Raw genomic sequence first — 55,297 nt, forward strand, 5'->3', positions numbered from 1 at the left:
ATCTATAAATCGGGCGCAAAGGTAGAAATATTTTCTTGATTGACAAAAGAATGGCTAAAGAAAAGAAAGGATGATTCTCATTTTCGCCAGTTTTACCGGCAACGCGGAAGTTGTTGCGAAGATAAAAAGAAAAAGATGGGTTATTTACCAAACTATCGGTTGAACAGCTCGAATGTAAACTTGCACCCTACTCCGCCAAACTTCCAGTTCTCACTGCTTACAAAGAGTCCAAAATCAAAAATATGCGTGCCGATGCCGTATCCGACTTCCAGATAGGGCTGGAGATGGGGCATGGAAAGCGCGCTAACATAAATTCGCTCATTCTGTACGTAACGTGTATATTTCATCAGATGCCGCAGGATAAGAAACGGCGCCTCGTAGGTAAAATGTCCCCGTACATAACGACGGGAGGAGTTATACCAACGCCCGTCAAGCACTTGAAATACACCGCCAATTTCATCGTTCCACCCCACGGGAAGATTATGGCGGGAAAAATTAACAAAGTCAACGAAATACAATTCATCCTGGTTGGTAAATGCACCAAAGCCAAAACGATAATAGATATTACGCATCAGCCCCAACCGTATCTGGTGCTGGAGGTCGAACTCTATCCTTTCATATTCTCCCGTACTTTTAAACACCCCTTTGATTCCCCGCTCGTAATCGACCGAGAAAGTCGGGTAAAAAGAACGCAGGTTTATCTTACGCTTTCCGTTCATATAGTAATAAAGTCCCGGAGTCCATTCCAGACGAAAGCGGGGAGCAAAACTTATATACGTATCCCTGAACTTATCCATAAATTCCGGAGGCGGCATCGGATAGTTTCCCGTAATGACAAAACGCGATTCCTCCACCGCCGTCCTCTTATGCGCGGCAAAACCCACACTTATGTCCAGTCCGTTGATAACTTCGATGCGATGGAAAAAATTGAAATACAAATCCTTGAAATAATCCAGATGAATCAAATCAAAGTTAAAGATGCTGTCCGGCATCTCTTTTAACTCGTCCAGTACTTTACTGCTATAAATACGGTTGCCGTTCCCCACGTTCAACTGAATGAATCCGCGTTTCTGGGGTAAATACTCAAATTCCGCATTCACTCCCCAATAAAACTCTTTCCGCGTAAAATTATATCCCATCTTGGGGACGACACGAAGCAGTTTATCCCCTCTGAAAAGCCGGTTATAACGAAAATCCTGCCGGTAAGACAAACCGTTGCTTCCACTGTAGCTAAACAAAAGCGGATTGATAAACGGGGAAAAACGGATGCTGCCTATATTAGAGAGATTAAATTTATAATCTTCCAACATCAAGTCTCCCATCGTCCCCCAGAAAGCCTGGCTTTTCGTTTTCTCCCGCCTAGTCACGGTGTCGCGTCTCAACTGGTAGTCCAAATACAACTTCTTTTCACTGTCTTTCAAAGGAATAGGCCTGAGGATAGCAAAAGTAGAAGCATCTGTCTTATAAGCATTCGTATCACATTGCAAAGAAAAAGATTCCGACAGATTATAATTCTTTTTTCGTTTCTTACGCGCTTTTTTCTCTTTCAACTCAATAGACTTATAATCTAGAAAAGCCGTATAAGCCCCTTCCACTTTATTCCCCAAAAACTTAAAAAGAGCATCCACATCATACCTTACAGGCAGAAATTCATTATTCTTTCCCACTTCTCCCATCTCTATCCGGCAAACAAACGTTATCAATTCCGACCGGCCCGAAAAACGTATCTCCCGGACACTCCACACGTTGCTGCTGACAATCATATATCCGCCCACCAACTGGTCGCTTTTCGTCCTGGGAATAAAACGAATCCGATAGTCCAGGTTATTGGGGTCTCCCATCACGCTATCTATCTGGTACTTATAATATTTCTGCCCGTTCTTAGCCAAGGGAGACATCAACCGCTCGTCATTCAACAAGGAAGACGAATAAATATTCACATTAAAATATTCGAGCAACCCCGGCAATCCCCGGTTTCCTCTGACCGTCCCTTGCGAGGCCTTTACTTTCTGGTCATAAATGTTAGGAGCCGTATAATGAAGATCACTATATGTTTCGAGCAGATACTCATTCACTCCTTTTTGCAAATGGAACATGGAAGGCACGTAACGAAGAATAAAATTTTTCTTCTTAATATTCATCTTACCTTTTATATATAGGTTCGCCCGGTAATCACTCACAATCGTTTCATATAAAGGCGCGAAAGTCATGACACGTTCGATAATGGAATCGGCCGAAATATCCGTACCGGCATAAGGGTTCATTACATAATGGCTGCCTGCCCCCTTTGCCGCAAGGGAGAACAAGCACAATATACACCCTATCAATAATTTATCTCTCAATCGTCGTATCTCTTTATAATTAATGCAGGCAAATATAAAAAAGAATATCGAAAAGCAGAGATATCAAGCCAATAAAAAGAGTTATCCGCGTTCCCTTCGTTACAAAAAGATAAAGAAACTCATCCATCCTTGAAAAAATCACGTCTAAACAGGAAAGCGGCATCCGATATTGCCCGACCGTCCGGCATATTTCCCTCTTCCGACTATGAGAAAAACAACTTTTCCACTTTCAAAGAACCTATCCCTTTGAAAAGTAATATTTTCCCGATATCCAAAGTAAAGGAAAAAGGAGGGTATCTCTCCATAAAATAGAAGATTTTTCCAAAATACCCCCTCTAAAATAGGGGTAGTTTCAGAAAAAACATATAATTTTGCGCCCGACAACCGATAAATTATAGACCATTATGTCAAAAATGCGTTTTTATGCTTTACAAGAGCTATCCAACCGGAAGCCTCTGGAAGTAACTGCTCCTTCCAACAAACTCTCTGATTATTACGGCAGTCATGTGTTCGATCGCAAGAAGATGCAAGAGTATCTTCCCAAAGAAGCTTATAAGGCTGTTATCGACGCCATTGAAAAGGGTACGCCCATCAACCGTGAAATAGCAGACCTGATTGCCAACGGCATGAAGAGTTGGGCTAAATCACTTAACGTTACCCACTATACTCACTGGTTCCAGCCTTTAACGGACGGCACTGCCGAGAAACACGACGGCTTTATCGAATTCGGCGAAGACGGAGGAGTGATAGAACGGTTCTCCGGCAAATTACTGATTCAGCAAGAGCCGGATGCCTCTTCATTTCCGAACGGCGGTATCCGTAATACATTCGAAGCGCGGGGCTATACCGCATGGGATGTTTCTTCTCCCGCATTCGTTGTAGACACGACACTTTGTATTCCTACTATTTTCATTTCCTATACCGGTGAAGCGCTGGATTACAAGACACCTCTGCTGAAAGCTCTCGCAGCCGTAGACAAAGCCGCAACGGAAGTCTGCCAGTTATTTGATAAAAACGTCACACGGGTATATACAAATCTGGGGTGGGAACAGGAATATTTCCTTGTAGATTCTTCCTTATATAATGCACGCCCCGACCTTTGCCTGACCGGGCGGACGCTGATGGGACACTCGTCTGCCAAAGACCAGCAATTGGAAGACCATTATTTCGGTTCGATACCTCCACGTGTCACGGCATTCATGAAGGAACTCGAAATTGAATGCCATAAACTGGGAATTCCCGCCAAAACCCGTCACAATGAAGTGGCACCCAACCAATTCGAGCTGGCTCCCATTTTTGAGAACTGCAACCTTGCAAACGACCATAACCAGCTTGTCATGGATTTGATGAAACGGATTGCAAGGAAACACCATTTCAATGTACTTCTGCATGAAAAGCCTTACAGCGGCGTGAACGGTTCGGGAAAGCATAACAACTGGTCGCTTTGCACGGATACGGGCATCAATCTGTTTGCTCCCGGAAAAAATCCGAAAGGTAACATGCTGTTCCTCACTTTCCTGGTAAACGTACTGATGATGGTGTACAAAAATCAAGATTTGTTGCGGGCTTCCATCATGAGTGCAAGCAACAGCCATCGTCTGGGAGCTAATGAAGCTCCTCCCGCCATCCTTTCCTGCTTCCTGGGTTCGCAACTGTCGGCCACCCTTGACGAAATTGTCCGCCAGGTAGGTAATGAAAAGATGACACCGGAAGAAAAAACGACGTTAAAACTGGGCATCGGACGTATTCCCGAAATCCTGCTCGATACGACGGACCGCAACCGCACTTCCCCGTTCGCATTTACCGGAAACCGTTTCGAGTTCCGTGCCGCCGGCTCTTCCTCCAACTGTGCTGCTGCGATGATTGCCATCAATGCCGCCATGGCCAACCAATTGAATGAATTCCGCGCATCAGTAGAAAAGCTGATGGAAGAAGGAGTAGGAAAAGATGAAGCTATTTTCCGTTTATTAAAAGAAACAATCATCGCCTCCGAGCCGATTCGCTTTGAAGGTGACGGGTATTCCGAAGAATGGAAACAAGAAGCTGCCCGCCGGGGACTGACTAACATCTGCCATGTCCCGGAAGCGTTGATGCATTATGTAGACAACCAGTCCAAATCGGTGCTTATAGGTGAACGTATTTTCAATGAAACGGAGTTGAACAGCCGTCTGGAAGTGGAATTGGAAAAATATACCATGAAAGTGCAAATCGAAGGACGTGTGCTGGGAGACCTTGCCATCAACCACATCGTACCGACTGCCGTCGCCTATCAAAACCGGTTGCTCGAAAACCTTCGCGGACTGAAAGAAATCTTCCCTCCCGAAGAATATGAAGAGCTGAGCGCCGACCGCAAAGAGCTGATTCGCGAAATCTCACGCCGGGTAACAGCCATCAAAGTATTGGTACGCGAAATGACCGAAGCGCGGAAAGTCGCTAACCATAAAGCCAACTATAAGGAAAGGGCATTTGAATACGAAGAGAAAGTACGCCCGTATCTTGACAAAATACGTGACCACATAGACCATCTGGAAATGGAAGTGGATGATGAAATATGGCCGCTTCCTAAATACAGGGAACTGTTATTTACTAAATAAAATGCCAGCAAGATTGCACGAAAGCTTCCACTTTTGTGCAATCTTTTTATAGATTCGTTCATTTTCTCATTTTTTCTTTTTACTTTTGTGCTGTATAACACAGTTTTGTAGCACCCATGGTAAAAATGAACATATCAGACATTGATATTTCGGAACCGTTATCCGACATGTTGGCTCCTTTAAATAATGAACAAAAGGAGTTTCTGATGAACAATTATACGATACAGACCTACAAAAAGAATGAGACTATCTATTGTGAAGGAGAAACGCCTTCACATTTAATGTGTCTCATCAGCGGCAAAGTGAAAATCTTCAAAGACGGTGTAGGAGGTAGAAGTCAGATTATCCGCATGATTAAGCCGAGAGAATACTTCGCATACCGCGCATATTTCGCAAAGCAGGATTTCGTAACTGCCGCAGCGGCCTTCGAGCCTTCCGTAGTCTGTCTGATTCCCATGAGCGCCATTGCTACACTGGTTTCACAAAACAATGACCTGGCAATGTTCTTTATCCGCCAGCTTTCCATAGATTTAGGCATCTCCGACGAACGCACCGTCAACTTAACCCAAAAACACATCCGCGGCCGCTTGGCCGAATCGCTGCTCTTTTTAAAAGAAAGCTACGGATTGGAAGAAGACGGGTCAACGCTAAGCATTTACCTTTCCCGCGAAGATTTGGCAAACTTGTCGAATATGACTACTTCAAATGCAATCCGTACTCTTTCCCAGTTTGCGACGGAACGCCTGATTACCATTGACGGGAGAAAAATCAAGATTATCGAAGAAGAAAAACTGAAAAAAATAAGTAAAATAGGATAGCCTGAAAGCTCCGGAACATTTCCGGAAGAAGCGAAAGCCATCATCGCTGACAGTTTTGCAAAAAACTAAAAGACGGTGTGTTTTCTCTTTCTTTAAAAAGAGGGCGAAAGCACAGGAAAGAATATTCTCATTGACATTTGACGAATGACCGAGAGTGGAGAATCCTTTTAAAACTTAATCATATAAGAGGCTGCCTCAAAGTGAACTGCACTCCAAAAGTTTTATACCTATTCAGGGTGCAGTTCAAAAACTGAAAATGGAACAGTCTTGCCTCTAATTTATAAACTACCACATAAAAATCCCCCTATTCTTACTTTGTCGTGATGCAGTAGAACTAAAAACAAAGGGATTTTCCCTTTTAAGATTTCAATCTGCAAGATTCTCGACCTTTAGATTCTAATTTGAAAACAGCCTCTTGTATCTTACAACCGAATATCCCGAAACAAAAAATAGAAAATACCCCCCCTAACAGTAAAACTTACTCTTTAAAGGGTTATCCATAAAATAAAAATGAAGAGCAAATACCCCTAAAAAGGGAAATTTACTCTTCACCAAATTTTAAAAGTACGGAATCTACCGGATATCACTCTTTATGAGAATAAAAAACGGGACGTTTTTCAAACAACTTCCATCCGAACCGTTTCCATCCGACCCGTACAGTCCTTGTCCATCATCAAATAATTCCTTTTGCAGAAAGATAACGTTCCGCCTCGATAGCAGCCTTACAACCGCTTCCCGCCGCCGTAATAGCCTGACGATAATGCGGGTCCGCCACGTCCCCTGCAGCAAATACTCCGGGAACTTTTGTCCGCGGGCTATCGCCTTCCGTAATAATATAACCGACTTCATCGGTATCAAGATACTCTTTAAATATGTCGGAGTTCGGCTTATGTCCGATAGCCAGGAAAAAACCGTCAATAGGCAAGCTGTAACGTTCTTCGTCCGGTTCCATCCAACGTTTCACCAGATTCATGCCTTCTACTCCGTTGTCACCGAACAAGCCTACGACATTATGTTCGAACAATACTTCAATCTTCTCATGTTTCATCACACGCTCCTGCATAATCTTCGACGCACGCAAATAAGGTTTGCGGACCACCAGATATACCTTTGACGCCAGTCCGGCAAGATAAATCGCCTCTTCACAAGCCGTATCACCTCCGCCGACTACGGCAACCACCTTCTTCCGATAAAAAAAGCCGTCGCAAGTGGCACAAGCGCTGACTCCCATACCGGCATATTTCTTTTCATCTTCCAATCCCAGATATTTAGCGGTAGCCCCGGTAGAGATAATCACGGTCTCGGCTTCTATCTCTTTCTCTCCGTCAATCGTTATCTTATAGGGCGATTTACTCAAATCCGCCGCAGTAGCGATACCGAAACGAACATCCGTTCCGAACCGGCTGGCCTGTGCACGCAAATCCTCCATCAGTTGCGGACCACTGATACCTTCCGGATAACCGGGGAAATTCTCCACATCCGTTGTGGTAGTCAACTGGCCGCCGGGCTGCAATCCTTCATAAAGCACCGGTTCCAAATTCGCGCGCCCCGCATAAATCGCCGCTGTATATCCGGCAGGTCCTGAACCGATAATCAGGCATTTTACTCTTTCTACTTCTGACATTTTATTCTATTTTTAATATTTTGGTTCAAATCCTCTTTTATCCCTTCAATCCTCTCCGATTCCTTAGAGAATATCCGTTCCCCGCATATCCTACCTCAAATCGATAATCTCCACATTCGGATACAGCTTCTTATCAAAGGTAAAAAGGCTGTCGGCATAATCCTGCCGGGTCCGGTACCCTGTAACAGTAATCTCACTGCATGCCTGCTGACCGCGCTGTTGAAGAGAAATATACAAAGGTTCATACGTACTCTTCTCCACATAAAGAATCATGCGTTCCAAACTCTGTTTTTTATCTTTTGCCGTCAAAATCACTTCCCAGACAGACTTTCCCCGGAATGTCTCCTTACTTCCCAACTTATAGGAAAAATCTTTCCGGTACATATAAAGAAAGGTGTACGGATTGATTTGCTGCAATTCCTCCTGGGTAGGATTACTGACATTCACCTCATCATTCTTTACGACATAACTCCATTGTGTCTTTCCGTCGAACCAGGTAATCACCTCATTGGCTTTCAACACGAATTTCTCTCCTTTCAACTGAATCGTACCGTTTTCCGACCCTTCTACCAAACCGCCTGTTACAGACTTAATCACGAAGTCGGCTTTCACTCCGCCTGCCTTGCGAAATACCTCTGCCGTCCTATCAAGAACAGCTTTAGCCTGCAACTGCTGTTGTTGAGCAATCACAGGCACTGACAGTAAAGCTATTAAAACACTAAAAATGTATTTCCTCATTTGACTAATAAACGATTGGTTACTGCAAATTGTTCAAACGCATCTCAAGATCATTCTCATCAATACAAAGTACGTCACGCGCCTTGCTGCCTTGCGTAGGCCCGACAATACCCGCCTTTTCAAGCTGGTCCATAATACGGCCCGCACGATTGTAGCCGATAGCGAATTTACGCTGAATCAGTGAAGTAGACCCCTGTTGGTGAATGACTATCAACCGGGCGGCATCTTCAAACAACGGGTCGAGACGTCCCATATCAATGTCTCCTACCTCATTGCCGCTATCTTCACCCACATATTCAGGCAAGAAAAACGGAGTCGGATAACCTTGCTGGCGAGCTATGAATTTCGTAATTTCCTCTACTTCCGGCGTATCGATAAAAGCGCATTGCACACGTACCGGATCAGCTCCCTGCAAGAAAAGCATGTCTCCTTTACCAATCAGACGGTTCGCACCGGGACGGTCCAGAATAGTGCGGGAATCCATCATCGCAGACACACGGAAAGCGATTCGGGCAGGGAAATTAGCTTTAATCGTACCCGTAATGATGTTAGTAGTCGGACGTTGCGTGGCGATAATCATGTGAATGCCGACAGCACGCGCAAGCTGGGCGATACGGGCAATCGGAAGCTCGACTTCCTTTCCTGCAGTCATTATCAAGTCACCGAACTCGTCAATGACAACCACAATGTACGGCATGAATTTATGGCCCTTCTCAGGATTCAAGCGACGGTTGACAAATTTCTCATTATACTCTTTAATATTACGCACATGAGCCATTTTCAACAAGTCGTAACGGGTATCCATTTCCACACAAACAGAATTCAAGGTTTGCACCACTTTGGTTACATCCGTTATAATCGGCTCGCCTCCATCGGGAAGTTTTGCAAGAAAATGGTTTTCAATTACCGAATAAATGCTGAACTCCACTTTTTTCGGATCGACCAGAACGAATTTCAATTCTGCCGGATGCTTCTTATATAATAAAGAGGTGATGATTGCGTTCAGCCCGACCGATTTACCTTGACCGGTAGCTCCCGCCACCAACACATGCGGCATCTTGCAAAGGTCGAACATAAAAACCTCATTCGTGATAGTCTTACCTAATACGATAGGCAGGTCAAACTTGGATTCCTGGAATTTTTTACTTCCAATCACACTCTGCCCGGACACGATTTTCGGATTCTTATTCGGCACTTCAATGCCGATAGTCCCCTTACCCGGTATCGGAGCGATAATACGGATACCGTCTGCAGACAAACTCAATGCAATATCATCTTCCAGCCCACGAATTTTAGAAATACGCACTCCCTGTTCGGGCGTAATCTCGTATAAGGTAACCGTAGGACCGACCGTCGCTTTGATTGTACTGATTTCAATGCCGAAGCTACGCAACGTATTGATAATGCGATCCTTATTGGCATTCTGCTCATCCATATCGATTGTAGGGTCGTCATTATCGAAATGTTTCATCAAATCAATCGTAGGAAAACGGTAATTCTCCAAATCCTTCGTCGGGTTATAAGGTTCCAGTTCAGGCCCGCGGTATTCTTCCTCCGCAACAGCGGTCTCGATTTCGAATCCGGGCTCTTCCTCACCCCGGAATTCTTCCGTCCGGAAAGGAAGGGAATCGGCAACTGCAGGTTCAAATACCATAGTCAGCCCTTCGTTTTCTCCAGCCGAAGCGGAAGAGTCGTTTTCCGTTTCCGAACGGTTCGCGGACAGTTCTTCTTCCGGTTCTTCAACCGGCATATCCGCCACTTGCGAAGATGCCTGCCTGTATATCCGTTTCAAGTTAAACTCCACTTCTTGCGGCTGAGATACCGTAAACTCCTGTTGCCCCTCTCCCGCTGCAACAGTTTTTTCCTCCGTAACGGCTGCTTTCCCCACCTGCTCTTTCTCTTTCCGTTTCAAGAAACTCAATGCAAAGAGTTTGCGTAACCAAATGACGGTCCGCGCACTTACATATATGAAGAAACAAACAGCCGTTATCAACAAAATCAGCCACACTCCGGGCACACCTACCTGCGAAATCAGCCAGCGGCTCACATTATAACCGTGCATACCCCCCAAATAAATAAAGGAATCCTGATAATGCTCCATGAAAACGAACCCGAAAAACACGGAAAACCAGACCAGTAACAACGTACATCCGATAAACCATTTCCATAAACGCACTACACGCACGCGCATCAACTTCAACCCCGCTACTGCCAAAAAGACAAGAATAAAGAAAGAAGAGACACCGAAACACTCATTAATCAGATAATGAGCCAACTGCGCTCCGCGCGACCCAGCATAATTCTTCACATGATTGTCCACGGCCGACAAATCCGCCGGATTCCCGCTGTCGATGATACTTTGGTCGGCCGCTCCCGTGAAAAAGAAAGATGAAAAAGCCAGCAACAGATAAACGGAAAAGATAACCAACATCAGTCCGATAACAAAATGGACTGTTTCATTCTTAAAAATTCCAGTGATTTTACCGAGAGAAGAGGGAGTACGTTCAGCCTCCTTATCTAATTTCTTTTTTGCCATGAGCATTTAGTCTTTTTATAAAATTGGAATCGTAATCTAAGCCGCAAAAATAATAAAAAAATAACGAGCACTACGCTCATTCAATCCTTTTTCTTACCTTTGCAAGGGAAATCAACGTTGATTATGGAAAAAGAAAGCCAGACGATATTTGATAAGAATGTAATTGAGTTCGTAACGGTAGCCGCCGAATTTTGTGCATTCCTCGAACGTGCCGGACGCATGAAGCGCAGCACCTTCATCGACACATCCCTAAAAATCCTTCCTCTGCTCTATCTAAAAGCCTCCATGCTTCCGAAATGCGAAACCATTGGAGACGAAGCACCCGAAACGTATGTCACCGAAGAGATTTACGAAGTTTTGCGCATCAATCTCTCCGGATTAATGGGAGAGCAGGATGATTACCTGGACGTATTCGTAGAAGACATGGTTTACAGCGACCAACCCATCAAAAAATCCATATCGGAAGACTTGGCGGACATCTATCAGGATATCAAAGACTTTATCTTCGTTTTCCAATTGGGACTGAACGAAACGATGAATGACTCACTGGCTATCTGCCAGGAAAATTTCGGAATGCTGTGGGGGCAGAAACTGGTCAATACGTTGCGTGCCCTTCATGATGTAAAATACAATTCCCAAAAGGAAGAAGAGGAAAACGACAACGAGATTTACGAACCAAGCGATGACGGCAGTTGTTGTGATTAAAAACAGCCGCCATTGCCATGATGACGATTATTACCGCCACGAAAACGGCTGTGATTGCCACGATGATGAAAAATAAAAATGATTGTAAGAAGAACCATTGATAAAAGCGAATTAAAAGAGCTCCCGAAAGCCGCTTTTCCGGGAAGAATCCACGTTATCCAATCGGAATCGGAAACAAAAAAAGCAGTAGCCTACCTGTTATCCCAGCCGATATTGGGTATCGACAGCGAAACACGTCCCTCCTTTACCAAAGGACAATCGCACAAAGTAGCACTTCTTCAGATTTCTTCCGAAGAATGCTGTTTCCTGTTCCGGCTTAACATGACGGGACTCACTCAGCCTTTGGTAGACCTGTTGGAAAACCCGGAAGTAATCAAAGTCGGGCTTTCATTAAAAGACGATTTTATGATGCTGCACAAACGTGCACCTTTCAACCAGCAGAGTTGCATCGAACTACAAGACTATGTACGTCAGTTCGGCATACAGGACAAAAGCCTGCAAAAAATTTATGCCATATTATTCAAAGAAAAGATTTCCAAATCACAACGGCTGTCCAACTGGGAAGCAGACGTGTTGAGCGACGGGCAAAAACAATATGCCGCCACCGACGCATGGGCCTGCCTCAACATCTACAACCTCCTGCAAGAGTTGAAACGGACAGGCAATTATGAAATAGCTCCCGAAGAAGAAAAGCTTCAAAAACAAAAAGAAGAAGAAAGGAAAGAAAACAGTTAACAGAATCAGATAAATAAGCCGCTATGCATAAAGTATATCTCAAACCAGGTAAAGAAGAATCTCTGAAAAGGCTTCATCCCTGGATTTTTTCCGGTGCTATCTCCCGTATCGACGGAGAACCCGAAGAGGGCGAAGTTGTAGAAGTATATACTTCCCAAAAAGAATTTATTGCCCAGGGACATTTCCAAATCGGCAGCATCGCCGTACGGGTACTCTCCTTCCGCCAGGAACCCGTCAACCATGAATTCTGGAAACGCAAACTGGAAATAGCGTACGATATGCGCCGCGCCATCGGAATCGCAATCAATCCGACCAATAACACCTATCGCCTAATACACGGCGAAGGAGACAATCTTCCCGGACTAGTCATTGACATTTATGCAAAAACCGCCGTTATGCAAGCCCACTCGGCAGGAATGCACGTAAACCGCATGGACATCGCCGAAGCATTGTCCGAGGTTATGGGCGACAAGATTGAAAATATCTACTACAAGTCAGAAACGACCCTTCCGTTCAAAGCGGACCTTTTCCCTGAAAACGGTTTCCTAAAAGGAGGAAGCAATGACAATATAGCGCAAGAATACGGTTTGAAGTTCCATGTAGACTGGTTAAAAGGCCAGAAAACCGGATTCTTTGTCGACCAACGCGAAAACCGTTCGCTATTGGAGCATTACGCAAAAAACCGTTCGGTACTGAACATGTTCTGTTATACCGGCGGTTTCTCCTTCTACGCCATGCGCGGAGGAGCGAAACTTGTCCACTCCGTAGACAGCTCCGCCAAAGCCATTGATTTAACCAACAAGAACGTAGAGCTGAACTTTCCCGGCGACCCGCGCCACGAAGCATTTGCGGAAGACGCATTCAAGTACCTTGAGCGTATGGGCGACCAATATGACCTGATTATCCTCGACCCGCCCGCCTTTGCCAAGCATAAGGATGCATTACGAAATGCATTGCAAGGCTACCGGAAATTGAACGCCAAAGCATTCGAGAAAATCAAACCGGGAGGCATCCTATTTACTTTCTCCTGTTCACAAGTCGTCACCAAAGACAATTTCCGTACGGCAGTGTTCACAGCGGCAGCCATGTCGGGACGTAGCGTACGTATCCTGCACCAGCTCACACAACCGGCCGACCATCCGGTGAACATCTACCATCCGGAAGGAGAGTACCTGAAAGGATTGGTACTTTACGTAGAATGATAAAACGGCCTGTGTATCATCTTCCGTAATACAAGGAATATGGGGTAGCTTACAGGCAAGGCTCTAATAGAAAAAAGGAGGATTCAAAGTTAATTAGAGTTAATAAACAGAAGTTTTTCACTGAAACATTATGTTGTATAACATAAACGCCTTATCTTTGCATCGTGTTTTTCATGGTATTAGATTTAAGGTTAATAAAGATTGGCTGTCTGGGATAGATAGCCTTCTTTTTTTTATCCCCCCTCTCCATCTCATTTTTATCACTGATTCCTTTCCCTTCCGCGATATTATGGCTTTTTTATCGGCTTTTTATTAATTAACGTATCCACCTAATCAACGAAAATATTATATTTGCAAGAGTTATCGGATAAACGAAGAACACAAATTAAAAAGTCATGAGTATAAAAGTTCGTTTGATTATTATGAACTTCCTGCAATTTTTTGTCTGGGGGTCATGGTTAATTTCATTGGGTGGTTATATGGGTAGGGAACTCCATTTTGAAGGAGGACAAATCGGAGCCATATTCGCCACTATGGGAATTGCCTCTCTGGTGATGCCCGGTATCATCGGCATCATTGCCGACAAATGGTTTAACGCGGAACGTTTATACGGACTTTGCCACATTGCAGGGGCAGCGTGCCTCTTTTATGCCTCCACAGCCACCGGATACAACCAGATGTATTGGGCCATGTTGCTCAATTTATTAGTATATATGCCCACTTTATCACTGGCTAACACCGTTTCCTACAATGCATTGGAACAATATAAATGCGACCTGATTAAAGACTTCCCCCCTATCCGCGTATGGGGCACGATTGGTTTCATCTGTGCCATGTGGGCGGTAGACCTCACCGGATTCAAGAATTCGAGCGCCCAACTCTATGTGGGAGCTACCTCCGCCCTATTGCTGGGACTTTATTCTTTCACTCTTCCGGCATGCAAACCTTCAAAGACAGAAAACAAATCACTGCTCTCCGCCTTCGGACTGGATGCATTGGTTCTATTCAAGAAAAAGAAAATGGCTGTTTTCTTCTTTTTCTCAATGCTGTTAGGAGCTGCGTTGCAAATAACCAATACATACGGTGACCTGTTTCTCGGCAGTTTCGCCAATATTCCCGAATATGCCGACTCCTTCGGAGTAAAACACTCGGTCATTCTCCTATCCATCTCGCAAATGTCCGAAACCCTGTTTATCCTTGCCATTCCTTTCTTCTTACGGCATTTCGGTATCAAACAAGTCATGCTAATCAGCATGTTTGCGTGGGTATTCCGGTTCGGGCTGTTCGGTTTCGGAGATCCGGGCAACGGGTTATGGATGCTAATCCTTTCCATGATAGTTTACGGTATGGCATTTGACTTTTTCAACATTTCAGGTTCTTTGTTTGTTGAACAGGAAACCGACTCCTCCATCCGCGCCAGTGCACAAGGTTTATTTTTTATGATGACTAACGGGTTGGGAGCCATTATCGGAGGATATGCCAGCGGCGCCGTGGTAGACGCTTTCTCAGTGTATGCCGACGGTAAACTGGTCAGCCGCGAATGGATGGAAATCTGGCTGATTTTCGCCGCCTACGCATTCGTTATCGGCATCTTGTTTGCTTTGGCATTCAAGTACAGACACCAGCGGGAGAGTAAAACAAATTAAGTAAAAAACGATGGACAAAAAAGTAGAATTACAAGTTTTAAATATTACGAACAGCCAGGCGCAAGTGGGTGCATTTGCAATGCTATTGGGAGAAGTGGACGGTGAACGGCAACTGCCCGTCATCATCGGGCCGGCAGAAGCCCAAGCCACAATCCTGTATCTGAAAGGAATAAAAACTCCCCGGCCGCTGACGCACGATTTGTTCACAACGAGTCTCAACGCACTGGGAGTACATCTGATACGCATATTGATTTATAAAGCCAAAGACGGTATTTTCTACTCCTACATTTATCTAAAGAAAAATGAAGAAATCATACGTATCGATGCCCGTACTTCAGACGCCATCGCTTTGGCGGTACGTGCAGAATGCCCGATACTGATTTACGAATCCATCCTCGAACAGGAGTGCCTCCGCATTTCGGACGAAGCCCGAAACCATTCTGAAGAAATGGAAGATGACGAAGAGCTCACGGGAGAAGAATCCACTGCATCCCACAGTACTTCGAAAACTCTCGAAGAAGCATTGGAACAGGCTATCAAAGACGAAAATTATGAATTGGCCGCCCGGATACGCGACCAAATCAAGTTAAGAAACAAAAACCAATAACCGGATTATGCACGTATTTTATACTCCCGACATACAGGTAACCAACGAACTTCCGGAAGAAGAAGCGCAACATTGTACCCGTGTCCTCCGGCTGGGTGTCGGAGATGAAATCACTCTTACCGACGGTAAAGGCAAATTTTACAAAGCCGAAATCACGGTTGCCGGCAACAAGCGTTGCCTGGTAACAGTCAAAGAAACCGTCTTTCAGGAACCGCTCCGGCCTTGCCATCTGCACATTGCCATGGCTCCGACCAAAAATATGGACCGCAACGAATGGTTTGCCGAGAAAGCGACCGAAATAGGACTGGACGAACTGACCTTCCTCAACTGCCGGTTCTCGGAACGCAAGGTTATCAAGAATGAACGTATCGAGAAAATTCTCGTATCGGCAATCAAACAGTCATTGAAAGCCCGCCTGCCCCGGCTCAATGAAATGACAGATTTCAGCACATTCATAACCCAAGATTTTCAAGGACAAAAGTTCATCGCCCATTGTTACGAGGGTGAAAAGCCTTTGCTTAAAGACGTTTTAAAACCCGGGGAAGACGCAGTGGTCCTAATCGGCCCGGAAGGCGACTTCAGTGAAGAAGAAGTGGGAAAAGCCGTTGAATACGGATTCATGCCAATCAGTTTGGGAAAATCACGTCTCCGGACAGAAACGGCGGCATTGGTGGCTTGTCACACCATCAACCTGCTGAACCAATAAATGAACATTAAAATATCCGAATCAATATCAACATTTTAAAGAATATAAGTATGGCAAAGAAAATGATTTCACAACTTTCGGTACTGGCGGTACTGACAGTTTTCCTGGCAGCATGTTCCCAAACGACGGAATATACAAGTGTAATACCGGCAGACGCTTCGGTTGTCGCCTCCATCAACTTGCAGTCTTTGGCAGACAAAGCAGGATTGGGTGACAAAGAGAATGAAGCCGCCAAGCAAAAAGTCCTGGAAGCGCTGAAAAGCGGAATGAATGCAGCCGCTTTCCAACAGTTGGAAAAGATTATAAAAAATCCGAGTGAGTCGGGCATCGATATTACGTCCCCACTCTATGCGTTCAATTCCTCTTCTTTCCCATACGCTTCCGTAATAGCTAAAATCAGCAATGAAGATGACTTGCGCACATCGCTGGACATCATGGCAAAAGAACAAATCTGCCAACCCGTTAACGAAGCAGACGGCTACAACTTCACCACCATGAATGGCAGCCTGCTCGCATTCAATAGCACTACAGTATTGATAATCACCGTAAACGGCACTTCTCAAACCGAAAAGGCGAAAGAAGCGATTACCAAGCTGATGCAGCAAACCGCCGACAACAGCATTGTAAAGTCCGGAGCTTTCCAGAAAATGAACAAGTCGAATGACGATATCAATTTCTTCGCCTCCATGACAGCCATTCCTTCCGACTACCAACGCCAAATCAGCATAGGGTTGCCTTCCGAAGTCAAGCCGGAGGACATAACTATTATAGGAGGATTAAACTTCGAAAAAGGCAAAATTGTCCTCAAAGCAGAAAACTATACGGAAAACGAAACCGTAAAAGCCCTTTTAAAAAAGCAACAGGATTCATTCTGCAAAACGAAAAACACATTTATCAAGGATTTTCCATCCTCTACCCTGCTCTTCCTTAACCTCGGCATAAAAGGAGAAAATTTCTATCAGCTACTAAGTGAAAACCAGGAATTCCGCAATACGGTATCCATTGCCGAAGCAGATGAAGTAAAAGAACTGTTCAGTTCGTTCAACGGTGATATTTCCGTCGGGCTAATCAATGTAACGTTGGGCAATACACCCACTTTCCTGTTATATGCAGACATCAAAAACGACGATGCCCTCCAAACCCTGTACAAGAACAAACAATTATTAGGACTGAAAAAAGGAGAAGATATTCTGGAACTCGGCAAAAACGAATATCTGTACAAAACCCGAAAAATGAATGTCTTTTTCGGAGTGAAAAACAAACAGATGTATGCAACCAATGATGAACTTCTTCATAAGAACATAGGTAATGCAGTAGACAAATCCATCGAAGACACTCCCTATGCGTCAGAAATGAAAGACAAAAGCACATTCATAGCTGTCAACGCAGAAGCCATACTCGACCTGCCCATCATAAAGATGCTGTCCGGATTCGGCGGTAAGGAAGTCAAGACTTACCTCGACCTGGCTAACCGGATATCATACCTGTCGATAAGTTCAGAGGGAGCAGTCAGCGAAACCACCCTTTGCCTGAAAGATAAAAACGTAAATGCGCTTAAACAGATTGTAGACTTCGGCAAGCAGTTTGCCGGCATGTAATTCGTAAACAAACGGCATGAACAGCATTCATTTACAGCAAACACTTCCCCAAGTGTTTGCTGACCGTAACTCGATAACTTCGGATATATGGCACCGGGACCTCATTTTCCGGAAAGGAGAAATGTACCTGATTGAAGCAGCCTCCGGGACCGGAAAATCTTCGTTGTGCAGCTACCTGTACGGTTATCGCAACGACTATCAAGGAATTATCAATTTTGACGAAACCAATATCAAGGCATACTCCGTGAAACAATGGGTAGATTTGAGAAAACATTCGTTGAGCATGCTTTTTCAGGATTTGCGCATTTTCACGGAGCTGACCGCCCTTGAAAACGTGCAATTAAAAAACAACCTCACCGGATACAAGAAAAAGAAAGAAATCCTGGCTCTTTTCGAACAATTAGGCCTTTCAGACAAACTGCATGTAAAAGCCGGCAAACTCTCGTTCGGCCAGCAACAACGGGTTGCCTTTATCCGGTCACTCTGCCAGCCGTTCGACTTTCTTTTTCTGGATGAACCAATCAGCCATCTGGACGAAGAAAACAGTTGTATCATGGGCGAAATTATCATCACCGAGGCAAAAGCGCAGGAAGCGGGAGTTATCGCCACTTCCATCGGAAAACATATCGAGTTGCCTTATCGATGCATACTCCGGCTGTAAATAAACGGGAAACAAGCAGCCAGCCATGAATGACGGCCAATAAGGTATGAACAGGCCACCGGTCGAACAGCAACATTCTGTCATTCCAAATAAAAAACAAAAAACAGGCCTGTATAATCACAGATTACGGATTCACAACATATAAATCAGAAAACAAATGTCAGCTCTTGTCTGGAAACTTCTCCGCCAACATATCAGTATCGGCCAATTAGCCGGTTTCTTTTCAGCCAACCTATTCGGCATGATGATTGTACTGCTCGGCGTGCAATTTTATAAAGACGTCATTCCGGTATTCACCGAAGGAGACAGTTTTATGAAAAAAGACTTCATCATAGCGACGAAAAAGATTAGCACACTGGGTTCCTTCGCCGGAAAAAGCAACACATTCTCACCCGAAGACATTGCCGATTTGAAGAAACAGCCGTTTACCAGGACAATCGGGGCTTTCACCCCTTCCCAATTCAAAGTCTCGGCAGGATTGGGCATGGAGAAAGCCGGCATCCATCTCTCCACAGACATGTTTTTCGAATCGGTCCCCGACGAATTCGTCGACATCAATCTCGATAAATGGCATTTCGACCGGTCCGACCGTACAATTCCCATTATTATCCCCCGCAACTACCTGAACCTCTACAACTTCGGTTTTGCCCAAAGCCGGAGCTTGCCCAAACTGTCGGAAGGCCTGATGAGCCTCATCCAGATGGACATCATAATACGCGGCAACGGACAGGTGGAACAATACAAAGGAAATATCGTAGGTTTTTCCAATCGCCTGAATACGATTTTAGTCCCCCACTCCTTTATGGAATGGGCAAACAAGCAGTTCGCCCCGGCAACGGAAGCACAGCCGGCGCGGCTCATCATTGAAGTCGACAACCCGGCGGATTCCTCCATTGCCAGCTATTTCCAAAAGAAAGGATACGAAACGGAAGACGGAAAACTGGATGCGGGAAAAACCGCCCACTTCCTCCGGCTCATTGTAGGCATCGTATTGGGAGTAGGGCTATTCATCAGCATCCTTTCATTTTACATCCTGATGTTAAGCATCTTCTTACTATTGCAAAAAAACACGGCCAAGTTGGAAAGCCTGCTCCTGATCGGCTACAGTCCCGACAAGGTAGCACTGCCATACCAGCTACTCACGACAGGGCTAAACGCAGCGATATTGCTACTGTCGGTCGGACTAGTATCCTGGTTACGCAGCTATTACATAGACAGCATCAGAATGCTATTCCCGCAACTGGAAACCGGTTCCCTATGGATATCCGTCTCCACGGGAGTCCTCTTATTCCTTGCCGTATCAATCATTAATATACTGGCTATCAGAAGAAAATTACATTCTATCTGGATGCATAAAGTATAAAAACAAGGCAATATCGTATGAAAAGCAAAACCGCTCCCGCTACGGACAAAAACATAATGCTATTTATCCTCGGAATATTCGCATTCCTCTCCCCGTCATTTGCACAAACCATGCAAGATACGGTAATCGCCCACTTCAACCTGCTGGAAAACATAGCCCAAGAGAAACTGTACCTGCATCTGGACAAGCCCTATTACGGGGCGGGAGAAAAAATCTGGTTCAAAGGATATCTGGTTAATGCCGTTACCCATCAGGACAATGTACCAAGCAATTTCATCATTACGGAACTGATAAACCGCTCCGACTCCATTGTAGAACGGAAAAAAATCCGTAGGGATTCCTTAGGTTTCCACAACGCCTTTACCCTGCCGCCCACCCTTCCGGCAGGCGATTATTACCTGCGGGGATATAGCAACTGGATGTTGAACGAAGAACCGGCTTTCTATTATTCACGCAATCTGAAAATCGGAAACTCAATCGACAACACCATCCTATCAACCATTGAATACCAGCAAGAAGACGAAACACATTATACGGCAAAGATATGGTTTAAAGACAACAACCAGGAAACATTCAAGAAGACACTCGTCCGTTACCGCTATATAGAAAACGGCAAAATAAAAAACAAAGGCAAAAAAAGAACAGATGAAAACGGATTCATCTCCGTCTCCCTGCCCGACCTGAAACCCTCCGCCACCCGCAGCATCGAAGTAGAATTCGATGACCCGCAATATAGTTATAAAAAGACATTCCACCTCCCTGTATTCACAAAAGATTTCGATGTCACATTCTTCCCGGAAGGCGGTTCCCTGCTGGCGGTCGCCCATCAGAACATCGCTTTCAAAGCCCAAGGAGCAGACGGTTTTTCCAAAGAAATCGAAGGATTCCTGTTTAATTCCCAAGGAGACACCCTGACCTCTTTCCGTTCCGAACACAACGGCATGGGAGTATTCACCCTGAACCATATCGGAGAAAACACCTATTATGTGACAGTCAAGTCCATCGACGGGATTTCCAAACGTTTCGAACTTCCGCCTGTCGAACAAAAAGGCATCGCTCTCGCCATGACACACTACAAACAGGAAATACGTTACGAAATTCAAAAAACGGAAACAACCGAATGGCCCCAAAAGTTATTCCTATTGGCACATACCCGGGGCAAACTGGTCCTTCTGCAACCAATCAACACTTCCAGGACATTCGGAAAAATGAACGACAGCCTGTTCACAACAGGCATCACCCATTTCATGCTGATTGACCAAAAAGGAAACGCACTTAGCGAACGTCTTGTTTTCGTCCCGGACCGGAAAGCCCATCAATGGCAAATCCGGCCGGAACGGCCTGCCTACGGAAAAAGGGAAAAAGTTTCCCTGCAGATTTCAGCCAAAGACAGCGAAGGGAACCCGGTAGAGGGAAACTTCTCGGTCAGCATCACCGACCGGAAAAGTATCCGGCAAGATTCCTTTGCCGACAATATCCTGTCAAACCTCCTGCTTACCTCCGATTTGAAAGGCTACGTAGAAAACCCCGGCTATTACTTCCTGCGGCAAGACGCACGGACCCTTCGTGCGCTGGACTTTCTGATGCTGACGCACGGATGGCGCAGGCATACGCTGAAAAATGTGCTGGCTCCTCCTCAACTGAACCTGACCAATTACATCGAAAAAGGACAAACCATCAGCGGACGAATCAAAGGATTTTTCGGGGGAAACGTAAAAAAAGGCCCCATCTGCATACTGGCTCCCAAACAAAACATTATCGCAACTACCACTACGAATGACAAAGGAGAGTTCATCGTAAATACGGCATTCAAAGACAGCACGACTTTCCTTGTCCAGGCACGGACAAAAAGAGGATTTGCCGGAGTCGATATCGAAATCGACACCCCCGACTTTCCGGCCGCCCTCCCCAAAGCACCCTTTCAAGACAAAGCAACGGCTTTCATGGAAGACTACCTGCTCAACACCCGCGACCGATACTACATGGAAGGAGGCATGCGTGTCTATAACCTGAAAGAAATCCTCATCACGGGCAACCGTGCCAGACCCAGTTCTAAAAGCGTATATACCGGAGGCATCAATACCTACACCGTTGAAGGAGACAAACTGGAAAGTTACGGCGCACAAACGGCTTTCGAAGCAGTCAGCAGATTTCCGGGAGTCAGTATCACCAACGGCAACGAGATACACATCCGCAACAGCCCCGAACAGCCGGTTGTCGTCATTGACGATATCGTTTACGAAGATGACAACGATATCCTGAAAAGCATACAGACCAGCGATATGTCCAGTCTGAGCCTCCTTCGGGGAGCAGACGCCGCCATACTGGGTTCACGCGGTTCCGCCGGCGCAATCGTCATCACCTTAAAAGAAGGCAAAGACCTTCCGGCCAGACCGGCACAAGGCATCATTACCTATACCCCATTGGGATACAGCGATTCCGTCGAATTTTACCACCCGACATACGACACACCTGAAAAAAAACAAAACCAACGTTCAGACCTGCGAAGCACCATTTACTGGAACCCCTCGCTCCAACTGGACAAAACGGGAAAAGCAACCGTAGAATATTACACTCCGGACAGTACCGCTCCGGAAGACATCATCATCGAAGGCATCGACAAGAACGGGAAAGTATGCCGGATAACACAGACGATAAACCGGTAACCCCATTCCAACCCCATCCCTCCGTCCTTATCTTCATACCCGTACAGGCCCGATGAGATAAAAGACCGGCATCCGATAAAAAAACACCCGGATACCGGACAGGTTAAAATTATTTCGTAATTTTGCGGATATTAAAAGGATAAAGCTATGCCGGATTATGATTTAATCGCCATACTCGGACCTACAGCCTCAGGAAAAACTCCGTTTGCCGCTGCATTGGCCTATGAGCTCAATACGGAAATTATCAGTGCCGATTCCCGCCAGATATACAGGGGAATGGACTTGGGAACAGGAAAAGACCTGGCCGACTACACAGTCAACGGACACCCGATTCCCTACCACCTGATTGACATCGCCGACCCCGGCTATAAATACAATGTCTTCGAATATCAGCGGGATTTTCTGAATTCCTACGAATCCGTCAAACAAAAAGGCCGTCTTCCCGTTCTATGTGGAGGGACAGGCATGTATCTGGAATCAGTCCTGAAAGGCTACAAACTGATACCCGTACCGGAAAATCCGGAATTACGCGCCCGTTTGGCAAACCATTCCCTCGAAGAACTGACGGAAATGTTAAGCCGATACAAAACCCTGCACAACTCCACCGACGTAGATACGGTGAAACGCGCTATCCGTGCCATAGAAATTGAAGAATACTATATCAGCCACCCGGTTCCCGAACGGGAATTTCCGAAGCTGGACAGCCTCATTATCGGTATAGACATCGACCGGGAGCTACGGCGTAAGAAAATCAGCCTCCGGTTAAAGCAACGGTTAGACGAAGGCATGGCAGACGAAATACGGCGGCTAATCAGTCAGGGCGTTTCGCCGGACGACCTAATCTATTACGGACTGGAATACAAATACCTGACATTATACGTTACAGGCAAAATGACCTACGAAGAAATGTTCAGCGGATTAGAGACAGCGATTCACCAGTTTGCCAAACGGCAAATGACCTGGTTTCGCGGTATGGAAAGAAGAGGATTTACAATCCATTGGATAAATGCGGAGCTGCCGATGGAAGAAAAGATAGCATTTGTAAAAGAAAAACTGCAAAGGAATTAGTATCTTTGCGAAAAAGAGAGCAATACAAGTTCCAGTTTCCAAATTGTGAACAGCCCATTGCCAAACCGTAAATAAACGTATGAGTGTAGAACCAAAGAAATGGGGAGTGATTTACAACCCGAAAGCCGGTACGCGGAAGGTAAAAAAGCGTTGGAAAGAAATCAAGGAGTACATGGACAGCAAAGGCGTCGATTATGACTATGTACAGTCCGAAGGTTTCGGTTCGGTGGAGCGTCTTGCCAAAATTCTGGCAAACAACGGCTACCGCACGATTGTTATCGTAGGCGGTGACGGCGCGTTAAACGATGCAATCAACGGAATCATGCTCTCCGATGCCGAAGACAAAGAAAATATAGCCTTAGGAATCATACCGAACGGCATCGGGAACGACTTCGCCAGATACTGGGGACTCAGCACCGAATACAAACCGGCTGTAGACTGCATCATCAACCACCGTCTGAAAAAAATAGACGTAGGCTATTGCAACTTCTACGACGGCAAAGAACACCGCCGCCGCTATTTCCTCAATGCGGTCAACATCGGGTTGGGAGCACGAATCGTAAAAATCACCGACCAGACCAAACGCTTCTGGGGAGTCAAATTCCTGTCGTACGTCGCCGCTCTGTTCTCCCTCATATTCGAACGGAAACTCTACAGGATGCACCTGCGCATCAACGACGAACACATACGCGGACGTATCATGACGGTATGCGTAGGAAGCGCCTGCGGATGGGGGCAGACTCCGAGCGCCGTGCCCTATAACGGATGGCTGGACGTCTCCGTAATCTACCGTCCCGAATTCCTGCAAATCATTTCGGGACTGTGGATGCTCATCCAGGGAAGGATTCTGAACCATAAGGTAGTGAAAAGTTACCGGACCAAAAAAGTGAAAATACTTCGCGCGCAAAACGCCTCCGTAGACCTGGACGGACGCTTATTGCCCAAACACTTTCCACTGGAAATAGCCATACTTCCGGAAAGGACCACACTCATTATTCCGAATTAAGACTAAAAACAACAGTTATGATTGAACTTAAAAACAACCCTGCCGGCAACTTTTTCCTATTGGCCGGCCCATGTGTCATAGAAGGCGAAGAAATGGCAATGCGTATTGCAGAACGGGTGGTGAAAATCACCGAAACCCTGCAGATACCCTACGTGTTCAAAGGCTCATACCGCAAAGCCAACCGTTCGCGTATGGATTCATTCATGGGCATCGGCGACGAAAAAGCGTTGAAAGTACTGAAAAAAGTACACGACACCTTCGGCATCCCCACCGTAACGGATATCCATGCCGCCGATGAAGCAGCGATGGCCGCCGAATACGTAGACATACTCCAGATTCCCGCATTTCTCTGCCGCCAAACAGACCTGTTGGTCGCCGCCGCCAAAACCGGAAAGACAATCAATATCAAAAAAGGACAGTTCCTTTCCCCGCTAGCCATGCAATTTGCAGCGGAAAAAGTGGTGGAAGCAGGCAACAACTCAGTCATGCTGACCGAACGCGGCACAACATTCGGTTATCAAGACCTCGTGGTAGACTATCGCGGCATTCCGGAAATGCAGTCATTCGGCTATCCGGTTATCCTTGACGTCACCCATTCGCTGCAACAGCCCAATCAAACCAGCGGAGTGACCGGCGGCATGCCGCAGTTGATAGAGACAATCGCCAAGGCAGGCATCGCAGTCGGCGCCGACGGAATCTTCATCGAAACCCACGAAAACCCCACCGTGGCAAAAAGCGACGGGGCAAACATGCTGAAACTCGACCTGCTGGAAGGATTACTTACCAAACTGGTGAAAATACGACAAGCTGCCAAATGACTCTTTTTTTCTGCACGTTTGTGATTTACCACAAAGCACTACGACAGATAATGCAGAAACAACTTATTTAAATTAAATAGAACATGAAACATTTATTACGTGGATTATTCATTGCAACGCTCCTTTTGTGTTGCAATTTCCAGCTTGTACTTGCACAACCCATGCAAGCGCTGCCCGTGGACAAGAATGTCCGTATCGGCAAACTCGACAACGGGCTTACCTACTACATCCGGCACAATGCACTTCCGGAAAAACGTGTCGAATTCTACATCGCACAAAAGGTAGGTTCAATCCTCGAAGAGCCACAACAACGCGGCCTTGCGCATTTTCTGGAACACATGGCCTTCAATGGGACCAAGCATTTCCCCGGTGATGAAACCGGACTCGGCATTGTTCCTTGGTGCGAGACAAAAGGCATAAAGTTCGGGACCAACCTGAATGCTTACACCAGTGTAGACCAGACCGTCTACAACATCAGCAACGTACCGACGGAAAACCAGAACGTAGTAGATTCCTGCCTGCTGATTCTGCACGACTGGTCAAACGCCATCAACCTTGCCGATAAAGAAATCGATAAAGAACGCGGTGTGATTCGCGAAGAATGGAGAAGCCGCAACAGCGGCATGCTGCGTATCATGACAGACGCACAGCCTACCATGTATCCGAATTCCAAATACTCAGACTGCATGCCCATCGGCAGCATCGACGTCATCAACAACTTCCCCTATCAGGACATCCGTGACTACTACGTAAAATGGTATCGTCCCGACCTGCAAGGGATTATTATCGTAGGTGACATCAACGCCGAAGAGATGGAAGCCAAACTGAAAAAAGTATTTGCAGACGTAAAAGCACCGGTAAATCCCGCCGAACGCATCTACTACCCCGTAGCAGACAATAAAGAACCGCTGGTTTATATCGGAACCGACAAAGAAGTGGAAAATCCGTCCGTCAGCATCTTCTTCAAACAAGACGCCACACCGGACTCCCTGAAAAACACCATCGCCTACTACGCTACACAATATATGCTCAACATGGCGATAAACATGCTGAACAACCGCCTGAACGAAATTCGCCAGACCGCCAATCCTCCTTTCACCAACGCCGGCTGCGGATACGGCAATTACTTCCTGGCTAAGACTAAAGAAGCGTTCACCCTCAGTGCAGACAGTAAAATCAACGGCATAGACCTGGCAATGAAAACCGTTCTGGAAGAAGCGGAACGCGCACGCCGTTTCGGATTTACCGAAACCGAATACGAACGCGCACGCGCCAACTACATCCAAAGCGTAGAGTCTGCCTACAACGAACGCGAAAAGACCAAAAGCGCCAGCTATGTCAGAGAATACATCGGCAACTTCCTCGACAAAGAACCGATTCCCGGCATCGAATTCGAATACATGCTCGTGAACCGGATGGCTCCGAACATCCCCGTACAGGCCATCAACGACCTGATGAAACAACTAGTCACCGAAAACAACCAAGTAGTGCTGATTTCCGGTCCTGAAAAAGAAGGAGCCGAATATCCGGCCAAAGAAAAAGTTACAGCCCTGCTGAAACAGATGAATTCATTCGACTTGAAGCCATACGAAGACAAAGTATCTGACGAGCCCCTCCTTTCCGAAGAGCCGAAAGGCGGAAAAATCATCTCCGAAAAAGCCGGTGATATCTATGGCAGTACAAAACTGGTACTTTCCAACGGCGTGACGGTATATGTAAAACCGACAGACTTCAAAGCAGACCAAATCCTGATGAAAGGCGTAAGCCCCGGCGGCACCAGCGTATTCCCGAACAATGAAATCATCAATATTTCCCAACTAAACGGAGTAGCCCCGGTAGGCGGAATCGGTAATTTCAGTAAAATAGAACTGGGCAAGGCACTTGCCGGAAAACGAGCTTCCGTAAGAGCCGGCATCGGTAACACGACAGAAGCAATCTCCGGTAGCTGTTCTCCGAAAGACTTCGAAACGATGATGCAGTTGACTTACCTCACCTTCACCTCGCCGCGTAAAGACAATGAAGCATTCGAATCCTATAAGAACCGCCTGAAAGCAGAACTTCAAAATGCGGACGCCAACCCGATGACGGCATTCAGCGATACGGTGACGCGAGCCCTATACGGCAATCACCCGCGCGCCATCAAGCTGAAAGAAAACATGGTAGACCGGATTGACTACGACCGCATCCTCGAAATGTATAAAGACCGTTATAAAGATGCGAGCGACTTCACCTTCTACCTGGTAGGAAACGTTAATCTGGAACAGATGAAACCCCTGATTGCAAAATACCTGGGCAGCCTGCCCTCCATCAACCGCAAGGAAACGTTCAAAGACAATCAGATGTACATCCGCAAAGGACAATACAAAAACGAATTCGCAAAGGCCCAGGAAACCCCGACAGCCACAATCATGTTCCTTTACAGCGGCAGTTGCAAATACGACCTGCGCAACAGCATCCTGCTCAGCTTCCTGGACCAAGCGCTAGACCTCGTCTATACGGCAGAAATCCGTGAAAAGGAAGGCGGCACGTATGGAGTAAGCTGCAACGGAAACCTGAGTAAATACCCGAAAGAAGAGCTCATCCTTCAAATCATATTCCAGACAGACCCCGCAAAGAAAGACAAACTGTCTGCCATCGTCGTGGAACAACTGGAAAAAATGGCGAAAGAAGGCCCGTCTGCAGAACACATGCAGAAAATCAAAGAATATATGTTGAAGAAATACAAAGACGCCCAGAAAGAAAACAGTTACTGGCTGAACAATCTGGACGAATATTTCTATACCGGCATCGACAACACCCGAGACTATGAAAAGACAGTCAACAGCATCACCGCTAAAGAAGTGCAAGACTTCCTCGGCAAACTGATGCGGCAAGACAACAAGATTCAAGTCATTATGACCGTGCCGGAAGAAAACAAATAAAAATTCTTTTGCATAGATGATGATATTCAACGAATTGCGCAAACACGGAAAGCTTGCCGCCAGACGGCATCCGATGTACGAGAAGAATAAAATCGCCAAAATACTCAGTTATGTCATGGGCGCGTTCTGGGCCGGCTACCTGATATTCTTCGGAACAACGTTTGCATTCGGTTTTTCAGATATGGTTCCCAATCGGGAACCATATCATGTAATGAATGCAGTCGTTCTGATTTTCATTCTCGCATTGGATTTCCTGTTGCGCGTTCCATTCCAGAAAACACCGACACAGGAGGTAAAACCCTACCTTCTGTTGCCGGTCAAACGAAACCGTGTCATCGATTTCCTGCTCATCCGTTCCGGGCTAAGCGCATTCAACCTCTTCTGGCTATTTCTTTTCGTACCTTTTTCCATTATCTCCATTACCCGTTTCTTCGGAGTTACCGGCGTCATCACCTACCTCATAGGCATCTGGCTGCTGATTATCGCCAACAACTACTGGTACCTGCTTTGCCGTACGCTTATCAACGAACGCATCTGGTGGATTCTGCTGCCCATCGTTTTCTACGGCGGAACCTGCTGTCTACTCTTCATTCCCGAAGATAGCCCCCTCTTCTACTTCTTTATGAACCTGGGAGACGGATATATCGAAGGAAACATCCTCTATTTCCTCTGCACTGCAGCCGTAATCGTCATCCTATGGCTGATTAACCGCAGAATCATGTCCGGACTTATTTATGCGGAACTGGCAAAAGTAGACGACACACGAATCAAACACGTATCGGAATACAAATTCTTCGAACGCTACGGAGAAGTCGGAGAATACATGAGACTGGAACTGAAAATGCTTTTACGCAACCGGCGTTGCAAAGGAGCGCTACGCAGCATCGCCATTATCGTCGTAGCCTTCTCCTGCGCACTCAGCTTCTCGGACATCTACGACGGGCAGACAATGTCCACATTCATTTGTGTGTACAACTTTACCGCATTCGGGCTAATCATCCTTTCCCAGATTATGTCATTCGAAGGCAACTACATCGACGGCCTGATGTCCCGCAAAGAATCCATCATGAGCCTGCTGAAAGCCAAATACTATATATACAGCATCGGCGAAATCATCCCCTTCATATTAATGGTTCCCGCCATCATAACAGGCAAGCTGCCCTTGCTGGGAGCCTTTGCCTGGTTCTTCTATACCATCGGTTTCATCTATTTCTGTTTCTTCCAACTGGCAGTATATAATAAACAGACCGTCCCCCTGAATAAAAAAGTAGGCAGCCGCCAGACCAACAGCGGCATCCAGATATTGGTAAACTTCTGTGCTTTCGGCATCCCCTTGCTTCTGCACACCCTGTTATACACATTGGCAGGAGAGACATGCTCTTATATAATCCTGCTGGCAATCGGGCTCGGATTCACGCTGGCATCTCCCCTGTGGATTAAAAATGTATATCGCCGTTTCATGGAACGACGGTACGAAAACATGGAAGGCTTCAGAGACAGCCGGGAATAAATGACGGACGATAAAAACAGAGCGACTTATAAGAAAAAAGAGGAAAAATATGATAATCATTGATAAACTAAAGAAGAAATTCGGCGAAAAGACTGCCGTAGACATAGAACATTACGAAATCCACCGGGGCGACATGCTCGGACTGGTCGGAAACAACGGCGCCGGAAAAACGACCCTTTTCCGGCTGATACTCGACCTGCTGAAAGCAGACGAAGGAAAAGTCACGGTAAACGACATCGACGTAAGCCAAAGCGAAAACTGGAAAAGCTTCACGGGAGCCTTTATCGACGACGGTTTCCTTATCGACTATCTGACTCCGGAAGAATACTTCTACTTCATCGGAAAAATGTACGGGCTGAAAAAAGAAGAAGTGGACGAACGGCTCATCCCTTTCGAACGTTTTATGAACGGAGAAGTGACCGGACTGAAAAAATTAATCCGCAACTACTCCGCCGGGAACAAGCAAAAAATAGGCATCATCTCCGCCATGCTCCACTACCCGCAACTACTGATACTGGACGAACCCTTCAACTTTCTCGACCCCAGTTCCCAGTCCATCATCAAACACCTGCTAAAAAAATATAACGAAGAGCATCAGGCAACAGTCATTATCTCCAGCCACAACCTGAACCACACCGTAGACGTATGTCCCCGCATCGCTTTATTGGAATACGGCGCCATCATCCGGGACATCAACAACGAAAACAACTCTGCAGAAAAAGAACTGGAAGCCTATTTCAATATCGAAGAATAAAGAAAAGCATGCCACCAATGTGGCAACGATTTCAAGAATCAACATAAAAGACGGACGATGAAAGCAAGAAGCAAATTCATTTTCATTCTGGCAGGACTGACCGTTATTTTAAGTTCCTGTCGCACATCTGCCCCCCGGCTAGACTACCAGGCATTGGCGAGGGCTTCCATTCTATTGGGAACAGACATCAGCCTGGAAGACAATCACAAACTTTACCTGGAATCTGCCGGGTGGATAGGCGTCCCTTACCGTGCCGGAGGCAACTCGAAAAAAGGCACGGACTGTTCGGGCTTCGTCAATCAGGTGTACCGGAAAGTATATCGCAAGCAAGTGCCGAGAAATACGGAAGATTTGAAGAAAGAAAGCAGCAAGGTAAGCAAACGCTCCCTTCGGGAAGGCGATTTGGTATTTTTCAGCAGCAGCCGTTCAAAGAGAAAAGTAGCCCATGTGGGCATTTACCTAAAAAACGGGAAATTCGTACACGCAAGCAGCAGCAAAGGGGTGATTGTCAGCAACCTGAGCGAAAGTTACTACACCCGGCACTGGATAAGCGGAGGAAGAATACGTTAATCAATAACATAAAAACGACCTACAATTATGAAATCATTTATCGGAGCAATCCTATTTATCTGCGTAGCCTTCAGTGCAAACGCACAACTGCTATGGAAAGTATCGGGCAATGGCTTGCAGCAACCGTCCTACATCATGGGAACACACCACCTCGCGCCATTCAGCATCATGGACAGCATTGCCGGATTAAAAAAGGCGATGAATGACACCCGGCAAGTTTACGGAGAACTGAAAATGTCGGAAATGAGTTCTCCCGCCACCATACAGAAAATGCAGAAAATGATGATGATAGAGAGCGACACCACCCTGGCCTCACTCCTGACACCGGAAGACTTTGCCACAGCCAACAAATTCTGCAAAGAAAACCTGATGACAGATTTAAGCCAGATGCCCAAACTCAAACCGGCTTTCCTGCTGAACAATGCGGTAGTGGCAGTCTACGTAAAAGAGCTAGGAAAATTCAATCCGCAAGAGCAACTGGACGCCTTCTTTCAAAGCCAAGCCATCCGGAACGGCAAGAAAGCAGAAGGGCTGGAAACACCGGATTTCCAGTTCTCCTTACTTTTCAACAGCTATTCCCTGCAACGCCAGGCACAACTGCTAATGTGCACCCTCAACAATCTGGAAGCAGAGGTGAAAACCCTTAAAAAACTCACAGACGCCTATATGAAACAAGATTTAAGCACCATGCTCCGAATCAGCGAAGAACGTAAAGGCAACCAATGCGACCCGCTTCCCGGAGAAGAAGACGCCCTGATTTACAACCGCAACAAGGCATGGGCCAGCCAATTGCCGTCCATCATGCAGAACGCCCCCACCTTCGTAGCAGTCGGTGCCCTGCATCTCCCCGGCGAAAAAGGATTGCTAAACTTATTAAAAAAACAAGGCTATACCGTAGAGCCCGTGAAATAACAGAAGAATTTTAGTACTTTTGCTGAAAAGTTCTCCCCAATGAATTACAAAACCTATCTATTCGATTTCGACTACACGCTAGCCGATTCGTCACGCGGCATCGTCAAGTGTTTCAGAACAGTGCTCACCCGCCACCGGTATTCAACCGTCACCGATGAAGCCATCAAACGCACTATTGGCAAAACCCTGGAAGAATCTTTCAGCATTCTGACCGGAGTTACCGACCCGGCACAGCTTGAAGCCTTCCGACAGGAATACAGAAAAGAAGCCGATGTCCACATGAATGTAAACACACGCCTCTTCCCCGACGCGCTATCTACCCTGAAAGAGTTGAAACAACGGGGCGCCCGCATTGGAATCATCTCTACCAAATACCGCTTTCGGATATTGAGCTTCCTCGAAGAACATCTACCCGAAGACTTCCTTGATATTGTGGTAGGCGGCGAAGACGTAAAAACAGCGAAACCCTCACCGGAAGGAGTAAAGTTCGCTTTGGAACATTTGGGAAGTACGCCGCAAGAGACATTGTATATCGGAGACAGTACCGTAGATGCGGAAACTGCCCGGAATGCAGGAGTGGACTTTGCAGGAGTGCTCAACGGAATGACTACCGCAGAAGAACTCCAAGCCTATCCGCACCAGAGAATTATGAAAAATCTTGGGGAGTTGCTTTAGTTTGGAGAATATTAAGGGAAAACTCTGTGCCGACAAGGGATATATCGGACAGGCTTTGTTTGAAAATCTCTTTCTTGACGAAATACAGCTTGTCACTAAAGTTAAAAACAAGATGAGAAACTCGCTGATGAGTATAGCGGACAAGATTCTGCTCAGAAAAAGATGCTTGATTGAGACGGTCAATGACGAACTGAAGAACATTGCGCAGATAGAGCACTCCAGACACCGTTCCTTCAGTAACTTTATAGCCTATTCTTTATCAGCTATCGCTGCATACTGTTTTTTTGAGAAGAAGCCCGTCATTGATGGCAATTTTATCAATGACGGGCAACTTACGATTTTTTGATTTATATCGAACTCACGTTAAATAAATGAAACACTTGATGGAATGAATACCTACAAAAAAGTGAAAGCCAAAGTCAGACGTTTAAGGAAAGTATGGCCCGAACAATTCAAGAAAGACGAATCCCAGGGAAAGATACTTGACGGACGTGGCAGCTTTGGAAATCTCAAGAACAACAAACATTTCAAAAGGTTCTATCTTCGTGACCTGAAGAAGGTTGACATTGAGTTCAAGTTACTAGCCACCGCACATAATTCTGTAAAAACACTTCTGGTAACAGGACAAGGATTTGGACAAGTCGCTGTGGCGTATGATGGACAACAAGTCGGTTTACAACAACGACATCAGCGACAAGCCCACCACTATTGCCACACAGACCTACAATTACACCAAGTACCAAAACAAACAGACCATGCCGGAGATTATCCGTGCTACCACGAGCAAGGAACGGGAAGACAACATTGCCCATCGCAAACTGACGAACGATGCGCAGGTAAAGTTTGCTACCTCGTTCCGTCAAACCTTCGGCAGTTTGTCCGAAACGGTGGAGAATATCCTCCGTACGGCAGCCGAAGATACGGAATCTGAAAGAAGAACCGGCGCAGGCTTTGACAGACGTGGTACATAACTTTGATGCGTCATGGAACGGGTAATCCAAAGTTTTGAAGAAACCAGTTTCATAACAGCTCCAACATTTTTTTTTCTTTTTGCAATTCATCTATGCCGTTACCCGGAGAAAAAAGCATCATACTCCTTATGTGGTCCTCTTTATGGCAGGTGTAGTCATAAAGCTTCATCTGTTCCTCTGTAAGCTTCTCTTTGGAAATGACAGCGGTCTTCATTTTCGCAAATTCCTCCAGAGGGATTTCATCTCCCTGGCGTATCAGGACTATTCTTCTCGCTATGGGATTCCTATTATAGTCATGTGTCAGGTAGATGCCTTTTACCATAGCGGGATATTCGATGATGGGCAGTTGCAGATATATCACCTTCAGTGCAAGCTGCAATTTTTTTTGTTCATTGAACAGCAAGTATCCTATCTGAAAGGGAGAGAACAATCCGACTCCCGTATAATAATCACCCGACATGTTTTGTGAGTAGACTTTAGGCATGATGTCACCATCAGTGATGGAGGCTATCATATAAGGTTCCACTTTCAGTCCGTCGGAAAAAGACGAAGAGCTGTACGCCAGATACAAGCCGGTATAAATACCCGCATTAGGCAGATATTTTGTCGCCTCCTTTTCTATGTCGTCCAAAAAAGGTCGTCCTCCGTTCTTATTGTTTATAAACTTCGGTTCCATTGCATTGAGCTGGTCATACAGTTTGTCAAGGCATCCCATCAGTTTGCGTTTGGACACATTATTGACTTGCTGAAGCGCCTGTTCCAAAGCAGCCTCACTCTCATCTCCTCCGGATACAAGGTTCACGTACATGGGAAGTACGGAAGAATATAATGATGACAATACACTGGAAGAGATAAGGGTTTCTTCCGACATGTCTTTCAACCTGACACCCGATTCACGCAGTTTTTTCATTCGCTCGTAAAGAGCCAGTAATTTATCCATAATCATTATCGGAAATTCGTGCAATTTTACACTTAGTGTATTACAAACACATTACATTTTCACAACATAAACATAACATCATAAGCCCCGTGAATTTGCGGTTTATAATACATAAAGAATTTATTTTTTCAGATTATGCTCCCGTCTAATTTTGCATCGTGAAATACAGAAACAACTTTTATATGGAAACAATCAGTAAAAACAAAAAACTTTCCGAAGCGCTCCTTATCCTTTGGGCAGGTGGTGCGGCGCTTCTTTCCTATTCTTTGGTTTATGCGTTGCGCAAGCCTTATACGGCCGCATCGTTTGACGGACTAACCTTCTTCGGTAACGACTATAAGGTGATCGTCACTACCATTCAGATATTGGGATACTTCATTGCCAAATTCTTTGGTATAAAAATCATCTCGGAACTCAAAAAAGAGAACCGATTCAAGTTTTTCGTGTACTCTGCCGTTCTTGCAGAGGCGGCTTTAATAGGTTTCGGGCTTTTACCCGCCCCTTATAACGTCACAGCCATGTTTGTCAACGGACTTTCACTGGGGTGTATGTGGGGAGTTGTTTTCAGTTTCATAGAAGGCAGAAAAATTACAGACATCCTTGCTAGCCTCCTGGGAGTCAGTATAGTCTTTAGCTCGGGAGTAGCCAAGAGCTTCGGCCTGTTCGCCATGAACGAGATGCAGATAGACCAGTTCTGGATGCCGGCAACCATTGGCGGCTTCGCCCTTCCCCTGTTAGTGTTCATGGGGTATATGCTGAAGAAACTTCCCCAACCGACGGCAGAGGACATTGCTTTGCGCAACGAACGGGTTTCACTGGACGGTAAGAGCCGTAAAGCCCTGTTCAAGAAGTATGCCCTGATATTGAGCCTGTTATTTGTCGGTAATTTCATGTTGCTTGTCTTACGCGACATTAAAGAAGATTTTCTGGTTGACATATTGGATATGAGCGACCAGTCCTCATGGCTGTTTGCACAGATAGATTCTGTCGTGACGTTGGTTATTCTCGGTCTTTTCACCTTATTCATCTTCTTCCGCAGCAATATTAAAGCGCTGCTTTGGCTGATAACTCTGGTAGTAGCGGGCTGTTTAACCATGACTTATGTTTCTTTCCATTATGAAACATTGGACCTTAGTCCTGTCACATGGCTGTTCATCCAGAGTCTGTCACTGTATATTGCCTATCTCACTTTCCAGACAATCTTTTTCGACCGTTTCATAGCCTGTTTCCGCATCAAGGGCAACGTAGGTTTTTTTATCGCAATGATAGATTTCATCGGATACATGGGTACGGTGACATTGCTCTCAACCAAAGAACTGCTGAACATAGATCTGGAGTGGTTCGCTTTGTTCAACCATATTGCTTGTATTGTAGGAGCCATCTGCACCGTACTATTTACCATAGCCGGTATCTTGATTTATAGAAAGTATAATAGTATATTCAACTTGGGAAACAAGGAGACAAATGTATATGTCAATCCCCAATATAATGTAATTTGATAATGGAAAAACAGTATGATATCATAATCATAGGCGGCGGACTGCTGGGATGTGCCACCGCCTACCAGCTGGCAAAACGGAAAGCCGGGAAGATATTGCTGCTGGACGGGAACGAGATTGCCTCCCAGGCTTCCTCTCGTGCGGCTTGCCTGCTGACACGGGCACGTACCAAACCCGCACTGATGGAACTGGTACAGGAGACTTACGACTGTATAACGGAAATAGAAAATCTGTTGGGTGAATCATTGGAATTACAGCAGTGCGGAAGTATCACTGTCGCCTCTTCAGAAACATCCCTGAAAAGTCTGGAAGCACTGGAAGAGGCTGCGACCCGTTTCGGTATTCCTAATGAGCGGATTAACCGGCAGAAAACACAGGAATTGCTTCCCTGGATCGATGCAAATTCCGTAGATACAGCTTTATATATGCCTACCGATGCCTTCATCGACTCAGCCTTGTTATGTTCCGGATATGCCAAGGCCGCCGGAAAGTTGGGAGTAGATATCCGTCCGAACTGTAAGGTAAAAGAAATATGTACGGACCACTCGTGTGTGACAGGTGTAATCTTATCCGACGGGACACGGATAGAAGTTCCTGTGGTGGTAAATGCAGCAGGGGCATGGGCCAACTTACTGATGCGTCCACTCCATGTAGGATTGCCTTTCACTCCGGTACGGAGCCATTTCTGGATTACGGCTATCAACTCCGGGCGTTTTCCAACCAATCATCCTTTCACCGTTATTCCCGATGCCCGAGCTTTTACCCGTTCGGACGTAGGCGCTCTGATCATTGGCCTGCGTGAAAGTCGTTGCCAACCGTTCGATCCCTCTTGCATGACAGAGAAACTGGGTGATTTTGATTTCAATAAAGAAGCGGAATGGACTGTACTTGACGAATGTGCCCCATTATTAAAGAAGTATCTTCACGATATAGACGATTTGCCGATAGCGCATTATGTGGCGGGCCCCTCATGTTATGTCCCGGATGCCATGTTCGTCATTGGAGCCGTCCAAGAGTACGAAGGGCTATTTACCGTTACCGGATGCTGTGGGGGCGGTGTTGCGGCAGGTGGCGGTATGGGACGGCTCGCAGCCGAACTTATTACGGGAGAACAGCCGTTTGTCAATCCGAACTTGTTTGCCCCCGGACGCTTTGGCAAGGTAGACCCTTTCTCTGCCGGTTTCCAACAGGAATGCGCGGATGCACGCTCCAATAAAAAAGGAGGATGACAGCCGGAAGGCATCATGCCATATTACTATAAAAATAATCATTGACTCAATAACAAATGAAACGATATATTGTATTTTTAAAACAGGTTCCCAAGTCCACAAAAGTAGAGATGGATTCTGGGACCAAAACATTGAAACGCTCCTCCGCGCTCAGCCAGACCAATCCGGACGACCTGTATGCCCTACAGACAGCACTTGATTTGAAGAAAAAAAATGAAGCCGAAGTGATTGCCATAAGTATGGGACCAACATCTGCCGGGAACGTATTACGTGAAGCCCTGCAACGCGGGGCAGACCGTGCCATTCTGTTGTCTTCGCTTTCCTTTGCAGGAAGCGACACGTGGTGTACCAGCCTGGTCCTTGCAGCCGCTGTCCGTAAAATAAAGAACTATGACCTGTTGTTTTTTGGGCGCATGGCCATAGACGGGGACACAGCGCAGGTTGGCCCTGAAGTGGCCGGACAGCTAGATATACCGCAAATCACCCAACTGGTAAAAATCAAACAGCTTACCTACGGATACATTACGGTGAATAAAAAGGCCGGGAAAACTTTGCAACGGATAAAGGTTCAACTTCCTTGTGCCGTTATGGTGAGCCGGGAAAACGGCCGGTTGGATTGTCCTACATTAAGCGGATGGAGGCGTGCGCAGGAACAGGAAATCATTTGTTGGAACGAAAAGGACCTCGGCTTGCCTGCCGATACAGTGGGGTTACATGCTTCCCCTACCAGGGTTGTATCTACCGAAGTGCCCCCAAATAAAAAAACGATAAGCTGGGTTGCCGACGTTTCATCGTTCGCATCCATTCTGCATTCTCATTTTATTTTCCAAACCAAATAAAGAAGTTATACGATGACAACCAATCCTTTTGCATTGCAATTGAAAAAAAACTTATGTACCGGATGTGGAATTTGTACCGACAGTTGTACGTACAATGCCATTGAACTTGACGAATATCCTGTCATAGATGCTTATGCCTGCCGGTTATGCGGAAGTTGTGTACGGAATTGTCCTGCCGGAGCCTTGGTACTGGACTTACCGGATGACGTTCCCGTCGTTTCCACATCAAATGGCAAAGGTATCTGGGTACTGGCCGAGGTAGAAAACAATGAGGTGCTTTCCGTTACCGGTGAACTTTTGGGCAAAGCAAGCGAGCTTTCCGCCAAACTTCATCAGGATGTGGAAGCCGTATTGATCGGGAAAGGAGTAAGCCACTTGGCTCCCCGACAGGTTTCATACGGAGCGGCCAAAGTCCATGTCATTGACAACGAATGTTTCGAATGTTTCATTGAAGAGAACTATGCACTTGCCCTGGTAAAGCTGGTCAGGCAATTGAACCCGGGAATTTTACTGGTCGGGGCAACTTCGCGCGGACGGGGATTGTCAGCCCGCGTAGCTGCCATGCTTCAGACTGGGCTCACAGCAGACTGTACGAATCTGGATATCGACACGCAGACCGGACTGCTCCAACAAATACGTCCGGCTTTCGGTGGAAATCTGATGGCGACTATTGTCACTCCCAACCACCGCCCGCAAATGGCATCGGTACGTCCGGGAGTAATGAAAGCACTTTCTCCCAACAACCAGTTAACGGGAGAAATCATCCCACACGATTATTCCTCTTTTAAAACGGATTCCCGCATACAGCTTATCGGTGAGATACAGGAAAACATCAACGAGGAGCTGCTAGAGAACAGCAAAATCATCGTAGGCATAGGCCGGGGAGTAAAAAACAGGCAGACAGTCGTGCAAATTGAACAATGGGCAAAGCGTATCGGGGCAGCAGTTGCAGGCTCCCGTGCCGCCGTAGAAGCCGGGCTGGTCGATGCCAGCAGACAAGTAGGACAAACAGGACATACCATTGCCCCGGACCTATACATAGCCATCGGAATCAGCGGGCAGATTCAACATACGGCGGCAATCGAAAGAGCTGGGAAAATCATCGCGATCAATCCGGACTGCAATGCCCCGATTTTCAATATGGCCGATTACGGATGGATAACTTCCATAGAAGCAATTCTGCCCGACCTTGTCAATATCGTTGAAGCATGAAAAGAGTACAGATTCTTATAACCTTCTTTTTAATAGGATGGATGGCTGTCCGGGCAAATGAACCGTTACAGATAAAGTTCCGTTCAAGGGCATTGCTTGATGCCACGGTTTCCGGATATGGAACAGAGAAAGTGCAAGGGTATTATCGGGTGGAAGACTTCCGGCTGGGCTTTAAGGCAACCTATGAAAAGTTCGAACTGAAAGCTGATGTGGGGATGGGAGGAGGAAAACTGGCCTTCAAAGACTTGCTGCTGAATTATCACTTCAAAAACGGAGTCCTGTCATTCGGTAACAGCTATGAACCTTTTTCCATGGACATGCTGATCAGTACGGCAGATCTCCGTTTCCGTCAGTCTGCCGCTTCTGTCTTAGCTTTTACCAATAGCCGGAAGTTGGGGATAACTTATCACTTCTACAATGAACACTGGTAGTTGGGAACCGGAATCTACACTCATAACGACCTTAATAAAATAGGTGACGGGCAAAAAACGCTTTTGTCTCTACCAGCCGTGCCGTATGGAAAAGACAAGAAAAAGACCACCGGTTGTTACATTTCGGAGGAGCTTTCTCTTTCCGCACCCAGGAGGTTAATACTCCGGCCGCTCCAACAGGAGAGATAGAGAGCGCAGGGGTAACTTCCATATTTCCTGCCCCTCTGCTTGAAGCTGAAATTTCCAATAAAGGCACGGAAATGAAAGGAGTGATAGAAGCGTTATACACAATCCCGCGCTTTACGCTGCAGGCCGAATATTATTTCGACCGTTTCAACCGCACCGGTGAAAAGCATGCTTTTCGCCCGCATGGCGGATATATACAAGGAGGGTTCCTTGTCAAAGGACGCGGGTTCGGCTACGATGCCATGTACGGCATCCCCGAACGTCCTGTATCCCCGCAGACAATAGAACAGGTAACACGTTTCAATTACACCAACTTGAATGACGACAAGGCAGGAATCCGGGGAGGAGAAGAGAAAGACCTGTCTTTGGGCGTAATTTTTTATCTCAACAGATATTTGGGAGTGAAGGTTAACGGCAGCTATGTATGGATAGGGAAACATTGCAATAACTTTTACAAGAAAGATTTCTTTTTGGTACAGGCGCGTTTGCAGTATATTTTCTGAAAATGTTCTTTATACCAATTGTCATATATATGTAATTCCGGCAGCATACATTTGCAGAAAATTTAAAAATAACAATCAGAATGAAAAAACAATTTTTGACCACATTGGTGTTGCTTTGTTGCGGTTTCAACAATGTACATGCCCAACAACAGAATGTAAAGGTCGCACGTCCCAAACTGGTAGTAGGTATCGTGGTAGACCAGATGCGATGGGATTATCTCAACCGTTTCTACCCCCGTTTCGGTGAAGGGGGATTCAAGCGGTTGATGGATGAGGGATTCAGCTGCGACAACACCAGTCTGAATTATATTCCTACCGTGACTGCCATCGGGCATACGTCTATCTATACGGGCTCTGTCCCTTCCATTCATGGAATTGCGGGAAATAACTTTTACAAAGACGGAAAGAAGGTTTATTGTACGGATGATGACAAAGTAACCGGAGTGGGCAGTAGCGGAGCGGTTGGAAAAATGTCGCCACGCAATTTATTGGTGACTACTATCGGCGATGAACTGAAACTGGCAACCAATTTCCGTTCCAAAGTAATCGGCGTCTCCCTGAAAGACCGCGCATCTATCTTTCCTGCCGGACAAACCCCGGATGCCGCTTATTGGTTCGATGACGAAACGGGGCGGTTCATTACCAGCACCTACTACATGCAGTCGCTTCCGGAATGGGTGAACCGTTTCAACAAGGAAGACATAGGGAGAGAACTGTTAATGCAGGATTGGAATACGCTTTATCCAATTGAAACTTATAAAGAAAGCACACCGGACAACACTCCTTTTGAAAAAACACTGGTAAAAGGTGAAAATCCCGTACTCCCATTAAAAACCTCCGAAATTTTCAAGAAGAACGGATATGGCATCATCCGCACGACTCCCTATGGTAATACATTGACACTCGCTATGGCAAAAGCAGCACTGGAAAATGAGAAAATGGGACAAGACGGGACTACCGATTTGCTTGCCGTAAGCCTCTCCTCCACGGACTATATAGGACACCAGTTCGGAACTTATGCCATAGAAACGGAAGATACTTACCTCCGGCTAGACAGAGATATTGCCGATTTCCTCCGGACTCTGGATAACAAAGTAGGAAAAGGGGACTATCTGATATTCCTGACTGCCGACCATGCCGCAGCCCACAATTTTACATTCATGCAGGCAAACCGTATTCCGGCAGAAGGTTGGATAGCGTCCAAAACGCTGGAATCGCTTAATGAACATTTACAGAATGTTTATAAAAGTGGAACCCCACTGGTGAAAGATATTTTAAACTATCAGGTGTTTTTCGATAGAAAGGCTGTTGAAGCCCAAGGGCTGGATTTCTGTAAAGTAAAAAAAAGTGCCGTGGATTTCTTGAAGGAGGACCGGACTTTCGCTTATGTGGCAGATATGGAAGACTTGAATAATGCCACCATTCCTGAACCGGTCAGACTTTGTGCCGTTAACGGATATAACCGACTCCGAAGCGGAAGTATCCAACTTATCATGCAACCGGGAAATTATGAGATTCATTCAGTAAATGAAACCGGAGGAACCGACCACGGAGTATGGAATCCATATGATGCACATATCCCTCTGCTTTTTATGGGCTGGGGAATAAAACAAGGCAGCACCTCACAACCAGTCAATGTAACTGATATTGTCCCTACCGTATGCGCCTTGCTTCGCATCCAAGTTCCGAATGGTTGTATCGGTAATCCCATTCCGGCTGTTACTCCATAAATTTGTCCACTTTGGCATTTGCCATAGGAATAATTATGGAATTTCTTCCATATTTCTTTGTTAATATCGGAAGAGCTGCATCATTTACTCGAATCAGAGAGCACCGTGCAGGGACGGGGGGATCTCCGTAAGGAATACATCTCCGACGGTGACCTGGAAATTTCAATCAGCGGAAAGATTACCCTCAAATACCTTGACATCTACCCGGAAGCCGAGGTATCGAAGTTCCTGCGGCTGATGCAGTTCAAGAGTATGTGCGATAATACCGTTCTCCGCCAGTTCAATATTTCGCATAATTTCTTATAATCATGAATCGGACACATAGCTGCGAGAATATAGTTTCAATTCTTTTTCTTGCTTTGGCAAAAGCCAAAAATGTCAGTTTCCATTCTTTCTGATTACCCCCTGTATGATACCTCCAATTTGATAGTTGCTGTTTCAAACAAGTCCAGTTGTACCTGTGCGCTTATATATCTTTTGTCTCCTATGACCGTACAATTACTATAGTCCGCTTTCACGTCCTTCAGAAAATGAATCCTTATGAAAATCGGACTTCCATATCTGACATCCTGGAGTACGTAAGGAACCAATCAAGTGTCATTTCATTGACATATGGATGTAATTGTCCCTAAATACAGTTGCCGTACTTTTGTGTATATTTTTAAAACTTGATTATATATGACAATGAGACTTTATCATTTATTAGCCATCTCATTTGTGTTTTTGTTTTCAATGTCCTTGGATGTAAAAGGGGACGGAAATATTTCTAAGGTTACGATAAAACTTATGGAAACAACAGATGTGCATGGCAATTTTTTCAGTTATGATTTTATAAATGACCGTGAACAGAACAGCGGGTTACCTCAGATTCTGACTTATGTAAAAAGCCAGCGTGACAGTTTGGGAAAAGAAAATTGTCTGCTGTTCGATGCCGGTGACATTCTTCAGGGACAACCTTGTGTGTATTATTCTAACTTCATAGACACGGCAGAAATTCATCTGGCTTCGGATATGATGAATTTCATTCAGTATGATGCAGGTTGTTTTGGCAACCATGATATTGAAGCCGGACATCCGGTATTTGACCGGTGGGTGAGAGATTGCCGCTTCCCTGTTCTTGGGGCCAACATACTGTCAATAACTGATAACACCCCTTATGCTTTGCCTTATCAGATGTTTGAGCGACAGGGAATAAAGATTGCCGTATTGGGTATGATTACTCCTGCCATCCCAATGTGGTTGCCCGAAAGTTTATGGAGTGGATTGTCTTTTGAAGATATGGTCGTTTCTGCCCGGAAATGGGTTTCCTATATTCAGGAAAAGGAAAAGCCGGATATTCTGATAGGATTGTTCCATACTGGGCTCAAAGGAGGAAACCTCAATGGCTTTAATGAAAATGCAGCCGAGGAAATCGCATTGACCGTACCCGGCTTCGATGTCATTTTCTTCGGACATGATCACCGGAAATATTGCAAGGAGGTAAAGAATCGGATTTCAGGAAAGAAAGTATGGCTGCTTAACGCTGGATCTGGAGCTGCAGGGGTAGCGGAAGCGACTTTGACTTGTACTTTACGGGAAAAAGCACTGGTGGATAAAAAGATAAAAGGTTCATTGACACAAATGAATGACTATTGTCCTGACAGCATTTTCACCGCATATTATGCTTCCCGACGGAAAGAGGTGCAATGCTTTGTTTCCGAAAAGATTGGTTCGTTGGCTGAAGAGATTCACGCTTTAGATTATTTCTTCGGTAAATCAACATTAGCCGATTTATTACATCAGATACAGTTTTCTCAGATGGAAGCAGACATTTCGTTGATTACTCCTCTTACATATAACGAAATAATCAATGCCGGGGATATATATGTCAGGGATATTTTCAAGCTTTATCGGTATGAAAACAGGATTAATATTTTTGAACTTACGGGAAAAGAAGTATTGGGAGTATTGGAGAAATCCTATGGTATGTGGACGAATACGATGAAATCTTCCAGTGATCATGCATTGGCTATCAAAAACAAGGATGATAAGAAAGCGTCACTTACTGTACCGACTTATCTCTTACTGTCGGCAGCCGGCATTTCTTATGAAGTAGACCTAACCCATTCGGATGGAGAAAAAGTGAAAATTTTACGGATGAAGGACGGGAGTGCTTTTGATCTTGACCGGACTTATCGGGTAGCAGTGAATTCGTATATCGGAAGTGGTGGCGGTGGTCTGCTCACGGAAGGGGCCGGCATCAGACTCGAAGACTTACCTTCACGGATAGTCCGTACGTCAGATAAAGACTTACGTTACTATATAATAGATTATTTCCGCAATCATGTATCTCCTATACGAATTTCCTCTGTTTCTGATTGGAAATTTGTACCGGAGCATTTTGTCGGCGAGGCTTTGAAACGCGATTATGATTTACTATCACACACCAATTAATCAGAAAAAATGAAAAGATTTACGATCTTACTGTTACTTATCGGGTGGTTGAACACATTGTTACATGCCCAGATTACTACTTCGGGAATGAACGGACTGATAACTGACAATGAAGGAGCTTTGATTGGAGCGACTGTCCAGGCGGTACATGTCCCCTCAGGTACTACTTATGGTACGATTACCAATACAGACGGACGGTTCAGCATTCAAGGGATGCGTACTGGAGGACCTTATAAGGTAGAAATTTCTTATGTCGGCTATAAAAATGCCGTATATGAGGATATCAGCCTTGCTTTAGGAGACAATTATGTACTGAATGTCTTGCTTCAAGAAGACAATGGGTTGCTGGACGAAGTGGTGGTGGTAGCCACAAAGTCCAAGTTTTCAGGAACGAAAACCGGAGCTTCCACCAATATCAACAACAGGCAACTTTCTACCGTTCCTTCTATGAGCCGGTCATTGTCGGATTTCACCAAATTGTCTCCTTATGCGGGGAATAACAATTCATTTGGCGGACTGGACGGACGTATGAACAATATCACCATTGACGGAGCTAACTTTAATAACAACTTCGGGTTGTCTTCGGCCTCTATGCCGGGAGGAGGAAGCCCCATTTCTTTGGATGCCATTGAAGAATTACAGGTCAACATAGCTCCGTTCGATGTGCGTCAGGCCAATTTTATCGGAGCCGGCATTAATGCCGTAACGAAAAGCGGTACAAACCAGTTCAAAGGAAGTGCCTATTCCTATTTCCGTAATCAGTATATGAGGGGAAATCGGGTGGATGGAGTAGACTTGGGAGAACGTCCTGAAGAAGTAAAACGAACTTATGGCTTTACTTTGGGCGGTCCGGTAATAAAGAATAAGTTGTTCTTTTTTGTTAATGGTGAATATGAAGATGCTCCCAAACCTATCTTTAAATGGAGGCTTTCAACGGATGGAGTAGGCAGCGATGACAATCTGATATCAAGGGTTACTGCACAGGATATGGAAGCCTTTGCACAAGTACTCCGCAACAGATATAATTATGAACCGGGGTCTTATACAGATTATGACGCTGGCACTTTTACCAGGAAATTCCTGACACGTGTGGATTGGAACGTTAGTACCAATAGTAAATTAACAGTACGTTATAATTATACGAAAAACAAATATACCAATCCAACCAGTCAGAGTATGCCGGGAACTGCAACCTCGCACGGACATTACAGTTCGGCCTCGCTTCCTTTTCGTAACAGCTGTTACGACATGAATAATCTGGTGCATTCTTTAACAGCTGAATTAAATAGTAATTTTGGAGGGAAAATGTCTAATCAAATATTGGGAACATTTACCAAAATAAAAGATGAGCGAGGTTCTGATTCATCACTGTTTCCGATGGTGGATATTTTGAAAGATGGGGACATGTTTATGACTGCCGGTTATGAATTGTACACCTACAATAATGCCGTGGAAAATAATATTTGGACTTTGACAGATAACTTCACCTGGAATTTGGATAAGCATGTACTTACAGCCGGACTCTCCTATGAACATCAGTATGTAAGTAATTCTTTTATGGGATGCGGTTTGGGTTATTATCGGTATGACAGTTTCGATGATTTTAAGAATGAGGCAGCCCCTGTGTTGTATTCGCTGACTTATGGATATGGTGGCAAAGACAAACCGAAAGCGGAGTTGGCATTCGGTCAATATTCTGCTTATGTACAAGATATGTGGAACATTAATCAGAACTTGAAGGTAACGGCAGGTCTTCGTCTGGATATACCGACTTATCTGAATAGCTTGCAGGAAAATAAGGCTGTATCCGAACTGACATTTGCCGGTGGAGCAAAAATCAATACAGGGAAATGGCCCGGAACCAAAGTCTTGTTCTCACCTCGAATTGGCTTCAATTGGGATGTCTTGGGAGATAATCGTTTTAGACTCCGTGGAGGTACGGGTATATTTACCGGTAGGATGCCTTTTGTGTTCTTTACCAATATGCCTTCTAATAGCGGAATGATTCAGAATACGGTGACGATATCAGACCCTGCAGTTCTTGCTAAACTGGAAGGAGGGGTCCGCACGAAAAATGAAGTTATGGCACTGCTTCCTGATTTGTTCCCTCAAACGCCTGTAGAAAAGGTTCCCGGAACAGTGGCCGGAATAGACCCGGAGTTCAAACTGCCTCAAATATGGAAAAATACGCTTGCCGCTGATATTAAACTGCCGCTTCCGTTCAATGCCGGACTCACATTAGAGGGTGTTTATGCCAAAAATTTGAATGTGGTCCTCCAGCAGAATGTGAATATGATTCCTGCAAATGACACCAGGGTGACAACGTTTAATGGTCCAGACAATCGTTATTTGTATCCGGGAGCCAACAATAGTCGTGTTGTATCAGATATGTCTGGAGCCTATATACTTACAAATACAAGCAAAGGATACAGTTACAGTTTCAATGCCACTTTGAACATGACTCCCGTTGAGAATTTGAATTTGATGCTGGCTTATACTTATACCGGTTCCAAAGAAGTTTCTGGCAATCCCGGTGCACAACCTTACGAATTGTGGCAAAATACTCCTACTGTTAACGGAGGTAACCATTTGCCGTTACGTAATTCCCAATATCTTACACCCAATAGGCTTATTGCTTCCTTGGGATACAGATTCAATTATGCCAAACATTTTGCCACTACGATAAGTCTTTATTACACCGGTTATACTCCTGGCAATTATTCTTATATGTATAATGGGGATATGAATCAAGATGGAATCAACAATGATTTAATCTATATCCCCAAGAGCAAGGATGAGCTGACATTTGTTGACAAAAACGGTTTTACCGCAGTTGAACAGGCAGAAGCATTTTGGAACTATGTCAATCAAGACCCGTATCTGAAAAAACATAAGGGAGAGTATGCTGAAGCCTATTCTGCACGTTATCCTTGGCTTAACCAGTTCGATTTGAAACTTGTACAAGATTTCAATTTAAAAGTTGGTAAAACGATGAATACGCTGCAACTCTCATTGGACATATTCAACATAGGCAACTTGTTGAAAGATACATGGGGAGTTCAGAAGGTTCCAGTTAACAGTGGACGGATTTTAAAATATGAAGGGACAACGGGAGACAATGTACCGACCTATTCAATGTTTTACACCCAAGAAAACGGAAAGAACATATTGCCTGCCAACACCTTCTTTTATGAAAAAAACAGTGCCAATTGCTGGCAAATCCAAATAGGAATCCGCTACATCTTTAATTGATACGTTTAAAAATAAAAAGGGATTGCGCCAACGTTTTGAGACAATCCCCTTTTTATGCACAAAGCCCAGACTTTCCCAAGCCCGGGCTTTGTCATTACCCAAAGTTTACATAACTTCAGGCATCAATTTTTTCATATATCTAGCTTGCCGGTAATGAGCATCCGGATTTCATAACCATCAACCGTTTCCGTAACCCTATAAAGGGGGAGATAAACAACGGCTTCACGCAGTTGGTTCCTGTTCTTGCCGACATGGGTTTCATCAGTCTTGACGTGTCAGCTATGAGAGCAAGCATGAGAGCAACGAGGAAAGTGGCAGCTACTCTCATATCCTACAAACTCTCTCTAACTGCGATTTCAGGACAACCATATTTGATTTACAAGGTATTAACAGTTATCACCTCAGCTATTAATACTTGACATCCCAACTATTAATAGCTGAGAAACCAAGTATTAACAACTGACAAATCACCTGTTTACATCCGACAAATGAGTGAGCAATACCCAAAAAGCGGATTAGGTCTTTTCATCCATCCGCTTCTTTTCGACATTCCGGACTCTTCATGGCAAAAAGCGGTTAACCGGCTTATCAACCGATAGAAATATCGAAAATAACAAAAAGCGGATGACAGGTGACAGGCGACAGACGAGGTGATAGGTTATAAATACAACCTTTCACCAGACAACGTATTATAAATGAAAGAGTTGAACCATCAGGTAATCGGTTGAAAAAGAAAATGCATTTTTAAACTCCAGGAAGAGAGAGAAGTATTCCGAAACAATAAAAAAGAGCAGAAACATTTGTTTGAATTGAATAAAAATTGTACTTTTGTGCCCGATTATTCCGCAACGGGTTCGAGAAAGAGTCCTTTAAGTGATTAAAGGCCACCCGCCGGAGCTAACTTATACATTATAAGATAAGATGTACGCAATTGTAGAAATCAACGGCCAGCAATTTAAAGCAGAAGCCGGCCAGAAGTTATTTGTTCACCACATTGAAGGTGCGGAAAACGGTTCGACAGTAGAATTTGAAAAAGTTCTTTTGGTAGACAAAGACGGAAACGTAACAGTAGGTGCTCCTGTTGTAGAAGGTGCAAAAGTGGTTTGCCAGGTTGTTTCCAATTTGGTAAAAGGCGACAAAGTACTTGTCTTCCACAAAAAAAGAAGAAAAGGTTACAGAAAACTGAACGGTCACCGTCAACAGTTCACAGAGTTAACAATTACAGAAGTAGTAGCTTAATCAATTTAAAACAGTAAGAAGAAATGGCACATAAAAAAGGTGTCGGTAGTTCCAAGAACGGCCGCGAATCAGCAAGTAAAAGATTAGGCGTTAAGATATTTGGTGGCGAAGCTTGCAAAGCAGGCAACATCATCGTTCGTCAAAGAGGTACTGAATTCCATCCGGGCAATAACATCGACATGGGTAAAGACCACACTCTTTTCGCTTTAGTAGATGGTACAGTTAATTTCAAAGTAGGCAAAGAAGACAGAAGATATGTTTCTGTAATTCCTGCTACCGAAGCATAACTGAAAAAATAGATAAGAAAGGGACTGTCCTGAATTTTCGGACAGCCCCTTTCTTTTTTTATTGCGACATGACACACCTCCCCTTTCCCGCGCCTCTTCCCTCCCTACCTCTTCTTCCGCTTCCCTTTCCCCTTTCATAACGGCTCCGCTTCTCCGATAAAACGCCTATAAATATAATATCAACAAACATGACGATAATATTAGCTTTTTCTTTATCTTTGTAGCCTTAATTGTTAGTTCATAAAAAGTATAGATATGCTTACCATTAAACAAATTACAGAAAATACGGAAGCGGTCGTTCGCGGACTGGAAAAGAAACATTTCCAAAATGCCAAAGAAACCATAGAGCAAGTCATAGCCCTGAACGACAAAAGACGCAGCACGCAAAACCAATTAGATAAAAACCTGGCGGAAGTCAACTCACTTTCGCGTACCATCGGCCAACTGATGAAAGAAGGCAAGAAAGAAGAAGCCGAAACCGCACGCGCACGTGTCGCCGAATTGAAAGAAGGCAACAAAACACTGGATGCTGCCATGACACAGGCTGCCACCGACATGCAAAACCTTCTGTACACCATTCCGAATGTTCCCTATGACTGTGTTCCCGAAGGCACGGGAGCCGAAGACAACGTAGTAGAAAAGATGGGAGGCATGGAGACCGAACTTCCTAAAGACGCACTTCCCCATTGGGAACTGGCAAAGAAATACGACCTGATAGACTTTGACCTGGGAGTAAAAATCACAGGAGCAGGTTTTCCCGTATATAAAGGAAAAGGCGCCCGGTTGCAACGCGCCCTGATAAACTTCTTCCTGGACGAAGCCCGTAAGTCGGGATACACCGAAATCATGCCGCCGACGGTAGTCAATGCCGCTTCCGGCTACGGAACAGGCCAACTTCCCGACAAAGAAGGACAAATGTACCATTGCGAATTGGACGACCTGTACCTGATTCCTACAGCCGAAGTCCCCGTCACCAACATTTACCGTGACGTAATCCTGGACGAAAAACAGTTGCCGATTAAAAACTGCGCATATACACAATGTTTCCGTCGCGAAGCAGGCTCTTACGGCAAAGACGTACGCGGCTTGAACCGCCTCCACGAATTTTCCAAAGTAGAGTTGGTGCGTATCGACAAACCGGAACACTCCAGGCAGTCACACCAGGAAATGCTCGACCATGTAGAAGGCCTTCTGCAAAAGCTGGAACTCCCCTACCGCATTCTCCGTCTTTGCGGAGGCGACATGAGTTTTACCGCCGCCCTCTGCTTCGATTTTGAAGTATATTCGGAAGCACAGAAACGCTGGCTGGAAGTAAGCTCCGTTTCCAATTTCGACACATACCAGGCCAACCGCCTCAAATGCCGCTACCGCAATGCAGAGAAAAAGACAGAACTCTGCCACACCCTGAACGGTTCGGCACTGGCATTGCCGCGCATCGTCGCCGCCCTGCTTGAAAACAACCAGACACCGGAAGGCATCAGAATCCCGAAAGCACTGGTTCCGTATTGCGGTTTCGACATGATAGACTAAAAAGAATTCTCGCTCTTGTAAGAATCAGGCATTCCCGGTTCTTACAAGAGTTTTTATAGACCTTCTAACCCATTTACCCCCATGACAAAAAACACAACAAGTTTTGTATTGCCGTTGACATTCATCGGCATCATGTTCTTCTCATTGGGCTTTGCCCTCGGTATCAATTCCATCTTGGTCCCAGTACTGAAAGGTTCACTGGAAATCAGTTCCGCCGAATCGTATCTGATTATCGCCGCAACCTTCATCCCATTCCTTATTTTCGGTTATCCGGCAGGGCTTACCATTAAAAAGATTGGCTACAAACGGACAATGGTCCTTTCCTTCCTGATGTTCGCCGTCGCTTTCGGACTGTTCATACCGTCCGCCAGCTACGAAAGCTTCCCCCTGTTCCTGCTCGCCTCTTTCGTCAGCGGAGCAGCCAACGCCTACCTGCAGGCAGCCGTAAACCCGTACATCACCATCCTGGGCCCCATAGAGAGTGCGGCAAAACGCATCAGCATCATGGGAATCTGTAACAAACTGGCATGGCCGATTCCCCCGATTTTCCTGTCTTTCCTAATCGGAAAAGAGGCGAATGACATTACCGTGTCCGACCTGTTCCTGCCGTTCTACGTCATCATCGCCGCATTCATCATCCTGGGATTCATCGCCTATATGGCCCCGCTTCCGGAAGTCAAGGCAGTGGGTGAAGACGACAATGAAGAAGAAGGCGCCGAAGCATGCCCGTATGCAGCAAAGAAAACCTCCGTCTGGCAATTCCCGCACCTGCTGTTGGGATGCCTTGCCCTCTTCCTGTACGTAGGCGTGGAAACCGTATCGCTCGGCACGCTGGTAGACTATGCCACCAGCCTGAAACTGGGAAATGCAGCCATGTACGCATGGATTGCCCCGATAGGAATCGTCATCGGTTATATTTGCGGTATCATCTTCATCCCCAAATACATGAGCCAGGCCACCGCACTGAAAATCTGCTCCATCCTGGCCATCATCGGTTCGGTACTGGTCGTACTGACACCCGCCGACATCTCCATCTATTTCATTTCATTCATGGCCCTGGGATGCTCACTGATGTGGCCTGCCCTGTGGCCGTTGGCTATGGCAGACCTCGGCAAGTTCACCAAATCCGGTTCCTCCCTGCTGATTATGGCAATGGCGGGCGGAGCGGTAATCCCCACCCTGTTCGGTTACCTGAAAGACATTTCAGGCATTCAGAACGCTTACTGGATTTGCCTCCCCTGCTTCCTGTTCATATTATATTACGGAGTGGCCGGATACAAAATCCGTACGAAATAAGCGATAAAACCAACAAAGATTCCCGACTCAAAGAAAAGCCGCTCCTTAAAAGAGCGGTTTTTCTTTTTATTTTTCGCAAATAAGCAGTATCTTTGTCCAAATTTATAACATTCTGCTAGCAGTTACGTAATAAAATAAACAAAATCATCAGATAATGAACAAAATCATTAGCAAAGAACGTTTTTCCGAAAAGGTGTTCAAGTTTGAAATTGAAGCCCCTTTAATTGCTAAATCCCGTAAGGCAGGCCACTTTGTCATCGTACGTGTAGGTGAAAAAGGAGAGCGCATGCCTTTGACTATTGCCGGTTCTGATATAAAGAAAGGCACTATCACCTTGGTAGTACAAGAAGTAGGCCTCTCTTCCACCCGTCTCTGTGAACTGAACGAAGGCGATTACATAACAGACGTAGTAGGCCCGCTCGGACAGGCCACCCACATAGAAAACTTCGGGACAGTTGTCTGTGCCGGCGGCGGCGTAGGCGTAGCCCCGATGCTGCCCATCGTACAGGCATTGAAAGCCGCCGGCAACCGGGTAATCACCGTACTGGCGGGACGCAACAAAGACCTCATCATCCTGGAAAAGGAAATGCGCGAAAGTTCCGATGAAGTAATCATCATGACAGACGACGGTTCCTACGGCCGCAAAGGCCTGGTAACAGAAGGAGTCGAAGACGTCATCAAGCGTGAAAAAGTAGACAAATGCTTTGCTATCGGCCCTGCCATCATGATGAAATTCGTCTGCCTTTTGACAAAGAAATATGAAATCCCCACAGACGTCTCATTAAACACAATCATGGTAGACGGGACAGGCATGTGCGGTGCATGCCGCATCACCGTGGGAGGAAAAACAAAGTTCGTTTGCGTAGACGGGCCCGAATTCGACGGCCACCAGGTAAATTTCGACGAAATGCTGAAACGCATGGGAGCATTCAAGAATATCGAACGCGAAGAAATGCACAAGCTCCAGGCAGAATGCGAGGCGACCAAAGAAACCGACGAAAAAAGCCGCAATGCCGCCTGGAGGCAGGAACTGCGTAAATCGATGAAACCCAAAGAACGCACTGCCATCCCGCGGGTAGAAATGAATGAACTCGACCCGGAATACCGTTCACACAGCCGTAAGGAAGAAGTAAACCAAGGACTGACCGCCGAGCAGGCGGTAACCGAGGCAAAACGCTGCCTTGACTGTGCCAATCCGGGATGCATGGAAGGCTGTCCGGTAGGAATCGACATCCCGCGTTTCATCAAGAACATCGAACGCGGAGAATTTCTCGAAGCCGCCAAAACATTGAAAGAAACAAGCGCGCTACCGGCAGTTTGCGGCCGCGTCTGCCCCCAAGAGAAACAGTGCGAGTCAAAATGCATCCACCTGAAAATGAATGAGAAGGCAGTCGCCATCGGTTATCTGGAACGCTTCGCCGCAGACTACGAACGCGAAAGCGGGCAGATTTCCACTCCCGTCATCGCAGAAAGAAACGGCATCAAAGTAGCAGTCATAGGGTCGGGCCCTGCCGGACTATCGTTCGCAGGCGACATGGCTAAATACGGATATGACGTGACCGTATTCGAGGCGCTGCACGAAATAGGCGGCGTACTGAAATACGGCATCCCCGAATTCCGTCTGCCCAACAAGATTGTAGACGTCGAAATCGAGAATCTGGCAAAGATGGGAGTAAACTTCGTCAAAGACTGTATCGTAGGAAAAACAATCAGTGTGGACGACTTAAAACAGGAAGGTTTCAAAGGCATATTCGTAGCTTCAGGAGCCGGGTTGCCGAACTTCATGAACATTCCGGGAGAGAACTCCATCAATATCATGTCCTCCAACGAATACCTTACCCGTGTCAATCTGATGGATGCGGCAAGTGAAGAATCCGATACTCCCGTAGCCTTCGGTAAAAACGTGGCCGTCATCGGCGGCGGAAATACCGCAATGGACTCAGTCCGTACCGCCAAACGCCTGGGAGCCGAACGCGCCATGATTATCTACCGCCGTTCGGAAGAAGAGATGCCCGCGCGTATCGAAGAAGTCAAACACGCCAAAGAAGAAGGAGTCGAATTCCTGACACTGCACAATCCTATCGAATATATCCCGGACGAACAAGGCTGCGTAAAACAGGTTGTTCTACAGAAAATGGAACTCGGCGAGCCCGATGCCTCCGGACGCCGCAGCCCCGTAGCCATACCGGGAGCGACAGAAACGATTGACATCGACCTGGCGATTGTAAGTGTCGGCGTATCTCCCAACCCGATTGTCCCCAGCTCCATCAAAGGACTGGAACTGGGACGCAAAGGAACCATTGCCGTCAACGAAAACATGGAATCTTCCATACCGATGATTTATGCAGGCGGCGACATTGTCCGGGGAGGCGCCACCGTAATCCTCGCGATGGGCGACGGACGCAGGGCGGCGGCGGCAATGAATGAAAAACTGGCTGCCGCAATCTCCCGGTAAGAGAAAGTTCCGCACCCCTCCTTTCCTTCCAAACGTTTATCCCCCAACAATATCCGGAAACGGATGCGGGATAAACGTTTGCGATTTTCCGTTTTTCAAATATACACTGACACCGCGATATTCAATCCCGCAAAGGCGAATGTCTCACAGAGAAAACAAACCGTACTCAAAAAAGAAAAGTTTCTTGGGGTATTCCATTGCCACCTTATTATCAAGTCTTACTATCAGGTCTTATTGTCAGGTCCTATTGTCATAAATAATTGTATTGCAGCAGTTTAATCACTAAAAGCTGACAGATGGCAATAGAATCTACTTAAATTCTAATGTATATATCCTCCAAAGTAATAGAATTGAAATTCATCTCCGTATAGAGAAAGGGATAATCCCGCCAATAGACTACCAATAATCTGATATTCAAAGCGATAGATAAAAGCTGAATACAATCAAGATTCGGATAGGAAACACTTCGACCAAGTTCTGGTAGAACTTA

41 protein-coding genes and 3 pseudogenes are annotated in these 55,297 nt (G+C 45.7%); 38 read left to right on the forward strand and 6 right to left on the reverse strand.

Annotated features, from left to right (window positions below):
* Positions 1–152 precede the first annotated feature (152 nt).
* The gene (locus Q5076_RS10775; protein ID WP_303013144.1) at positions 153–2,264 is read right to left on the reverse strand and encodes a DUF5686 family protein; all 2,112 of its coding nucleotides are present in this window, start codon (positions 2,262–2,264) and stop codon (positions 153–155) included.
* A gap of 482 nt (positions 2,265–2,746) precedes the next feature.
* Here Q5076_RS10775 and Q5076_RS10780 point away from each other — a divergent pair, with 482 nt between their 5' ends.
* Positions 2,747–4,936, forward strand: coding sequence for a glutamine synthetase III (locus Q5076_RS10780; protein WP_303013093.1), 2,190 nt, complete (start codon positions 2,747–2,749; stop codon positions 4,934–4,936).
* 116 nt (positions 4,937–5,052) lie between these two features.
* Positions 5,053–5,754 (forward strand): Crp/Fnr family transcriptional regulator, encoded by a 702-nt coding sequence (locus tag Q5076_RS10785; RefSeq protein WP_303013094.1) that lies wholly within the window; start codon positions 5,053–5,055, stop codon positions 5,752–5,754.
* A gap of 673 nt (positions 5,755–6,427) precedes the next feature.
* On the opposite strand, the gene trxB is transcribed toward Q5076_RS10785, so the two are convergent.
* The 3 genes from trxB to Q5076_RS10800 form a co-directional block, all read right to left on the reverse strand.
* Positions 6,428–7,378 carry a thioredoxin-disulfide reductase gene (gene trxB, locus Q5076_RS10790; protein WP_303013095.1) on the reverse strand — a complete coding sequence of 317 codons (951 nt, stop codon included), beginning with the start codon at positions 7,376–7,378 and terminating at the stop codon, positions 6,428–6,430.
* Between the two features lie 90 nt (positions 7,379–7,468).
* A complete protein-coding gene (locus Q5076_RS10795; RefSeq protein WP_303013097.1) occupies positions 7,469–8,116 on the reverse strand; it encodes a LolA-like putative outer membrane lipoprotein chaperone in 648 nt (215 codons plus the stop codon).
* A gap of 19 nt (positions 8,117–8,135) precedes the next feature.
* Complete coding sequence (locus Q5076_RS10800; RefSeq protein WP_303013099.1) at positions 8,136–10,652, reverse strand: DNA translocase FtsK; 2,517 nt, start codon at positions 10,650–10,652, stop codon at positions 8,136–8,138.
* 123 nt (positions 10,653–10,775) lie between these two features.
* Here Q5076_RS10800 and Q5076_RS10805 point away from each other — a divergent pair.
* The 21 genes and pseudogenes from Q5076_RS10805 to Q5076_RS10905 all read left to right on the forward strand — a co-directional run bounded on the left by Q5076_RS10805 (position 10,776) and on the right by Q5076_RS10905 (position 33,746).
* Positions 10,776–11,433 (forward strand): annotated as a pseudogene (locus tag Q5076_RS10805) (DUF5063 domain-containing protein).
* Between the two features lie 2 nt (positions 11,434–11,435).
* Positions 11,436–12,092, forward strand: a complete 657-nt coding sequence (locus Q5076_RS10810; RefSeq protein WP_303013100.1) for a 3'-5' exonuclease — start codon at positions 11,436–11,438, stop codon at positions 12,090–12,092.
* 23 nt (positions 12,093–12,115) lie between these two features.
* Positions 12,116–13,294 (forward strand): class I SAM-dependent rRNA methyltransferase, encoded by a 1,179-nt coding sequence (locus Q5076_RS10815; protein ID WP_303013101.1) that lies wholly within the window; start codon positions 12,116–12,118, stop codon positions 13,292–13,294.
* A gap of 395 nt (positions 13,295–13,689) precedes the next feature.
* Positions 13,690–14,940 carry a nucleoside permease gene (locus Q5076_RS10820; RefSeq protein ID WP_303013103.1) on the forward strand — a complete coding sequence of 417 codons (1,251 nt, stop codon included), beginning with the start codon at positions 13,690–13,692 and terminating at the stop codon, positions 14,938–14,940.
* A 10-nt stretch (positions 14,941–14,950) separates the two neighbouring features.
* Entirely contained in the window at positions 14,951–15,547 is a 597-nt protein-coding gene (locus Q5076_RS10825) for a bifunctional nuclease family protein (RefSeq protein WP_303013104.1), read from the forward strand.
* A gap of 7 nt (positions 15,548–15,554) precedes the next feature.
* Positions 15,555–16,253 (forward strand): 16S rRNA (uracil(1498)-N(3))-methyltransferase, encoded by a 699-nt coding sequence (locus Q5076_RS10830; RefSeq protein ID WP_303013106.1) that lies wholly within the window; start codon positions 15,555–15,557, stop codon positions 16,251–16,253.
* A 50-nt stretch (positions 16,254–16,303) separates the two neighbouring features.
* Entirely contained in the window at positions 16,304–17,851 is a 1,548-nt protein-coding gene (locus tag Q5076_RS10835; protein ID WP_303013107.1) for a DUF4836 family protein, read from the forward strand.
* Positions 17,852–17,867: 16 nt separating this feature from the next.
* The gene (locus tag Q5076_RS10840; RefSeq protein WP_303013109.1) at positions 17,868–18,512 is read left to right on the forward strand and encodes an ATP-binding cassette domain-containing protein; all 645 of its coding nucleotides are present in this window, start codon (positions 17,868–17,870) and stop codon (positions 18,510–18,512) included.
* A 157-nt stretch (positions 18,513–18,669) separates the two neighbouring features.
* The gene (locus Q5076_RS10845) at positions 18,670–19,875 is read left to right on the forward strand and encodes an ABC transporter permease (RefSeq protein WP_303013110.1); all 1,206 of its coding nucleotides are present in this window, start codon (positions 18,670–18,672) and stop codon (positions 19,873–19,875) included.
* Positions 19,876–19,892: 17 nt separating this feature from the next.
* Positions 19,893–22,541, forward strand: coding sequence for a TonB-dependent receptor plug domain-containing protein (locus Q5076_RS10850; RefSeq protein WP_303013111.1), 2,649 nt, complete (start codon positions 19,893–19,895; stop codon positions 22,539–22,541).
* 147 nt (positions 22,542–22,688) lie between these two features.
* Positions 22,689–23,609 carry a tRNA (adenosine(37)-N6)-dimethylallyltransferase MiaA gene (gene miaA / locus Q5076_RS10855; RefSeq protein ID WP_303013112.1) on the forward strand — a complete coding sequence of 307 codons (921 nt, stop codon included), beginning with the start codon at positions 22,689–22,691 and terminating at the stop codon, positions 23,607–23,609.
* A gap of 79 nt (positions 23,610–23,688) precedes the next feature.
* Positions 23,689–24,615 (forward strand): diacylglycerol kinase family protein, encoded by a 927-nt coding sequence (locus Q5076_RS10860; RefSeq protein ID WP_303013113.1) that lies wholly within the window; start codon positions 23,689–23,691, stop codon positions 24,613–24,615.
* A gap of 17 nt (positions 24,616–24,632) precedes the next feature.
* The gene (kdsA, locus tag Q5076_RS10865; RefSeq protein ID WP_303013114.1) at positions 24,633–25,433 is read left to right on the forward strand and encodes a 3-deoxy-8-phosphooctulonate synthase; all 801 of its coding nucleotides are present in this window, start codon (positions 24,633–24,635) and stop codon (positions 25,431–25,433) included.
* 83 nt (positions 25,434–25,516) lie between these two features.
* The gene (locus tag Q5076_RS10870; RefSeq protein WP_303013115.1) at positions 25,517–28,354 is read left to right on the forward strand and encodes a pitrilysin family protein; all 2,838 of its coding nucleotides are present in this window, start codon (positions 25,517–25,519) and stop codon (positions 28,352–28,354) included.
* Positions 28,355–28,370: 16 nt separating this feature from the next.
* Positions 28,371–29,864: a DUF5687 family protein gene (locus Q5076_RS10875; protein WP_303013116.1), complete on the forward strand. Its 1,494-nt coding sequence runs from the start codon at positions 28,371–28,373 to the stop codon at positions 29,862–29,864.
* Positions 29,865–29,913: 49 nt separating this feature from the next.
* The gene (locus Q5076_RS10880; RefSeq protein WP_303013117.1) at positions 29,914–30,618 is read left to right on the forward strand and encodes an ABC transporter ATP-binding protein; all 705 of its coding nucleotides are present in this window, start codon (positions 29,914–29,916) and stop codon (positions 30,616–30,618) included.
* A gap of 57 nt (positions 30,619–30,675) precedes the next feature.
* Positions 30,676–31,188 (forward strand): C40 family peptidase, encoded by a 513-nt coding sequence (locus Q5076_RS10885; RefSeq protein WP_303013119.1) that lies wholly within the window; start codon positions 30,676–30,678, stop codon positions 31,186–31,188.
* A gap of 27 nt (positions 31,189–31,215) precedes the next feature.
* On the forward strand, positions 31,216–32,100 hold the full coding sequence (locus tag Q5076_RS10890) for a TraB/GumN family protein (protein ID WP_303013120.1): 885 nt from the start codon (positions 31,216–31,218) through the stop codon (positions 32,098–32,100).
* Between the two features lie 39 nt (positions 32,101–32,139).
* Positions 32,140–32,775 carry an HAD-IA family hydrolase gene (locus tag Q5076_RS10895; RefSeq protein WP_303013122.1) on the forward strand — a complete coding sequence of 212 codons (636 nt, stop codon included), beginning with the start codon at positions 32,140–32,142 and terminating at the stop codon, positions 32,773–32,775.
* Position 32,776: 1 nt separating this feature from the next.
* Positions 32,777–33,121: pseudogene (locus Q5076_RS10900) on the forward strand (transposase); the annotation flags it as partial.
* A gap of 286 nt (positions 33,122–33,407) precedes the next feature.
* Entirely contained in the window at positions 33,408–33,746 is a 339-nt protein-coding gene (locus Q5076_RS10905; RefSeq protein ID WP_303013123.1) for a hypothetical protein, read from the forward strand.
* A 49-nt stretch (positions 33,747–33,795) separates the two neighbouring features.
* Here Q5076_RS10905 and Q5076_RS10910 read toward each other — a convergent pair whose 3' ends face one another.
* Positions 33,796–34,686: a hypothetical protein gene (locus Q5076_RS10910; RefSeq protein WP_303013124.1), complete on the reverse strand. Its 891-nt coding sequence runs from the start codon at positions 34,684–34,686 to the stop codon at positions 33,796–33,798.
* Between the two features lie 182 nt (positions 34,687–34,868).
* Here Q5076_RS10910 and Q5076_RS10915 point away from each other — a divergent pair, with 182 nt between their 5' ends.
* The 8 genes from Q5076_RS10915 to Q5076_RS10950 all read left to right on the forward strand — a co-directional run bounded on the left by Q5076_RS10915 (position 34,869) and on the right by Q5076_RS10950 (position 42,621).
* Positions 34,869–36,185, forward strand: a complete 1,317-nt coding sequence (locus Q5076_RS10915; protein WP_303013125.1) for a DUF5690 family protein — start codon at positions 34,869–34,871, stop codon at positions 36,183–36,185.
* A 2-nt stretch (positions 36,186–36,187) separates the two neighbouring features.
* Positions 36,188–37,414, forward strand: coding sequence for an FAD-binding oxidoreductase (locus Q5076_RS10920; protein WP_303013126.1), 1,227 nt, complete (start codon positions 36,188–36,190; stop codon positions 37,412–37,414).
* 56 nt (positions 37,415–37,470) lie between these two features.
* Complete coding sequence (locus Q5076_RS10925) at positions 37,471–38,253, forward strand: electron transfer flavoprotein subunit beta/FixA family protein (protein ID WP_303013127.1); 783 nt, start codon at positions 37,471–37,473, stop codon at positions 38,251–38,253.
* Positions 38,254–38,265: 12 nt separating this feature from the next.
* The gene (locus Q5076_RS10930; RefSeq protein WP_303013128.1) at positions 38,266–39,465 is read left to right on the forward strand and encodes an electron transfer flavoprotein subunit alpha; all 1,200 of its coding nucleotides are present in this window, start codon (positions 38,266–38,268) and stop codon (positions 39,463–39,465) included.
* Positions 39,462–39,896 carry a porin gene (locus Q5076_RS10935; protein WP_303013129.1) on the forward strand — a complete coding sequence of 145 codons (435 nt, stop codon included), beginning with the start codon at positions 39,462–39,464 and terminating at the stop codon, positions 39,894–39,896. The genes Q5076_RS10930 and Q5076_RS10935 overlap by 4 nt, the downstream gene beginning before the upstream one ends.
* Positions 39,897–40,009: 113 nt before the next feature.
* Complete coding sequence (locus Q5076_RS10940) at positions 40,010–40,585, forward strand: porin (RefSeq protein WP_303013131.1); 576 nt, start codon at positions 40,010–40,012, stop codon at positions 40,583–40,585.
* An 80-nt stretch (positions 40,586–40,665) separates the two neighbouring features.
* On the forward strand, positions 40,666–42,315 hold the full coding sequence (pafA, locus tag Q5076_RS10945; protein ID WP_303013132.1) for an alkaline phosphatase PafA: 1,650 nt from the start codon (positions 40,666–40,668) through the stop codon (positions 42,313–42,315).
* A gap of 105 nt (positions 42,316–42,420) precedes the next feature.
* Complete coding sequence (locus Q5076_RS10950) at positions 42,421–42,621, forward strand: DUF6046 domain-containing protein (RefSeq protein WP_303013145.1); 201 nt, start codon at positions 42,421–42,423, stop codon at positions 42,619–42,621.
* On the opposite strand, the pseudogene Q5076_RS10955 reads toward Q5076_RS10950, so the two are convergent.
* Positions 42,602–42,851 (reverse strand): annotated as a pseudogene (locus Q5076_RS10955) (transposase); the annotation flags it as partial. The gene Q5076_RS10950 and the pseudogene Q5076_RS10955 overlap by 20 nt on opposite strands.
* Positions 42,852–43,101: 250 nt before the next feature.
* On the opposite strand from Q5076_RS10955, the gene Q5076_RS10960 reads away from it, so the two are divergent.
* The 7 genes from Q5076_RS10960 (at position 43,102) to Q5076_RS10990 (ending at position 54,807) form a co-directional block, all read left to right on the forward strand.
* Positions 43,102–44,748, forward strand: coding sequence for a bifunctional UDP-sugar hydrolase/5'-nucleotidase (locus Q5076_RS10960; protein WP_303013134.1), 1,647 nt, complete (start codon positions 43,102–43,104; stop codon positions 44,746–44,748).
* 9 nt (positions 44,749–44,757) lie between these two features.
* Positions 44,758–48,000: a TonB-dependent receptor gene (locus tag Q5076_RS10965; RefSeq protein ID WP_303013136.1), complete on the forward strand. Its 3,243-nt coding sequence runs from the start codon at positions 44,758–44,760 to the stop codon at positions 47,998–48,000.
* A 921-nt stretch (positions 48,001–48,921) separates the two neighbouring features.
* Positions 48,922–49,239, forward strand: a complete 318-nt coding sequence (gene rplU / locus Q5076_RS10970; RefSeq protein WP_024986326.1) for a 50S ribosomal protein L21 — start codon at positions 48,922–48,924, stop codon at positions 49,237–49,239.
* A 23-nt stretch (positions 49,240–49,262) separates the two neighbouring features.
* Positions 49,263–49,526, forward strand: coding sequence for a 50S ribosomal protein L27 (gene rpmA / locus Q5076_RS10975; RefSeq protein ID WP_303013138.1), 264 nt, complete (start codon positions 49,263–49,265; stop codon positions 49,524–49,526).
* A 255-nt stretch (positions 49,527–49,781) separates the two neighbouring features.
* Complete coding sequence (serS, locus tag Q5076_RS10980; RefSeq protein ID WP_303013139.1) at positions 49,782–51,056, forward strand: serine--tRNA ligase; 1,275 nt, start codon at positions 49,782–49,784, stop codon at positions 51,054–51,056.
* A gap of 81 nt (positions 51,057–51,137) precedes the next feature.
* Positions 51,138–52,352 (forward strand): glucose/galactose MFS transporter, encoded by a 1,215-nt coding sequence (gluP, locus tag Q5076_RS10985; protein WP_303013141.1) that lies wholly within the window; start codon positions 51,138–51,140, stop codon positions 52,350–52,352.
* Between the two features lie 154 nt (positions 52,353–52,506).
* Complete coding sequence (locus Q5076_RS10990; RefSeq protein ID WP_303013142.1) at positions 52,507–54,807, forward strand: bifunctional dihydroorotate dehydrogenase B NAD binding subunit/NADPH-dependent glutamate synthase; 2,301 nt, start codon at positions 52,507–52,509, stop codon at positions 54,805–54,807.
* Positions 54,808–55,297 lie beyond the last annotated feature (490 nt).

Source organism: uncultured Bacteroides sp., assembly GCF_958445495.1.
In the GTDB taxonomy this organism is placed as follows: Bacteria; Bacteroidota; Bacteroidia; order Bacteroidales; family Bacteroidaceae; genus Bacteroides.

What these genes read in the sequence shown, in the direction of transcription:
- Q5076_RS10775 (WP_303013144.1), bottom strand. Translation starts at nt 2,264, where the DNA reads ATGAACCCTTATGCCGGTACGGATATTTCGGCCGATTCCATTATCGAA.
- Q5076_RS10780 (WP_303013093.1), top strand. Translation starts at nt 2,747, where the DNA reads ATGTCAAAAATGCGTTTTTATGCTTTACAAGAGCTATCCAACCGGAAG.
- Q5076_RS10785 (WP_303013094.1), top strand. Translation starts at nt 5,053, where the DNA reads ATGGTAAAAATGAACATATCAGACATTGATATTTCGGAACCGTTATCC.
- trxB (WP_303013095.1), bottom strand. Translation starts at nt 7,378, where the DNA reads ATGTCAGAAGTAGAAAGAGTAAAATGCCTGATTATCGGTTCAGGACCT.
- Q5076_RS10795 (WP_303013097.1), bottom strand. Translation starts at nt 8,116, where the DNA reads ATGAGGAAATACATTTTTAGTGTTTTAATAGCTTTACTGTCAGTGCCT.
- Q5076_RS10800 (WP_303013099.1), bottom strand. Translation starts at nt 10,652, where the DNA reads ATGGCAAAAAAGAAATTAGATAAGGAGGCTGAACGTACTCCCTCTTCT.
- Q5076_RS10810 (WP_303013100.1), top strand. Translation starts at nt 11,436, where the DNA reads ATGATTGTAAGAAGAACCATTGATAAAAGCGAATTAAAAGAGCTCCCG.
- Q5076_RS10815 (WP_303013101.1), top strand. Translation starts at nt 12,116, where the DNA reads ATGCATAAAGTATATCTCAAACCAGGTAAAGAAGAATCTCTGAAAAGG.
- Q5076_RS10820 (WP_303013103.1), top strand. Translation starts at nt 13,690, where the DNA reads ATGAGTATAAAAGTTCGTTTGATTATTATGAACTTCCTGCAATTTTTT.
- Q5076_RS10825 (WP_303013104.1), top strand. Translation starts at nt 14,951, where the DNA reads ATGGACAAAAAAGTAGAATTACAAGTTTTAAATATTACGAACAGCCAG.
- Q5076_RS10830 (WP_303013106.1), top strand. Translation starts at nt 15,555, where the DNA reads ATGCACGTATTTTATACTCCCGACATACAGGTAACCAACGAACTTCCG.
- Q5076_RS10835 (WP_303013107.1), top strand. Translation starts at nt 16,304, where the DNA reads ATGGCAAAGAAAATGATTTCACAACTTTCGGTACTGGCGGTACTGACA.
- Q5076_RS10840 (WP_303013109.1), top strand. Translation starts at nt 17,868, where the DNA reads ATGAACAGCATTCATTTACAGCAAACACTTCCCCAAGTGTTTGCTGAC.
- Q5076_RS10845 (WP_303013110.1), top strand. Translation starts at nt 18,670, where the DNA reads ATGTCAGCTCTTGTCTGGAAACTTCTCCGCCAACATATCAGTATCGGC.
- Q5076_RS10850 (WP_303013111.1), top strand. Translation starts at nt 19,893, where the DNA reads ATGAAAAGCAAAACCGCTCCCGCTACGGACAAAAACATAATGCTATTT.
- miaA (WP_303013112.1), top strand. Translation starts at nt 22,689, where the DNA reads ATGCCGGATTATGATTTAATCGCCATACTCGGACCTACAGCCTCAGGA.
- Q5076_RS10860 (WP_303013113.1), top strand. Translation starts at nt 23,689, where the DNA reads ATGAGTGTAGAACCAAAGAAATGGGGAGTGATTTACAACCCGAAAGCC.
- kdsA (WP_303013114.1), top strand. Translation starts at nt 24,633, where the DNA reads ATGATTGAACTTAAAAACAACCCTGCCGGCAACTTTTTCCTATTGGCC.
- Q5076_RS10870 (WP_303013115.1), top strand. Translation starts at nt 25,517, where the DNA reads ATGAAACATTTATTACGTGGATTATTCATTGCAACGCTCCTTTTGTGT.
- Q5076_RS10875 (WP_303013116.1), top strand. Translation starts at nt 28,371, where the DNA reads ATGATGATATTCAACGAATTGCGCAAACACGGAAAGCTTGCCGCCAGA.
- Q5076_RS10880 (WP_303013117.1), top strand. Translation starts at nt 29,914, where the DNA reads ATGATAATCATTGATAAACTAAAGAAGAAATTCGGCGAAAAGACTGCC.
- Q5076_RS10885 (WP_303013119.1), top strand. Translation starts at nt 30,676, where the DNA reads ATGAAAGCAAGAAGCAAATTCATTTTCATTCTGGCAGGACTGACCGTT.
- Q5076_RS10890 (WP_303013120.1), top strand. Translation starts at nt 31,216, where the DNA reads ATGAAATCATTTATCGGAGCAATCCTATTTATCTGCGTAGCCTTCAGT.
- Q5076_RS10895 (WP_303013122.1), top strand. Translation starts at nt 32,140, where the DNA reads ATGAATTACAAAACCTATCTATTCGATTTCGACTACACGCTAGCCGAT.
- Q5076_RS10910 (WP_303013124.1), bottom strand. Translation starts at nt 34,686, where the DNA reads ATGGATAAATTACTGGCTCTTTACGAGCGAATGAAAAAACTGCGTGAA.
- Q5076_RS10915 (WP_303013125.1), top strand. Translation starts at nt 34,869, where the DNA reads ATGGAAACAATCAGTAAAAACAAAAAACTTTCCGAAGCGCTCCTTATC.
- Q5076_RS10920 (WP_303013126.1), top strand. Translation starts at nt 36,188, where the DNA reads ATGGAAAAACAGTATGATATCATAATCATAGGCGGCGGACTGCTGGGA.
- Q5076_RS10925 (WP_303013127.1), top strand. Translation starts at nt 37,471, where the DNA reads ATGAAACGATATATTGTATTTTTAAAACAGGTTCCCAAGTCCACAAAA.
- Q5076_RS10930 (WP_303013128.1), top strand. Translation starts at nt 38,266, where the DNA reads ATGACAACCAATCCTTTTGCATTGCAATTGAAAAAAAACTTATGTACC.
- Q5076_RS10935 (WP_303013129.1), top strand. Translation starts at nt 39,462, where the DNA reads ATGAAAAGAGTACAGATTCTTATAACCTTCTTTTTAATAGGATGGATG.
- pafA (WP_303013132.1), top strand. Translation starts at nt 40,666, where the DNA reads ATGAAAAAACAATTTTTGACCACATTGGTGTTGCTTTGTTGCGGTTTC.
- Q5076_RS10960 (WP_303013134.1), top strand. Translation starts at nt 43,102, where the DNA reads ATGGAAACAACAGATGTGCATGGCAATTTTTTCAGTTATGATTTTATA.
- Q5076_RS10965 (WP_303013136.1), top strand. Translation starts at nt 44,758, where the DNA reads ATGAAAAGATTTACGATCTTACTGTTACTTATCGGGTGGTTGAACACA.
- rplU (WP_024986326.1), top strand. Translation starts at nt 48,922, where the DNA reads ATGTACGCAATTGTAGAAATCAACGGCCAGCAATTTAAAGCAGAAGCC.
- rpmA (WP_303013138.1), top strand. Translation starts at nt 49,263, where the DNA reads ATGGCACATAAAAAAGGTGTCGGTAGTTCCAAGAACGGCCGCGAATCA.
- serS (WP_303013139.1), top strand. Translation starts at nt 49,782, where the DNA reads ATGCTTACCATTAAACAAATTACAGAAAATACGGAAGCGGTCGTTCGC.
- gluP (WP_303013141.1), top strand. Translation starts at nt 51,138, where the DNA reads ATGACAAAAAACACAACAAGTTTTGTATTGCCGTTGACATTCATCGGC.
- Q5076_RS10990 (WP_303013142.1), top strand. Translation starts at nt 52,507, where the DNA reads ATGAACAAAATCATTAGCAAAGAACGTTTTTCCGAAAAGGTGTTCAAG.